This is a genomic window from Streptosporangium sp. NPDC002544, from assembly GCF_040295965.1.
Classification (GTDB): domain Bacteria; phylum Actinomycetota; class Actinomycetes; order Streptosporangiales; family Streptosporangiaceae; genus Streptosporangium.
The window spans coordinates 318,742-376,412 of record NZ_JBEOWJ010000005.1; the positions used below are offsets into that span (position 1 = coordinate 318,742).

49 protein-coding genes (2 of these 49 only partly in view) are annotated in these 57,671 nt (G+C 71.7%); 36 read left to right on the plus strand and 13 right to left on the minus strand.

The features are described 5' to 3' along the window. The 4 genes from ABT061_RS10110 to ABT061_RS10125 form a co-directional block, all read left to right on the plus strand. On the plus strand, positions 1-604 hold the 3' portion of the coding sequence (locus tag ABT061_RS10110; RefSeq protein WP_350914791.1) for a lysophospholipid acyltransferase family protein. The gene continues 110 nt to the left of window position 1, outside the view; only the last 604 of its 714 coding nucleotides appear in the window; its start codon lies off the left edge, out of view; the stop codon is at positions 602-604. Between the two features lie 292 nt (positions 605-896). Next, entirely contained in the window at positions 897-1,907 is a 1,011-nt protein-coding gene (locus ABT061_RS10115; RefSeq protein WP_350914793.1) for an NAD(P)H-dependent glycerol-3-phosphate dehydrogenase, read from the plus strand. Between the two features lie 16 nt (positions 1,908-1,923). After that, complete coding sequence (locus tag ABT061_RS10120) at positions 1,924-3,150, plus strand: trans-sulfuration enzyme family protein (RefSeq protein WP_350914795.1); 1,227 nt, start codon at positions 1,924-1,926, stop codon at positions 3,148-3,150. 50 nt (positions 3,151-3,200) lie between these two features. Beyond that, complete coding sequence (locus ABT061_RS10125; protein ID WP_350914797.1) at positions 3,201-4,310, plus strand: D-alanine--D-alanine ligase family protein; 1,110 nt, start codon at positions 3,201-3,203, stop codon at positions 4,308-4,310. On the opposite strand, the gene ABT061_RS10130 is transcribed toward ABT061_RS10125, so the two are convergent. Beyond that, positions 4,293-4,739, minus strand: a complete 447-nt coding sequence (locus ABT061_RS10130) for a DUF3515 family protein (protein WP_350914799.1) — start codon at positions 4,737-4,739, stop codon at positions 4,293-4,295. The two genes, ABT061_RS10125 and ABT061_RS10130, sit on opposite strands and share 18 nt — an antisense overlap. 28 nt (positions 4,740-4,767) lie before the next feature. After that, on the minus strand, positions 4,768-5,001 hold the full coding sequence (locus ABT061_RS10135) for an Lrp/AsnC family transcriptional regulator (RefSeq protein ID WP_350914801.1): 234 nt from the start codon (positions 4,999-5,001) through the stop codon (positions 4,768-4,770). Between the two features lie 51 nt (positions 5,002-5,052). On the opposite strand from ABT061_RS10135, the gene ABT061_RS10140 reads away from it, so the two are divergent. The 3 genes from ABT061_RS10140 (at position 5,053) to thiD (ending at position 8,244) form a co-directional block, all read left to right on the plus strand. After that, complete coding sequence (locus ABT061_RS10140; protein WP_350914803.1) at positions 5,053-6,009, plus strand: thiamine-phosphate kinase; 957 nt, start codon at positions 5,053-5,055, stop codon at positions 6,007-6,009. Between the two features lie 225 nt (positions 6,010-6,234). Further along, entirely contained in the window at positions 6,235-7,134 is a 900-nt protein-coding gene (locus tag ABT061_RS10145; RefSeq protein ID WP_350914805.1) for a hypothetical protein, read from the plus strand. Between the two features lie 309 nt (positions 7,135-7,443). Beyond that, the gene (thiD, locus tag ABT061_RS10150) at positions 7,444-8,244 is read left to right on the plus strand and encodes a bifunctional hydroxymethylpyrimidine kinase/phosphomethylpyrimidine kinase (protein ID WP_350914807.1); all 801 of its coding nucleotides are present in this window, start codon (positions 7,444-7,446) and stop codon (positions 8,242-8,244) included. A 120-nt stretch (positions 8,245-8,364) separates the two neighbouring features. Here thiD and rpmB read toward each other — a convergent pair whose 3' ends face one another. Beyond that, positions 8,365-8,550 carry a 50S ribosomal protein L28 gene (gene rpmB / locus ABT061_RS10155; protein ID WP_012894387.1) on the minus strand — a complete coding sequence of 62 codons (186 nt, stop codon included), beginning with the start codon at positions 8,548-8,550 and terminating at the stop codon, positions 8,365-8,367. A gap of 355 nt (positions 8,551-8,905) precedes the next feature. Here rpmB and ABT061_RS10160 point away from each other — a divergent pair, with 355 nt between their 5' ends. The 10 genes from ABT061_RS10160 (at position 8,906) to ABT061_RS10205 (ending at position 17,611) form a co-directional block, all read left to right on the plus strand. Further along, positions 8,906-10,483: a DAK2 domain-containing protein gene (locus ABT061_RS10160; RefSeq protein WP_350914809.1), complete on the plus strand. Its 1,578-nt coding sequence runs from the start codon at positions 8,906-8,908 to the stop codon at positions 10,481-10,483. A 115-nt stretch (positions 10,484-10,598) separates the two neighbouring features. Continuing rightward, on the plus strand, positions 10,599-12,770 hold the full coding sequence (gene recG, locus ABT061_RS10165) for an ATP-dependent DNA helicase RecG (RefSeq protein WP_350914811.1): 2,172 nt from the start codon (positions 10,599-10,601) through the stop codon (positions 12,768-12,770). A gap of 481 nt (positions 12,771-13,251) precedes the next feature. Then, positions 13,252-13,830, plus strand: coding sequence for a 16S rRNA (guanine(966)-N(2))-methyltransferase RsmD (gene rsmD, locus ABT061_RS10170; protein ID WP_350914813.1), 579 nt, complete (start codon positions 13,252-13,254; stop codon positions 13,828-13,830). 16 nt (positions 13,831-13,846) lie between these two features. Then, a complete protein-coding gene (coaD, locus tag ABT061_RS10175; protein WP_350914815.1) occupies positions 13,847-14,323 on the plus strand; it encodes a pantetheine-phosphate adenylyltransferase in 477 nt (158 codons plus the stop codon). Positions 14,324-14,389: 66 nt separating this feature from the next. Next, positions 14,390-14,944, plus strand: a complete 555-nt coding sequence (locus ABT061_RS10180; protein ID WP_350914817.1) for a YceD family protein — start codon at positions 14,390-14,392, stop codon at positions 14,942-14,944. 1 nt (position 14,945) lies between these two features. Beyond that, positions 14,946-15,125 carry a 50S ribosomal protein L32 gene (gene rpmF / locus ABT061_RS10185; protein ID WP_012894381.1) on the plus strand — a complete coding sequence of 60 codons (180 nt, stop codon included), beginning with the start codon at positions 14,946-14,948 and terminating at the stop codon, positions 15,123-15,125. A gap of 267 nt (positions 15,126-15,392) precedes the next feature. After that, positions 15,393-16,064 (plus strand): ribonuclease III, encoded by a 672-nt coding sequence (gene rnc, locus ABT061_RS10190; RefSeq protein WP_350914927.1) that lies wholly within the window; start codon positions 15,393-15,395, stop codon positions 16,062-16,064. 22 nt (positions 16,065-16,086) lie between these two features. Further along, positions 16,087-16,953, plus strand: a complete 867-nt coding sequence (gene mutM, locus ABT061_RS10195) for a bifunctional DNA-formamidopyrimidine glycosylase/DNA-(apurinic or apyrimidinic site) lyase (RefSeq protein WP_350914820.1) — start codon at positions 16,087-16,089, stop codon at positions 16,951-16,953. Beyond that, a complete protein-coding gene (locus ABT061_RS10200) occupies positions 16,950-17,225 on the plus strand; it encodes an acylphosphatase (RefSeq protein WP_350914822.1) in 276 nt (91 codons plus the stop codon). The genes mutM and ABT061_RS10200 overlap by 4 nt, the downstream gene beginning before the upstream one ends. Positions 17,226-17,416: 191 nt before the next feature. Then, positions 17,417-17,611 carry a hypothetical protein gene (locus tag ABT061_RS10205; protein WP_084195478.1) on the plus strand — a complete coding sequence of 65 codons (195 nt, stop codon included), beginning with the start codon at positions 17,417-17,419 and terminating at the stop codon, positions 17,609-17,611. A gap of 90 nt (positions 17,612-17,701) precedes the next feature. Here ABT061_RS10205 and ABT061_RS10210 read toward each other — a convergent pair whose 3' ends face one another. Next, positions 17,702-18,496 carry an alpha/beta hydrolase-fold protein gene (locus ABT061_RS10210; protein ID WP_350914824.1) on the minus strand — a complete coding sequence of 265 codons (795 nt, stop codon included), beginning with the start codon at positions 18,494-18,496 and terminating at the stop codon, positions 17,702-17,704. Between the two features lie 163 nt (positions 18,497-18,659). Here ABT061_RS10210 and smc point away from each other — a divergent pair, with 163 nt between their 5' ends. After that, a complete protein-coding gene (smc, locus tag ABT061_RS10215; protein WP_350914827.1) occupies positions 18,660-22,346 on the plus strand; it encodes a chromosome segregation protein SMC in 3,687 nt (1,228 codons plus the stop codon). Positions 22,347-22,651: 305 nt separating this feature from the next. Then, positions 22,652-23,833 (plus strand): signal recognition particle-docking protein FtsY, encoded by a 1,182-nt coding sequence (gene ftsY, locus ABT061_RS10220; protein WP_350914829.1) that lies wholly within the window; start codon positions 22,652-22,654, stop codon positions 23,831-23,833. 126 nt (positions 23,834-23,959) lie between these two features. On the opposite strand, the gene ABT061_RS10225 is transcribed toward ftsY, so the two are convergent. From ABT061_RS10225 to ABT061_RS10235, 3 genes are read right to left on the minus strand one after another with little or no spacing between them, the layout of a single operon-like run. Beyond that, entirely contained in the window at positions 23,960-24,754 is a 795-nt protein-coding gene (locus tag ABT061_RS10225) for an ABC transporter ATP-binding protein (protein ID WP_350914832.1), read from the minus strand. Continuing rightward, on the minus strand, positions 24,751-25,830 hold the full coding sequence (locus ABT061_RS10230) for a FecCD family ABC transporter permease (RefSeq protein WP_350914834.1): 1,080 nt from the start codon (positions 25,828-25,830) through the stop codon (positions 24,751-24,753). Before ABT061_RS10230 ends, ABT061_RS10225 begins: the two co-directional genes overlap by 4 nt. Further along, positions 25,827-26,879 (minus strand): FecCD family ABC transporter permease, encoded by a 1,053-nt coding sequence (locus ABT061_RS10235; protein WP_350914835.1) that lies wholly within the window; start codon positions 26,877-26,879, stop codon positions 25,827-25,829. The genes ABT061_RS10230 and ABT061_RS10235 overlap by 4 nt, the downstream gene beginning before the upstream one ends. A gap of 100 nt (positions 26,880-26,979) precedes the next feature. Between ABT061_RS10235 and ABT061_RS10240 the strand changes: the two genes are divergently transcribed. Continuing rightward, positions 26,980-27,990 carry an ABC transporter substrate-binding protein gene (locus ABT061_RS10240; protein ID WP_350914837.1) on the plus strand — a complete coding sequence of 337 codons (1,011 nt, stop codon included), beginning with the start codon at positions 26,980-26,982 and terminating at the stop codon, positions 27,988-27,990. Between the two features lie 638 nt (positions 27,991-28,628). Beyond that, entirely contained in the window at positions 28,629-29,228 is a 600-nt protein-coding gene (locus ABT061_RS10245) for a sigma-70 family RNA polymerase sigma factor (protein ID WP_350914839.1), read from the plus strand. Between the two features lie 201 nt (positions 29,229-29,429). Here the strand turns inward: ABT061_RS10245 and ABT061_RS10250 are convergent, their stop codons facing one another. After that, entirely contained in the window at positions 29,430-30,266 is an 837-nt protein-coding gene (locus tag ABT061_RS10250; RefSeq protein ID WP_350914842.1) for an EamA family transporter, read from the minus strand. An 85-nt stretch (positions 30,267-30,351) separates the two neighbouring features. On the opposite strand from ABT061_RS10250, the gene ABT061_RS10255 reads away from it, so the two are divergent. From ABT061_RS10255 to ABT061_RS10270, 4 genes are all read left to right on the plus strand, one after another. Beyond that, a complete protein-coding gene (locus ABT061_RS10255; protein WP_350914844.1) occupies positions 30,352-30,927 on the plus strand; it encodes a helix-turn-helix domain-containing protein in 576 nt (191 codons plus the stop codon). A gap of 249 nt (positions 30,928-31,176) precedes the next feature. Then, positions 31,177-32,112: a polysaccharide deacetylase family protein gene (locus ABT061_RS10260; RefSeq protein WP_350914847.1), complete on the plus strand. Its 936-nt coding sequence runs from the start codon at positions 31,177-31,179 to the stop codon at positions 32,110-32,112. Between the two features lie 78 nt (positions 32,113-32,190). After that, positions 32,191-32,712, plus strand: a complete 522-nt coding sequence (locus ABT061_RS10265; protein WP_350914848.1) for an RNA polymerase sigma factor — start codon at positions 32,191-32,193, stop codon at positions 32,710-32,712. After that, complete coding sequence (locus ABT061_RS10270) at positions 32,709-33,161, plus strand: hypothetical protein (RefSeq protein WP_350914849.1); 453 nt, start codon at positions 32,709-32,711, stop codon at positions 33,159-33,161. The genes ABT061_RS10265 and ABT061_RS10270 overlap by 4 nt, the downstream gene beginning before the upstream one ends. Here the strand turns inward: ABT061_RS10270 and ABT061_RS10275 are convergent. Next, entirely contained in the window at positions 33,103-34,536 is a 1,434-nt protein-coding gene (locus ABT061_RS10275) for a hypothetical protein (protein ID WP_350914850.1), read from the minus strand. The genes ABT061_RS10270 and ABT061_RS10275 overlap by 59 nt on opposite strands. A gap of 153 nt (positions 34,537-34,689) precedes the next feature. On the opposite strand from ABT061_RS10275, the gene ABT061_RS10280 reads away from it, so the two are divergent. Then, positions 34,690-35,346, plus strand: a complete 657-nt coding sequence (locus ABT061_RS10280) for a response regulator transcription factor (protein ID WP_350914853.1) — start codon at positions 34,690-34,692, stop codon at positions 35,344-35,346. 49 nt (positions 35,347-35,395) lie between these two features. Continuing rightward, positions 35,396-36,550 (plus strand): sensor histidine kinase, encoded by a 1,155-nt coding sequence (locus ABT061_RS10285; protein ID WP_350914855.1) that lies wholly within the window; start codon positions 35,396-35,398, stop codon positions 36,548-36,550. A gap of 243 nt (positions 36,551-36,793) precedes the next feature. On the opposite strand, the gene ABT061_RS10290 is transcribed toward ABT061_RS10285, so the two are convergent. Next, the gene (locus tag ABT061_RS10290) at positions 36,794-37,414 is read right to left on the minus strand and encodes a superoxide dismutase family protein (RefSeq protein WP_350914857.1); all 621 of its coding nucleotides are present in this window, start codon (positions 37,412-37,414) and stop codon (positions 36,794-36,796) included. Positions 37,415-37,687: 273 nt separating this feature from the next. On the opposite strand from ABT061_RS10290, the gene ABT061_RS10295 reads away from it, so the two are divergent. From ABT061_RS10295 to ABT061_RS10315, 5 genes are all read left to right on the plus strand, one after another. Then, positions 37,688-38,911, plus strand: coding sequence for a heparin lyase I family protein (locus tag ABT061_RS10295; RefSeq protein ID WP_350914859.1), 1,224 nt, complete (start codon positions 37,688-37,690; stop codon positions 38,909-38,911). Positions 38,912-39,003: 92 nt separating this feature from the next. Next, positions 39,004-40,335 (plus strand): discoidin domain-containing protein, encoded by a 1,332-nt coding sequence (locus ABT061_RS10300; RefSeq protein WP_350914861.1) that lies wholly within the window; start codon positions 39,004-39,006, stop codon positions 40,333-40,335. 108 nt (positions 40,336-40,443) lie between these two features. Further along, the gene (locus ABT061_RS10305) at positions 40,444-41,802 is read left to right on the plus strand and encodes a discoidin domain-containing protein (protein WP_350914863.1); all 1,359 of its coding nucleotides are present in this window, start codon (positions 40,444-40,446) and stop codon (positions 41,800-41,802) included. 90 nt (positions 41,803-41,892) lie between these two features. Beyond that, positions 41,893-43,110: an MFS transporter gene (locus ABT061_RS10310; RefSeq protein WP_350914865.1), complete on the plus strand. Its 1,218-nt coding sequence runs from the start codon at positions 41,893-41,895 to the stop codon at positions 43,108-43,110. Next, positions 43,107-44,099 (plus strand): TolB family protein, encoded by a 993-nt coding sequence (locus ABT061_RS10315; RefSeq protein WP_350914867.1) that lies wholly within the window; start codon positions 43,107-43,109, stop codon positions 44,097-44,099. Before ABT061_RS10310 ends, ABT061_RS10315 begins: the two co-directional genes overlap by 4 nt. A gap of 144 nt (positions 44,100-44,243) precedes the next feature. On the opposite strand, the gene ABT061_RS10320 is transcribed toward ABT061_RS10315, so the two are convergent. Next, complete coding sequence (locus ABT061_RS10320; protein WP_350914870.1) at positions 44,244-47,039, minus strand: helix-turn-helix transcriptional regulator; 2,796 nt, start codon at positions 47,037-47,039, stop codon at positions 44,244-44,246. Positions 47,040-47,266: 227 nt separating this feature from the next. Here ABT061_RS10320 and ABT061_RS10325 point away from each other — a divergent pair, with 227 nt between their 5' ends. Continuing rightward, positions 47,267-49,984 carry a helix-turn-helix transcriptional regulator gene (locus ABT061_RS10325; protein ID WP_350914872.1) on the plus strand — a complete coding sequence of 906 codons (2,718 nt, stop codon included), beginning with the start codon at positions 47,267-47,269 and terminating at the stop codon, positions 49,982-49,984. A 66-nt stretch (positions 49,985-50,050) separates the two neighbouring features. Here the strand turns inward: ABT061_RS10325 and typA are convergent, their stop codons facing one another. After that, positions 50,051-51,904, minus strand: a complete 1,854-nt coding sequence (gene typA / locus ABT061_RS10330) for a translational GTPase TypA (protein ID WP_350914874.1) — start codon at positions 51,902-51,904, stop codon at positions 50,051-50,053. Between the two features lie 191 nt (positions 51,905-52,095). Between typA and ABT061_RS10335 the strand changes: the two genes are divergently transcribed. Genes ABT061_RS10335 through ABT061_RS10345 form a run of 3 tightly spaced genes read left to right on the plus strand, consistent with a single transcriptional unit; the run spans position 52,096 to position 56,082 of the window. Beyond that, a complete protein-coding gene (locus tag ABT061_RS10335; RefSeq protein WP_350914876.1) occupies positions 52,096-52,875 on the plus strand; it encodes an alpha/beta hydrolase in 780 nt (259 codons plus the stop codon). Positions 52,876-52,903: 28 nt separating this feature from the next. Continuing rightward, positions 52,904-54,949 (plus strand): phosphate acetyltransferase, encoded by a 2,046-nt coding sequence (gene pta / locus ABT061_RS10340; RefSeq protein ID WP_350914878.1) that lies wholly within the window; start codon positions 52,904-52,906, stop codon positions 54,947-54,949. Further along, positions 54,946-56,082, plus strand: a complete 1,137-nt coding sequence (locus ABT061_RS10345; RefSeq protein WP_350914880.1) for an acetate/propionate family kinase — start codon at positions 54,946-54,948, stop codon at positions 56,080-56,082. Before pta ends, ABT061_RS10345 begins: the two co-directional genes overlap by 4 nt. Before the next feature lie 177 nt (positions 56,083-56,259). On the opposite strand, the gene ABT061_RS10350 is transcribed toward ABT061_RS10345, so the two are convergent. Further along, positions 56,260-57,671: the 3' portion of an aldehyde dehydrogenase gene (locus ABT061_RS10350; protein WP_350914882.1), read on the minus strand. Its footprint extends 22 nt past the window's final position; the window shows 1,412 of its 1,434 coding nt (coding positions 23-1,434); its start codon lies beyond the right edge, outside the window; its stop codon occupies positions 56,260-56,262.

Genomic DNA, 57,671 nt, shown 5'->3' on the forward strand with positions numbered 1-57,671 from the left:
GCCCAGGACGGGCGGGATCATCGTGGCGACCAACCACCTGTCGTGGCTGGATCCGATCCTCATCTCGCACTTCCTCTACAACAACGGCCGCTGGCCGGTGATCCTGGCCAAGTCGGGTCTCTTCTCGGTGCCGCTGCTCGGTCCCCTGCTGAGGGCGCTCCAGGTCATTCCCGTCTACCGGGGGAGCTCTGACGCGGGGCGCTCGCTGGAGGAGTCACGGCGCCGGTTCGCCGCCGGGGCGTGCGTGATGTTCTATCCGGAGGGCACCTGCACCCGCGACCCGGACCTCTGGCCGATGGAGGGCAAGACCGGCGCGGCCAGGCTGGCTCTGGAGACCGGCGCGACGGTGATCCCCGTCGCGCACTGGGGGGCCCAGGAGATCCTGCCGTACGGTGCCAGAAGGCCCCGCCTGCTGCCACGCAAGACCTTCCGCGTGCTGACCGGGCCACCGGTCGACCTGTCGAAGTACCAGGGCCAGCCGCTCCAGGCCGACGTGCTGCGCTCCGCGACCGCCGACATCATGTCTGCGATCACGGCCCAGCTGGCCGAACTCCGCGGGGAGAAGGCGCCCAAGGCGCCGTTCAAGCGACCTTCCGACAACTGACTTCGGCGTACGGTGTTGACATCCTCCCCTCCCCGAAGGGAGGGGATTCCCACGGTCGCCCGTGAGAGTTCCTGATTCACCGCCGGTCGCCCGCCAGGAGAAAACCCTTGAGGTCCTACACCAGCTCCACAGGCGTTTCACCTCTCCGCCAGCCCGGCGGTGAGGACCTAGCCGGTCACGCCCGTAGTGGCCCGGTTATCGCCACCGCCGGACACGGTACCGAACCGTACGGCATCGCGCCGCGTTTTCTCCCCCGCCCGGAGGCGGAGGTTTCCACGCCCAAGGAGAACCGATGACCAAGGCGGCTGTATTCGGCACGGGTTCGTGGGGAACGACCTTCAGCATGATCCTCGCGGGGGCGGGCACCCGGACGATCCTGTGGGGCCGCAGCGCGGAGGTCGTCGAGGCGATCGACCGGCGGCACGAGAACCCCGTCTACCTGCCGGGCACGGTGCTGCCCGAGACGCTGCGCGCCACGACCGACCCGGCCGAGGCTCTCGACGGCGCCGACTTCGTGGTGCTCGCGGTGCCCTCCCAGACCCTGAGGGAGAACCTGACCCGCTGGAAGCCGGACCTGCCGCCGGAGGCGGTGCTGGTCAGCCTGATGAAGGGCATCGAGCTGGGCACCACCAAGCGGATGAGCGAGGTGATCTGCGAGGTCGCCGGGGTGCCCCAGGAGCGGGTCGCGGTGGTGTCGGGGCCCAACCTGGCCGGGGAGATCGTCCGGGGCCAGCCCGCCGCCACCGTGGTCGCCTGCACCGACGAGCGGGCGATGGAACGCCTCCAGGAGGCCTGCTACCTGCCGCCCTGGTTCCGCCCCTACACCAACCCCGACGTCGTGGGGGTCGAACTCGGCGGGGCCGTCAAGAACGTGATCGCCCTCGCGGTCGGCATCTCGGCGGGGATGGGGCTGGGCGACAACGTCGGGGCGATGCTGATGACGCGCGGGCTGGCCGAGATCTCCAGGCTGGGCACGGCACTCGGCGCGGATCCGCACACCTTCGCGGGGCTGGCCGGCATGGGCGATCTGGTGGCGACCTGTACCTCCCCATTGTCGCGGAACCGTACTTTCGGGGAGAATCTGGGGCGGGGCATGACCCTGGCCGAGGTCATCGCCGCCACGAAACAGACCGCCGAGGGGGTCAAATCCTGCGAGTCGGTGCTCGAACTGGCCAAAAAGCACGACGTGGAGATGCCGATCACCGAAGTGGTGGTGGCCGTCGTCCATGACGCAATGCCTCCCAGCGAGGCCGCGGTGCTCCTGATGTCGCGGACTCCCAAGCCGGAACGGTACGGCCTGTGAAGACACGGTGTGGCCCATGAACAGACGGATGCGCAGGCGCAGGGGGGAGAACACCCGGTCGGTGCACCTGCCGGCTCCCGAGCCGCCCTCGCAGAGACCCCTCGGCCTTCCCGTGTGGCGCAGCTCCGCCTGGGGTTTCGGCGACTCCGCCGAGTACGCCGAGGTGCTGGAGGTGAAGGGTTCCGGCCACGCCTACGGCCGGATCGACAACCCCACCACCGCCGCGTTCGCCTCGGCGGTGGCCTCTCTGGAGGGGGCCGCGGCGCCCGAGGACGTGGCCGGGCAGGCGTTCGCCTCGGGGATGGCCGCCGTCAACGCCGTCCTGATGACGTTCCTGCGCGCGGGCGCGCACCTCGTGGCACCCACCCCGCTGTACGGCGGGACCCACTCGCTGATCACCAACGTGCTGTCCAGGTTCGGGGTCAGCGTGGACTTCGTCGGCTACGACGACCTGACCAGGGTGCAGGCGGCGATCAGGCCCAACACGAAGATCATCTATGCGGAGACGCTCTCCAACCCGACCATGGCGGTCTCCGACATCCGCGGCCTCTACCGGATCGCCCGCGCCGCGGGGGCACTGCTGGTGGTCGACTCCACCTTCGCCACCCCGATCGTGTGCCGTCCCCTGGAACACGGCGCCGACCTGGTGATCCACTCCGCGACCACGTATCTCGGCGGCCATGACGACTGCGCCGGGGGCGTCGCGGTGGGCCGTCCCGACCTGATCGCCCAGCTGCGCGAGGTCAGGATCGACACCGGGGGCACGCTCTCCCCCGATGACGCCTTCCTGCTCCGCCGGGGGCTCGCGACCCTGCCGCTGCGGGTCCGCCGGATGTGCTCCACCGCGATGGTCTTCGCCGCGGCCGTGGCCAAGCACCCCGCCGTGCGCCGGGTCGACTACCCGGGGCTGCCGGAACACCCCGGACACCAGCTCGCCAGGCACCTGTTCGACTCGGGGCCCGAGGGCACCAGGTACGGCGCCTGTGTGACGATCACTCCGCGCGGTGGCTACGACGCCGGCGTGGCCCTGGCCGACGCCCTCAGGCTCGCCTCGATCGCCCCCTCCGCCGGAGGAATCCACACCAAGGCCGCGCACGTGGCCTCGACCACCCACCGGCGGCTCGGCGGGGCGGCGGGGATCGATGAGGCGGCCGTCCGGTTCTCCATCGGGCTTGAGGACGCGGAAGATCTCATCATGGATGTGACCAAGGCACTCGACTCACTACCCGCATCGAGTAGATAGGCGCGTCTAACAGCCGGATTGCCCCCTAACAGGGGGTAGATTCGGGCATCATGAGTGAGCAGCACGAACCTCTACCGAGGGTCGCCGTCGTCTTCGGCGGTCGCAATTCCGAGCACGCCGTCTCCATTCTCGGAGCGGGAAGCGTGCTGGAGGTCATCGACAGGTCCAAGTACGAGGTGGTCCCGATCGGGATCGCCCAGGACGGCCGGTGGGTGCTCGCCTCCGGGGAGCAGCAGTACGGGATCGAGAGCGGCGAGTTGCCCGCCGTCGACGCGGCGAGCGCGACGCTGGCGCTGACATCCGGTAGTGGCGCGCTGGTGGCGTACGACCCCGGCAGCATTCCCGTCGAGCTCGGCCACGTCGACGTCGTCTTCCCGGTGATGCACGGCCCCTTCGCCGAGGACGGCACCATCCAGGGGCTGCTGGAGATGGCCGGGGTCCGCTATGTCGGCTCCGGGGTGCTGGCCAGCTCCGTCGGCATGGACAAGGCGTACATGAAGATGGTCCTCGCCGCCTCGGGCCTGCCCGTCGGGCCGTATGTCGCGATCCGCGACCGCGACTGGCGGACCGACCGCGGCCGGGTGCTCAAGGAGGTCCAGGAGCTCGGCTGGCCGGTCTTCGTCAAGCCCGCCCGCGCCGGGTCCAGCCAGGGCATCTCCAAGGCCGCCGACCTGGAGGAGCTTGAGCGGGCCATCGAGTTCGCCCGCGAGCACGACCCCAAGGTGCTGGTCGAGGCCGCGATCACCGGCCGCGAGATCGAGTGCGCCGTGCTGGAGTCGCCGGGCGACGAGGCGCCCCGCGCCAGCATGCCCGGTGAGGTACTGGTCCACGGAGATCACGAGTTCTTCGACTTCGAGGCCAAGTACATCGGGAGCGACATGTCCCTGTCGGTGCCCGCGGACATCCCCGAGGAGACGGCCGAGCAGCTGCGGGCGATGGCCGTGCGCGCCTTCGAGGCGCTGGGCTGCGAGGGCCTGTCGCGGGTCGACTTCTTCTACACCACCGACGGGCGACTGATCGTCAACGAGATCAACACCATGCCCGGCTTCACCGCGATGTCGGTCGCGCCGCAGCTCTGGGCCGCCACCGGGGTGCCCTACCCGGAGCTGGTCGACCGGCTGATCCAGCTCGCGCTGCACCGCTCACCCGGTCTGCGGTAGCGCTGCCTTGATCGGTGCCGCGAGATCGGCCAGCACGCTCTGCGGGGTGTGCTCCCGCGCGACCGTCACCTCGACGTAGGCCGCCCTGCCGATCGACGTGAACAGCGTCGGTCGGGCCGGGTCGGCGTACCACGCCACTTCGTTGATCTCGGGAACCTGGTCGGTGGGCGACATGGTCACCGGCCGCGGCACCCCGCAGCGCAGGGCGATGCGGCCCTGCCCCCACACGGCGACGTAGGGGGAGGCGGGGGTGGACTCGACCCGGTCCGCGCCGTCGAGCCTCCGCGGGAGCCGCTCGGCGAGCGCCTGGCACGCGGCGGCGGCGGGCCCCTCGGGGACGGGCGGCTCGACCCGGACGGCGCCGCCGCATCCCGCCAGGATCAGCAGGGCGCAGGCGCACCCCGCCAGGCGGGTGAACCGCAGTGGCATGTCACGTTCCCGACGGTCAGATACGGACTCAGATGTGGACGATGGGACACGTCAGTGTACGCGTGATCCCCTCCACACCCTGAATCTGCGCCACCACGAGCTTTCCCAGCTCATCGACGTTGCGGGCCTCCGCCCGCACTATCACGTCGTAGGGCCCGGTGACGTCCTCGGCCTGGGTGACACCAGAGATGCCGGAGATCTCCAAAGCCACGTTCGCGGCCTTGCCGACCTCGGTCTGAATAAGGATGTAGGCCTGCACCACAACGACCTCCGGGGCGATTGGATCAGTGCCGAAGGGCCACCGTACCCTGTGATGAACGGGAGGTGTGTCATCACAGTCGGAGATCTCGGCGAATTCGGGGTTGTTGCACGTATTGCCGGACGCTTGCCACAGGGAGGGACCGTATTGCTCGGTCCCGGGGACGACGCCGCGGTGGTGAGCGCTCCCGATGGGCGGGTCGTCGTGACGACTGACCTGTTACTTGAGGGTAGGCACTTCCGCCGTGATTGGTCCAGCGGCTACGACATCGGGCGCAAGGCCGCGGCGCAGAATCTCTCGGACGTCGTGGCGATGGGAGCCGACCCCACCGGCCTCGTGGTCGGCCTCGGGCTGCCCGCCGACGCCACCACCGGCTGGCTGGACGACCTCACGGACGGCTTCCGCGACGAGTGCGACCTCGTCGGCGCCAGCGTGGTGGGCGGCGACATCACCCGCTGCGATCTCGTCGTGATCGCCGTCACCGCCCTCGGCGACCTGGGCGGCCGGGCGCCGGTCACCAGATCGGGGGCCCGGCCTGGTGACGTGGTCGCGGTCGCGGGCCGCCTCGGGTACGCCGCCGCGGGCCTCGCGCTGCTCCGTGCGGGTCTGGCCGGGCCGGTGGAGCTGATCGACGCCCACCGCCGCCCGTGCCCTCCCTATCCGCGCGGCCCCGAGGCCGCCGCGCTGGGGGCCACCGCCATGCTCGACGTGAGCGACGGCCTGCTCCAGGATCTCGGCCACGTGGCGGCCGCGGCCGGAACCGCGCTCGTGCTCGACCCGGAGGCGTTCGACGTCCCGCCGGTGATGCGGGAGGCCGCCCGGCTGCTCGGTACGGACCCGCTGGAGTGGGTGTTCTCCGGCGGCGACGACCACGCCCTCGCCGCGACCTTCCCGGACCGGGTACGGCTCCCGGAGGGCTGGAACGTGGTGGGTCATGTCATCGAGGGTGAGGGAGTGCAGGTCAAAGGCCTGCTGCTGGACCGTGGAGGCTGGGACCACTTCCGGGAGTGACCTTTACCACTCGTTGTTACATCTGCGAAAATTGCGACAAACGGTTATTGAACTGGTATGAAGTTGGGCGGTCGAGATTCCCTCCGAGAAAGGGGCGATATGGGCCGCCATGGTGGAAACGGGGAAGCGGCTTCCCCAGATCGGGGGAAACGCCGGCCGGAGCCCGCTCCGGCGCCCGGTCACGGGGACGAGCCGATCGGGCGCCGGCTCCGTCCCGAGGAGTCGATGATCACCGAGCCCCAGACGGGTTTCCTGGGTTCGGGATGGACGTCGGAGTCCGAGCCGTCCGTCACGTGGCCCGAGGACGAGGAGAGGTCCGGCGGACGGATCAAGACGACCTTGCTGATCGTCGCCGCGGTGGCGGTGGTGCTCGGCGGGACCGTGTTCGGGATCCGGGCGCTGACCGGCTCCGAGGGTTCCGCCGCCGACTGCCCGCCCGCCGGTTGCGTCACGGCGGCGTCGAACCAGCCGGAACCGCGGCCCGACCCCGTCGGTGGGACCGAGCTCACCGAGGAACCCGTACCGGCCGACGAGCCCGAGGAGACGGGTGACGAGACGGCGGAGGCCACGCCCACCCCGACTCCCACCTCCACCCGCACGGGAGGCGGGGTCACCTCCACCCCCAAGCCCACCGCGACGAGAAAGGCCACCCACGCGCCCCGGGCCTCCGACGAGCCCTCGCCCACCGACGAGCCGGAGCCCACGCCCACCTCCGAGCCCCTCATCGTCGGTAACCACCGAACACCCGCCCCCGAGCAGTCCCCGAGCACCACGGCGCCCGCCCCCGTGCCCACCGACACCTTCGAGGCGCCCGTGCCCGCCGCGGGGGGCGCCATGATCATGGTAGGCGCCGCCCTCGTGCGGAGCAGGGCACAGTCGTACACGGTCAAGCTCGTGGTCGCCGCGGACGAGAGCGTCGAGAACCTGAAGGTGAGCGTGCCGGTCAACGGGACGGTCTCCTCGGTGAGCGGAGCCGACTGGGAGCAACTCGACGGCAGCCTGGTGATCGACTCGCCGGAGGGCCTGCAGGCAGGCGAGGAGCTCGTCGTCGTCTTCACCGCGAGCGGTGACACGGAGATTCCGGATACCTGTCAGAGCGACAGGGGAGAGTGCGCCGTCGTCTGACCCGGCGTCCCGGACCGAGCCGGTGCCGTCGCCCGATCCGGCCGGTGGTTCCGGCCGATGGTTCCGGTCTGTGACCCGGTCTGTGGTCCAGCCGCCGGCCCGGCCCCGATCGCCCGATCCGGCCGGTGACTCCGACCCGTGATTCCGACCTGTGATTCCGACCTGTGATTCCGGCCTGTGATCCAGTCGCTGGTCCGGTCGGGTCTCACGCCCGAGCCGGTGCCGTCGCGGCTCTGCGCGGCCGAGGAGTGGCGGGGAGTGGACAGGGGGCGCTCAGCCCGGTCGGCGCGGGGCTGGTTGGATGGGGGCATGACCGTTCTGGCTCCCCCTCGCGTGCTGACCGTCGCCGGCTCCGACTCCGGAGGCGGTGCGGGCATCCAGGCCGACCTGAAGACCATGCTGGCCCTCGGCGTCCACGGCATGAGTGTGATCGCCGCGGTGACCGCCCAGAACTCGGTGGGCGTGCAGGGCTACTGGGAGCTTCCCCCGGAGGCGGTCCGTGCCCAGCTCGACTCGGTGCTCGGTGACATCGGTGCCCAGGCGGTCAAGACCGGCATGCTCGCCTCGCCCGTACTGGTGGAGACGGTCGCCGAGGTGCTGGCAGGGCTGGATGTGCCCGTCGTGGTCGATCCGGTGGGAGTCTCCAAGCACGGTGACACGCTCCTCGCCCCCGAGGCGGTGGAGACGGTCAAGGCGAGCCTGCTGCGCACGGCCACGGTGGTCACCCCCAACCTGTGGGAGGTTCTCCAGCTCACCGGAGTGAAGGTCACCGACGAGGCCGACCTGCGCCGGGCCGCCGACGCGGTCCTGGCGCTCGGGCCCGAGTGGGCGCTCATCAAGGGCGGCCACCTTCCCGGGGCTCCTGTCGATCTGCTGACCGACGGCACGCGGGAGTTCCGCTTCACCGCGGAGCGCCACGACAACCGGCACACCCACGGCACGGGCTGCACCCTGGCCTCCGCGATAGCCTCCCACCTGGCCCTCGGCGAGGACGTCCCCGCCGCCGTGGAGAAGGCGAAGGCGTACGTCACCGGCGCGATCGAGCACGGCTTCCCGCTGGGGGCCGGCATCGGCCCGGTGGACCACGCCTGGCGCCTGCGCTCCCGCTGAACACGGAGGACCCGCTCCGAGCCGTCCTTGGCGGAGCCCGCCAAGGACGGCTCGGAGCCCGTTGGGAACGGCGAAGCCCGCCGCCCCGTCGAGGGGACGGCGGGCTTCGCGGAAGTCCGACTAGCGGGTGACCTTGCCGGCCTTGATGCAGGAGGTGCAAACGTTCAGCCGCTTCGGCGTGCCGTTCACCACTGCGCGCACGGGCTGGATGTTCGGGTTCCAGCGGCGGCGGGTGCGGCGGTGCGAGTGGGAGACGTTGTTGCCGAAGGTCGGCTTCTTAGCGCAAACGTCGCAGACGGAAGCCACGGTTCGCTCCTTAGATCAGTCGAGAGGCTCGATCCGCCGCACTGGCGGGCGGTCATCGGGCATGCCGGGACGACCGGCTGGCCACACGAGGATACCCGATGTTCGGCCCTACAGGCGAACGTGAGCCGCCGTGAACGGTCGAACGGGGATAATCTCCGGAGGCAACCGTAGCGCATCCCGGGACGCGCCATGGCGGGTCGCGTCCGGCGGGCGACGATCAGCCGGTGAGATCGGGGCCGGCCGGGCGGTGCGGACGGGGAGCCGCCGGTGACGGCATGCCGGTCGCGGCGCCGGGACCTGCCCGGGAGATCGATGAGGGCGCCCGGCGGGCGCGAGCAGGAGCAGGAGGGCAGGAATGCTGCAGGTTCTAGACCCGCCCTCGGTGCGGAGATGGTCGCGGCTGGCCGCGGAGACGCTGGGGAAGGCGCGCGAGGAGATCGACGCGCTCAACGTCTTCCCGGTGCCCGACGGCGACACCGGCACCAACCTGCACCTGACCATGCTCTCCGCGGCCGAGGCGCTCGACGGGCTGCCCGCGGACGCGGGGACGGCGGCCACCTGGCAGGCGCTCGCGCAGGGAGCGCTGCTCGGCGCGCGGGGCAACTCCGGGGTGATCGTCAGCCAGGCGCTGCGCGGCCTCGCCGAGGTGTTCAGGGAGGCCGAGGGGCACGGCACGGACCTCTGCCGTGGCCTGGTCAGAGCCGCCGAGCTGGCCCGTGCCGCGGTGGCCAGGCCGGTCGAGGGCACGATCCTGAGCGTCCTGACCGCGGTGGCCGCGGCGGTCCGCGACGGCCGGGGAGATCTCGTCTCGATCGCGAGAAGGGCGGCCGAGGAGGCGCGCTCCGCGCTCCGCCGTACCCCCGGGCAGCTCGGCGTGCTGGCCCGCAACGGGGTGGTCGACGCGGGCGGCGCGGGGTGGACGATCATTCTGGAGAGCCTCGCCGCGATCGTCACCGACTCCTACACCGAGCGGGTGGACATCCCCGCCCCGGCCCACCGGATCGGCGCGGAGGTCGCGGAGGAGAGCGCGGACGGACCCGGCTACGAGGTCATGTATCTCCTGGAGGCCGGGGCGGCACAGGTCGCGGCGCTCCGTGCGGAACTCGACGCGCTCGGCGAGTCGCTGGTGATCGTGGGTGGGGACGACCTGTGGAACGTGCACGTCCACGTGGACGACGCGGGCGCGGCGATCGAGGCGGCGGTCCGGCTGGGGCGGCCCCACCGGATCAGGGTGACGTATCTGGTCGGCTCGGGCAGGACCCACCCGGCCGCGCGGGGCAGGGGAGTGGTGGCCGTGGCGGCGGGACCCGCGCTGGCCGCGCTGTTCGAGGAGTCGGGGGCCGTGGTCGTCCGCCGCGAGCCGGGCTCCAGCCCGCCGCTGGCGGCGGTGCTCGCCGCCATTCGCGAGGCCGGCTCGGAGGTCGTGGTCCTGCCCAACGACAGCGGGACGCGTGAGGTCGCCGCCGCCGCCGCGGAGATGGCCAGGGAGGAGGGCCTGGTGGTCGGGGTACTCCCGACCAGGGCCTCGGTGCAGGGCCTGTCGGCGCTGGCCGTGCACGATCCGCTGCGCCGCTTCGACGACGACGTGGTGGCCATGACCGAGGCCGCCGCGCACACCCGCCACGGGCACGTCTGGGTGGCCGACCGCGAGGTCATGACGAGCGCGGGCCTGGCCGGGCCCGGTGACGTCCTGGGAGTGGTCGACGGGGACGCCGCGCTGATCGGCAGGGATCTCGAGGCCACCGCCCTGGAGGTCGTGGGCCGCATGGTGTCCTCCAGCAGCGAGTTGGTGACCGTTCTGGAGGGCGTCAACGCCCCCGAGGGGCTCGCGCGCGCGGTGCTGGACCATCTGGCCGAGACCAGGCCGGACATCGAGGTGGTTCTGTACGAGGGCGGCCAGGGCGGCTACCCGCTGCTCATCGGCGTCGAATGAGGGCGCCGCGAGGCCCGGCGTCAGGCGCGCCCGCCGGTGACGTTCGCGGCCGACGCGGGTGAACCGTTCCGTGGGCCGGGAGAATTCTGTCTCCCGCACACGGTAGAAAGCTGGGGTGACGAGCTTCGACGAGCCGCTGGCGAAGGCACTGGACCCCAAAACCGCCAGGTTGCTGGAGAGCGTTCTCGACCTGCGCACCGTCGGTGACCTGCTGCGGCACTACCCGCGGCGCTACGCCGAGCGGGGTGAGCTGACCGACCTCGACGACCTGCGGGTCGACGAGCACGTCACGGTGGTGGGCGAGGTCACCAGGGCGATGCGCAGGCCGATGCGGAACAAGGGCGGCACCTGGCTGGAGGTCGAGGTCGTCGACGCCCGCCGCAGCAAGATCTACCTGTCGTTCTTCGGGAAGACGTCCCACATCGCGGAGACGCGGCTGCGGCCGGGCAGGCGCGGCATGTTCGCCGGAAAGGTCGGCGCCTTCGGCCAGGGCGAGAAGCGCAAGTGGCAGCTCTCCCACCCCGAGTTCGAGATGATCGAGGAGAACGAGACGGGGGCCGAGGAGTTCGCCGCCGCGCTCGTACCGATCTATCCGGCGGGCAAGGACGTGACGCCCTGGGCCATCCGCAGGGCGCTGGGCGTCGTCCTCGACACGATGGGCGAGCTCGACGACCCGCTTCCCGAGGAGTTGCGCGCCCGGCACCGGCTCCCCGGTCTGTCGGACGCGCTGCTGACCGTTCACCGGCCGCGCGACCACGCCGACGTGGCCAGGGCGCGCAAGCGGCTCAGGTTCGACGAGGCGTTCCTGCTCCAGGCGGTGCTGCTGCAGCGCCGGATGGCCGCGGCCTCCTGGCCGGCCACCCCCAGGCCCGCGATCCCCGACGGGCTGCTCGCCGACTTCGACAAGCGGCTGCCGTTCGAACTGACCGAGGGGCAGCGCGAGGTGGGCGAGGAGGTCGCGGCCGATCTGGCCATGGCCCACCCCATGCACCGGCTGCTCCAGGGCGAGGTCGGGGCGGGCAAGACCGTCGTCGCGCTGCGGGCGATGCTCCAGGTGGTCGACGCCGGGGGGCAGGCCGTGCTGCTGGCGCCCACCGAGGTGCTCGCCCAGCAGCACCACCGGTCGATCTCGGCCATGCTCGGCGACCTGGCCACCGGCGGCATGTTCGGCGGCACCGCGGTCGCCCTGCTGACCGGCTCGCTGGGCGCCGCGGCCCGCCGCTCGGCCATGCTCGACGCGGCCTCGGGCGCGGCGGGCATCGTCGTCGGCACCCACGCGGTCCTGCAGGAGCGGGTCCAGTTCGCCGATCTCGGCCTGGTCGTGGTCGACGAGCAGCACAGGTTCGGCGTCGAGCAGCGCGACGCGCTCCGCGAGAAGGCCGGGGGCGGCCGCCCGCACGTGCTCGTCATGACCGCCACCCCCATCCCCCGCACGGTCGCCATGACGGTCTTCGGCGATCTCACCGTCTCCACGCTCTCCCAGCTGCCCTCCGGGCGTGCCCCGATCACCACGCACGTGGTTCCCGCCGCGGAGAAGCCGCACTTCCTCGACCGCGCCTGGACCCGGCTGCGCGAGGAGATCGGGCTGGGCCGCCAGGCCTACATCGTGTGCCCGCGCATCGGCGACCTGGAGGGCGACGAGGGCGACATGTCGAAGGCCGACGACGAGCGCAGGCCGCCGCTGGCGGTGCTCGACGTGGCCGAGACGCTCTCGCGGGGGCCGCTGCTGGGGCTCCGCACGGAGGTGCTCCACGGCAAGCTCCCTCCCGAGGAGAAGGACGCGGTGATGAAGGCGTTCACCAGGGGAGAGATCGACGTGCTGGTGGCGACCACGGTCATCGAGGTCGGCGTCGACGTCCCCAACTCCTCGGTCATGGTCATCATGGACGCGGACAGGTTCGGCGTCTCGCAGCTCCACCAGCTCCGCGGCCGGGTCGGCCGCGGCGGGCTGCCCGGTCTCTGCCTGCTGGTGACCGACTCCCCCGGCGGCACGCCCGCCAGGGCGCGGCTCGACGCCGTGGCGGCCACCCTGGACGGCTTTGAGCTGTCCCGTGTCGACCTGGAACAGCGCAGGGAGGGTGATGTGCTCGGGGTGGCCCAGTCGGGGCGCAGGTCGTCGCTGAAGATGCTCAGGCTCCTCCGCGACGAGGACGTCATCCACGCCGCGCGCCTGGACGCCGAGGCGATGCTGGAGGCCGACCCCGAGTTGGCGGGGCACCCCGTGCTCCGCGCGGAGATCGACAGGCTCCTGGCGGACGAGCGCGCCGAGTACCTGGAGAAGACCTGACGACCGGCGGAGGCGATGCCCGGCGGGGCGGTGGACGCCGCGGGGTTTCGCGGCTGTAGTCGGTGGCCGCGCCGTGGCCGGCGGTCGCGCTGTGCCCAACTGCGGGGACGGCCTCCCCCCGAATGCCGTCCCCGCCTGGGCCCACTCCCGGGTCAGGTGCCGAGAGCACCGGCGTGCGGAAGGGCTCACGATCACGCCGGTCGGCCTCCCCCTGGGTCACTTGGAGGCCGCAGGAATCATCATGCAAGGGACCGGCACCTGACGGAACGACCCTTACGCTTTCGTCGCCACTCCTTGCCCACTCTTGACCTAGATCACCTACCAGGACCCTTTTGACCTGCGGTTATGTGATGCGTCGCGACACGCCGTGCTGCGCCCGGCGCACCTGGGGGCCTCCGGGGACCGGCGTCGGAACCGGTGCCGGGGACGGGTGCGGGCGGTGGCCGACGGCACCGGGCGGCGGCACTGAGAGGATGGCCGGGTGAGCCGAGTCATCGCGGGAAGCGCAGGGGGACGGCGGCTGGCAGTGCCGCCGGGGCGGGGGACCCGCCCCACGAGCGACAGGGCCAGGGAGGGGATCTTCTCCACGGTGGGGTCGCTGATCGGCCCGCTGGAGGGGTGCCGGGTGCTCGACCTCTACGCGGGCTCGGGCGCGCTCGGGCTTGAGGCGCTCTCCCGGGGGGCCGCCCGGGTGCTTCTCGTGGAGTCGGACGCCAGGGCGATCCGGACGATCAGGCAGAACGTCACCTCGCTGGGGCTGCCCGGGGCCGAGGTCGCCGCCGACCGGGTTGAGCGGCTGCTGGCCAGGGGTATCGGGGACACCGGGGAGCCGTACGACCTCGTCCTCGCCGACCCGCCGTACGCGCTGGGCGACGAGGAGGTGGGGACGGTGCTCGAACTGTTGCGCGACCGAGGCTGGCTGGCCGAGGACGCGCTCGTCGCGGTGGAACGGGAGAGCCGGGGAGGGGACCTCCGCTGGCCTGAGGGGTACGAAGAGGAGAGGGTCCGTCGTTACGGCGAAGCGTCCGTTTGGTACGGTCGCGCCGCCGGGAATCCTTAAGAGCAGGGAGTCCACCTTGCGTCGCGTTGTCTGTCCGGGATCCTTCGATCCCGTCACGAACGGTCATCTGGACATCATCGGCCGGGCTTCCCGGCAGTACGACGAGGTCGTCGTAGCCGTACTGATCAACATCGAGAAGAAGAGCCTCTTCACGGTGGAGGAGCGTATCCAGACTCTCCAGACGGTCACCAAGGAGTACGGGAACGTCCGCGTGGACAAGTTCCACGGCCTCCTGGTCGACTACTGCAGGCAGCAGGAGATCCCCGCCATCGTGAAGGGCCTGCGCGCGATCAGCGACTTCGACTACGAGCTCCAGATGGCGCAGCTCAACTACCGGATGTCAGGGGTGGAGACCCTGTTCATGGCCACCGGGCCCGAGGTGTCCTTCCTGTCCTCCAGCCGCATCAAGGAGATCGTCAAGTATGGTGGGAGTGTGGCCGGGCTGGTTCCCGATCTTGTCCAGGAACTCCTGGTAGAACGGCTCAGGGGCTAGGCCCTGCTATTCTCTTGTTTCGGCCTTGCACGATGGCGATGATGCGCCATGCCTAACGAGAGCGAAATGACTCATCCCAACCTTGACCCCCGAGCCCCATGGGTGATCTCTACCCATGACCTGGGGCGACGACCAGGGTCGATGCGGCGGATGGACCTCGTTCTCCCGGCACCGGCGGACATCGGCGTCGACATGATCGGCGTTCCCAAGGACGCCGAAGTCGAGCTGGACATCCGGCTTGAGGCGGTCATGGAGGGTGTGCTCGTCACGGGCACTGCGCAAGCCCCGCTGCGGGGGGAGTGCGCACGCTGCCTGGAGCCGGTCATCTCGCAAGCCGAGGTGGGCTTCCAGGAGCTGTTCTTCTACTCGGCAGAGGATGCTGCCGAGGGTGACTCGCTTCTCGACGGTGAACTTCTCGACCTCGAACCCGCGTTTCGCGACGCGGTGGTGCTCACACTGCCGTTGAGCCCGGTCTGCAGTGAGGACTGCGCCGGACTCTGCGTGGAGTGCGGGGTCAGGCTGGCAGACGCCGAGCCTGATCACGGCCACGAGGTGATCGACGCCCGCTGGGCGAAGCTGCAGGGTCTGATTCCGGAACATAACAACGATCAGGAGAGCTGACGTGGCTGTCCCCAAGCGCAAGATGTCGCGGAGCAACACTCGCTCCCGCAGGTCGCAGTGGAAGGCCGCCGCGGTTTCGCTCGTGAGCTGCCCCCAGTGCCGCTCGCCGAAGCGTCCGCACGTGGCGTGCCCGACCTGCGGCACCTACAACCGCCGTCAGGTGATCGAGCCCTCCGCCTGATCGCAGTCTGACAGACGGATGCCGGCCGGGCTCCCGGCCCGGTCGGCGTCACCGTCCGCCCACCCTGCGATGGCGGTCCGCCCGCGGTTGTGGTGGACGCCGGGGTTCGCGGTAGAACGCGTGCCCTCCCGGCGCCCACCACATCTTCGGGCATCTCTCGTTTCTTTGCCATCGCGCATTCGATGAGAGAGCGTGCGAGGAGAAGCCGTGGGTACGAGTGTCAAACCGGTCGCCGTCGAGTTCGTCAGGGACGAGCTTGAGCGCCTTCTGTCGGTGCGTCTGGACGTCGCCATCCTGGAGCGTGCGCTGACGCACCGCTCCTACGCGTACGAGAACGGCGGCCTGCCGACCAACGAGCGCCTGGAGTTCCTGGGCGACTCGGTGCTGGGCCTGGTCGTCACCGACACCCTCTACCGCAACCACCCCGACCTGCCCGAGGGGCAGCTGGCCAAGCTCAGGGCCGCGGTGGTGAACATGCGCGCCCTCGCCGACGTGGCCCGCTCGCTGGGCCTGGGCCGCTTCCTGCGGCTCGGCCGAGGTGAGGAGGGCACCGGGGGGCGCGACAAGTCCTCGATCCTCGCGGACACCCTTGAGGCGCTCATCGGCGCGATCTACGTGAACAGGGGTCTGGACGAGGCGTTCCGCGTCGTCCACCTGCTCTTCGACCCCCTCATCACCCGCTCCGCCTCGCTCGGCGCCGGGCTCGACTGGAAGACCTCCCTGCAGGAGCTCACCGCGTCCGAGTCGCTCGGCGTGCCCGAATACCATGTCGAGGAGAGCGGCCCCGACCACGCCAAGTCCTTCACCGCGGTCGTTCGCGTCGGCGGAGAGGGGTACGGCTCGGGATCCGGCCGCTCGAAGAAGGAAGCCGAGCAGCAGGCCGCAGAGGCGGCCTGGAACAGGATCCGCCAGGACCGCGACAGACGCGAAGCCGGCTGACCCGTCGACCAAGGAGGGGTGCATGCCCGAACTGCCCGAGGTCGAGGTGGTACGCCGTGGCCTGGAGCGGTGGGTTTCCGGCAGGGTCGTCGCCCACGCCGAGGTGCTCCACCCGAGGGCGATCAGACGGCACCTTCCCGGAGCGGAGGAGTTCTCCACCCGGTTGAAGGGCCGCACCGTCGGTGCGGCGGAGCGCAGGGGTAAGTACCTCTGGCTGCCGCTGGACGGCCCCGACGCCATTCTGGCGCACCTCGGGATGAGCGGCCAGCTGCTGGTCGTGGAGCCGGACACGGCGCCGGAGAAGCACCTGCGCGTCCGGATCGGCTTCACCGACGGTGGCCCGGAGCTGCGCTTCGTCGACCAGCGGACCTTCGGCCATGTGCTGGTGACCGCCATGATCCGGGCCGGCGGCCGGACGGTGCCCGAACCGATCGCGCACATCGCGGCCGACCCGTTCGAGGGGCATTTCGACGACGAGGCCTTCGCCCGCCGGCTGCGTGCCCGGCAGACCGAGGTCAAGCGCGCGCTGCTGGACCAGTCGCTGATCAGCGGTGTCGGCAACATCTACGCCGACGAGGCGCTCTGGCGGGCCAGGCTGCACGGCGCCCGGCCCACCGGAGCGCTGACCAAGCCGAAGATCGCCGAGTTGCTGGGTGCCGCCAGGGAGGTGATGTCCGCCGCACTGGCCGAGGGCGGCACATCTTTCGACAGTCTTTATGTGAATGTCAATGGCGAGAGCGGGTACTTCGACCGTTCCCTCGCGGTCTACGGCAGGCGCGACGAGCCCTGCCCGCGGTGCGGTGCCCCGATCGTTCGCGAGTCGTTCATGAACCGTTCCTCCTACAGCTGCCCTCGCTGCCAGCCCAGGCCGAGGAGGGCCGCGGCATGACGGACGTGCGACTGACCGCCTGGGTCAGAGGTCATGTGCAGGGGGTGGGTTTTCGCTGGTGGACGCGGTCCAGGGCGCTGGAGCTCGGCCTGGTCGGCTGGGCGCGCAACACGGCCGACGGCCGGGTCGAGGTGGTCGCGCAGGGGCCCGAGAAGTCGTGCGCGATGCTGCTTGAGCTGCTCAGGGGCGGTGAGACGCCCGGCAGGGTGGACGGGGTCGTCGAACGTTGGAGCGAGGCCAAAGGCGGTCTTGAGGGTTTTGTCGAGCGCTGACCACTTTCCTAAACCGCCCAAAATACGGTATAGTTGACTGTCGAGAGTGCCTACTGGTGCATCCATTCGGAGCGTTCAGCTTGACCGCCTCCCTCACCGGTGCGACTCTTGACAAAGAACCACGCGCACCCCTCCCGCGGCAAAGAAGTGCGCGAACCAGTCTGGTCACTCAGCGTGGAGGACCCTTTACTATGGCGAAGGCTCTACTAGGCCACGTCGGCGGTCCCGACCCTCGTATGGTCTCGGAAATGCGTCGTCTCCAGCAGCGCATCCGTGATCTCGAGGGAGAGCTCACCCGGCTCCAGGCCCAGAACGACGAACTCGCGGCAAGTGCCCGCGACGAGGAGTTCAACCGTCTGCAGGATCGCGAGCCGGCTCTCACCTAACGGGGTCGGGGCGGAAACACACTGTCCGGGGACGCCTCACCGGGGCGTCCCTTGTCATATATGTTACTTACGTCATATATGTCCTATTTGTCATATATGACGTGCGAGGAAGGCCAGCTGCTCGGGTAACACCCTGCGGCGATAGGCCGTGTCCTGGCATCCTTCGCTGATCCCTCCCTCGGCGGTGGCACCCAGTGCCTTCAGGGCCTTCAGCATGGTCTGGGTCTGCCGTGCCCACGCGTCGCGCTCCCCACACCCCAGCCAGACCGGGATGTTCACGAGTTCGCGCAGCGGCGCCTGCGCCGCGCTCACCGCCGGCGACGCCGCGACGACCGCCCCCACCTGTGCGGGGCCCAGCTCCGCGGCCAGCCTCAGCGCCCCCGCGCCGCCCGCCGACCAGCCCATCAGCCCGATCTTCGTGGTGTCCATCCCGTTCATGCTCAGGTAGGGCAGCAGGGTGCCCGGGATGTCGGCGGAGGGCCAGTCGTCGATGGAGGCCAGCGCGAAGCGCCCGCCCCCGGCGGCCAGGTAGCGGTCGATCGCGTAGACGTCGAACGGCGTGCGCGCGTCACCCGCGGCCCCGTGAAGCATGATCACCACAGGCAGCCCGTCCGTCGCCCCCGGGGGCATCCCGACGATGACCCGGCGCCGGTCGACCTGGCTGCGCTGGAGCGTTCCAGGAGACGTCACCGGGGGCACGGGGACCGCGCCGCAGACGATCTGGGCGTACGCCCCCCTGATACCGTCCGGGCCGGCCGCCAGCGCGGCGCCGCCGAGGCCCAGCGCGGCCAGCCCGCCGCCCACCAGGAAGGCGCGCCGCCCGAGATGACCCCTGCCGCTCGATGGGCGTGACGGAGTTCCGTCAGCACCGCGTTCCGCGTTCATGCAGGGCACCATAGGCGGTGTGCGGGCGGGTGCGGGTGAAGAACGGTAGTCTTCCCGCGTTGGCGAAGCCGTGGGGTGACAGGGAAGACGCGTTCATCGGCGCCCGGGGCACGGCGCGTGATACGAGGGCCGGCGCGGCCACACCGTGAATGGGGGGCTCTCTTTGTATCTCAAGACCCTTACCCTGCGCGGTTTCAAGTCCTTCGCCTCGGCCACCACGCTCCGCTTCGAGCCGGGCATCACCGCGGTCGTCGGCCCCAACGGATCCGGCAAGTCCAACGTGGTCGACGCCCTGGCCTGGGTCATGGGGGAGCACAGCGCCAAGTCGTTGCGCGGCGGCAAGATGGAGGACGTCATCTTCGCCGGCACCTCCTCGCGGGCACCGCTGGGCCGCGCCGAGGTCACGCTGACCATCGACAACACCGACGGCATGCTCCCGATCGACTACACCGAGGTGACGATCAGCCGCCTGATGTTCAGGGCCGGCCAGAGCGAGTACGCCATCAACGGCGACACCTGCCGCCTGCTCGACATCCAGGAGCTGCTGTCCGACTCCGGCATCGGCCGCGAGATGCACGTCATCGTCGGCCAGGGCCAGCTCGACCAGGTGCTGCACGCGGGACCCGAGGAGCGCCGGGCGTTCATCGAGGAGGCCGCGGGCGTCCTGAAGCACCGCAAGCGCAAGGAGAAGGCGCTGCGGAAGCTCGACGCGATGCAGGCCAACATGACCCGGGTACAGGATCTCACCACCGAGTTGCGCCGCCAGCTCAAACCGCTGGGCCGCCAGGCCGAGATCGCCCGCAAGGCCGCCGTCATCCAGGCGGACCTCCGCGACGCCAGGCTCCGGCTGCTCGCCGACGACGTGCTCACCCTGCGGACCACCCTGGAACGGGAGATGGCCGACGAGGCGGCGGTCCTCGCCCGCCGCACCGCTGTGGAGACCGAGCTGGAGCAGGGCCAGGCCGCCGAGGCCGAGCTGGAGGCCGCCGAGGCCGAGGCCCAGCCGCGGCTGACCGCCGCGCAGGAGACGTTCTTCCGGCTCTCCTCCCTCCGCGAGCGCCTCAGGGGCCTGGCGGGACTCGCCGCCGAGCGGCACCGGCACGCCACCGACACCGCGGTGGAGCGGCGGGGGCGCGACCCGGAGGACTTCGAACGTGAGGCCGAGGAGGTCCGCGAGCAGGAGCGGGTCCTGGTCGAGCTGCTCGAGGGGGAGCGGGAGTCGCTCGCGGAAACCGTGGCCAGGCGCACCGAGACCGAGGCCGCACTCGCCGCGGAGGAGCGGCGGCTGGCCGCGGAGGCCAGGGCCGCCGCCGACCGGCGCGAGGGCCTGGCCAGGCTCAAGGGGCAGGTCGGGGCGGCGCGCAGCCGGGCGGGGGCCGCCGAGGAGGAGATCGGCCGGTTGCGGCGCTCGCTGGAGGAGGCCGAACAGCGCGCCGAGGAGGCCCGCGCCGAGCACGACAGCCAGGAGCTGGCCGAACCGGCCGCCGATCCGGCCCTCGCCGAGGAGCTGGAGATCGCCCTGGAGACGGTCGAGCAGGCCGGGGAGTCCGTCGAGTCGGCCAGGGCCGGGGTCGAGGAGGCCAAGGCGGCCGTCGCGGGCCCGAACGCCGCGCTCGGCGCCGCCCGGGCCGCCCTCGCCGCGGCACGCAAGGCCGACCAGCAGGCGCAGCGCCAGGTGGCCGCGCTGGAGGCCAGGTTCGAGGCGCTGGAGATGGGCCTGGCCGGTGGTGCCGACGGTGGCGCCGCGTTGCTCGCCGCCGACCTGGCCGGGGTGCTCGGGCCGGTGGCGACCATGCTGTCGGTGCGGCCCGGTGCCGAGGTGGCCGTCGCCGCCGTGCTCGGGGCCGCCGCCGAGGCCGTCGCCGTCGAGTCGCTGCAGAGCGCGGCCGACGCCATCGAGTTCCTCCGGGGCCGCGACGGCGGCCAGGCCGGCCTCGTCATCGCCGCCGGTGAAGCGGCGGTCCCGCCGGGCCAGGTGCCGCAGGCGGGTGCGGAGTGGGCGATCGACCTGGTCACGGTCTCCACCGAGCTGCGGGCCGCCGCCACCCACCTGCTGGCGGGTGTGCTGGTCGTGGACGATCTCGCGACCGCGAGAAAGACGGTCGAGCAGTATCCCGGGCTGCGGGCCGTCACCCGCTCCGGCGACCTCCTGGGTGCCCACGCCGCCGTCGGCGGCGGTTCGGCGGGCGCCACCTCCGCCATTCAGATGCGGGCCGCGCTCGATGAGGCGACCGCCGACCTGGCCGAGGCCAGGGTCGCCGCCGAGCTTGCGGCGACGGAGCTGGAGGAGACCGCGGAGGCCGAGGGAGAGGCACAGCTCGCGGTCGAGGCCGCCCAGGCGCGGGTCGCCGAGGCACAGACGGGAGTGCAGAACAGGCAGGCCGGGGTCAATGCGGCGCAGGCCGCCCTGGACCGGGTCAGGGCGAGGCAGCGCGACGCGGACCAGAAGATCGCCGCGGTGGCCAGGCGGCTCGCCCAGCTGGACGCCGCCGCCAGGGCGGCCCGCGACGAGTGCGAGCGCCTGGCCGCGGGCGTACGGGCCGCCGAGGAGGCGCGGGACCGCGACGCGGCCGGTCTCGCCGAGCTGGAGGAGCGGCTCGCCGCGGCCGTGGAGGCCGAGGAGCGACAGAGCGAGCCCAGCACCGACCTGCGTGACGAGCTCGCCGAGATCTGCGCGACGGCCAGGCAGGACGAGATGGAGGCCCGCCTCACGGTACGGACGGCGGAGGAGCGGGTCAGGGGCATCGACGGCAGGGCGGAGGAGCTGACGCGCGCCGCGGAGCGTGAGCGCGAGGAGAGGTCCAGGGCGGCCGAGCGCAGGGAACGGCGGCGCGAGCAGGCTCGGACGGCCCAGGCGGTCGTCAGGGGCACGGAGCTGGCGCTGCGCACGCTGGAGACCTCCCTGGCCGCCGCCGCGGGAGAGCGCGACGAGGCCGAGCGGGCCCGCGGGCAGATCGACGCCTCGCTCAAGGCGGTCAGGATCCGGGTCCGTGAGCTCACCGGTGAGCTGGACAAGCTGGTCAACCGGGCACACGGCAGCGAGGTGGCCCGCACCGAGCAGCGGCTCCGCCTGGAGCAGCTCCAGGAGCGGGCGGTGGAGGAGTACGGCGTCGAGGCGGACACCCTCATCGCCGAGTACGGCCCCGGCGAGCCGGTTCCGACGGCGGACGGCGAGCCCGTCCCCTACGACCGCGAGGAGCAGCTCAAACGGGCCAGGGTGGCCGACCGGCAGATGGCCCAGCTCGGCAAGGTCAACCCGCTCGCGCTCGAGGAGTTCGCGGCCCTTGAGGAACGGCACTCGTTTCTCACCTCGCAGCTGGAAGACCTCAAGAAGACCCGCCGCGACCTGCTGCTCGTGGTCAAGGAGGTCGACGAGCGGGTCGAGCAGGTCTTCGGCGCCGCCTTCGCGGACGTGGCCCGCGAGTTCGAGACGATCTTCACGCGAGTGTTCCCCGGCGGTGAGGGCAGGCTGCTGCTCACCGACCCGGAGGACATGCTGACCACCGGTGTCGAGGTCGAGGCCCGGCCGCCGGGCAAGAAGGTCAAGCGGCTGTCGCTGCTGTCCGGTGGCGAGCGGTCGCTGACCGCGGTGGCGTTCCTCGTGTCCATCTTCAAGGCGCGGCCCTCGCCGTTCTACGTGATGGACGAGGTCGAGGCCGCGCTGGACGACACCAACACCCAGCGCCTGCTCACCCTCTTCGAGGAGCTCAGGCAGACCTCGCAGATCATCATCATCACCCACCAGAAGCGCACCATGGAGATCGCCGACGCGCTGTACGGCGTGTCGATGCGTGGGGACGGCGTCACCCAGGTCATCAGCCAGCGCCTGAGGGAGAACGAGTCCGCCTGAATCCTCCGGGTCTCCGGAGGGTCCGTGCGGTGGCCCGGGGCCGCCCTCGGGATGAAGCGGTGGCAGGTCGTGAGCCTGCCCGGGTTTCCGGGATGGTCCCGGAGGGCCGGGGCGGTGCGGGGCCGGGAGGTCGTGAGCCCGTTCCGGTGCTCGGAGGCGGTCAGGGGCCGCGGGGCCGTCCGGGTTTTCGCGGCCGGTCCGGGGCGGCCCGCGCGACGAGGTGGTGACCGACGGTGAGGAACCGCGAACCCGTCCGGACCCCTTGAGGTCGGAGCATCCCGGGGCGTCTGGAAAACTGTGGTCTTGTGGAAGCCTATCTCGGCATAATCGCGATCATCGTCGTCGTCGCCCTGCTGGCGGCCGGTGGCATGCTCCTGCTGTTCAGGAGGGGGGGCACCAGCGCGCCGCCGCGGGTCGAGGCGCCCGAGGCGCCGCCGGCCCCCGAGGAGACGCGGGCCCCCGGCAGGGGCGCGGTCATGGACGACGAGGCGACGACCACCGTGCCGCCGCCGGCCAGGCCGGTCGAGCCCGAGGCCGCCGTCATCCCGGAGATCGAGATCCCGCCGCCGTCCGCCGGCCGGATGGTGCGGCTCCGCGCCCGGCTGGCCCGGTCGCAGAGCACCCTGGGCAAGGGGCTCCTGGAACTGCTCTCCCGTGACCGTCTCGACGACGACGCCTGGGACGAGATCGAGGAGACCCTGATCACCGCGGACGTCGGCGTGGCGCCGACCCGGGCGATGGTCGACGAGCTGCGTACCCGGGTGAAGGTGCTGGGCAGCCGGACACCCGAGGAGGCGCGCGCCCTGCTCAGGGAGCAGCTGCTCGCCCAGATCGGTACCGACATGGACCGTACGCTGCACGTCAAGCCGCACGGTGAGCGTCCCGCGGTGGTCCTCGTGGTCGGGGTCAACGGCACCGGCAAGACCACCACCACCGGCAAGCTGGCGCGCGTCCTCATCGGTGACGGCGGCAAGGTCGTGCTGGGCGCCGCCGACACCTTCCGTGCCGCCGCCGCCGACCAGCTGCAGACCTGGGGAGACCGGGTCGGAGCCTCGGTGGTACGCGGTCCGGAGGGCGGCGACCCCGCCTCGGTGGCCTTCGACGCCGTCGCCGAGGGCATCGGCGAGAAGGCCGACGTGGTGATCGTCGACACCGCCGGGCGGCTGCACACCAAGACCGGCCTGATGGACGAGCTCGGCAAGGTCAAGCGGGTCATCGAGAAGAAGGCCACCGTCGACGAGGTGCTGCTCGTCCTCGACGCCACCACGGGCCAGAACGGCATGCGCCAGGCCCAGGTGTTCGCCGAGGTGGTCAACATCACCGGCATCGCCCTGACCAAGCTCGACGGCACCGCCAAGGGCGGCATCATCATCTCCGTCCAGCGCGAGCTGGGCGTCCCGGTCAAGCTGGTCGGCCTCGGCGAGGGGCCCGACGACCTCGCCCCGTTCGACCCCGAGGTCTTCGTGGACGCGCTCCTCGGGGGGTGAGTCCCGCCGGGCCGGGCCGGTCGGTCTCATGGGGAGGCCGGCCGGCGTGGCCCGGTTCGATCCCGAGGTCTTCGTGGACGCGCTCCCCAGCGGGTGAGGCCGGCCCGAGCCCCGCCGCGTCCGTCCTCAGCGCGGGGCGTGGGACCGGGTGCCGATGGGGACGACCAGCGGGGTGCCGGCCACCGGGTCCTCGATGACCTTGGCGTCCAGCTCGAAGACCTCCGCCAGCAGGGCCTCGGTGAGCACCTCGGACGGGGGGCCGGCGGCGACGACCCCGCCGTCCCGCATGGCCACCAGGCGGTCGGCGTAGCGGGCGGCGAGATTCAGGTCGTGCAGGACCATCACCACGGTGCGGCCCAGCTCGCCGTGGAGCCTGCGCACCAGCTCCAGCACCTCGATCTGGTGGGCGAGGTCGAGGAAGGTCGTCGGCTCGTCGAGCAGCAGCAGGTCGGTGCCCTGGGCGAGGGCCATGGAGATCCAGGCCCGCTGCCGCTGCCCGCCTGACAGCTCGTCCAGCGGGCGGTCGCCCAGGTCGAGCAGGCCGGTCATGGCCAGGGCCGCGCCGACCGCGGACTCGTCGTCGGACGACCACTGCCGGTACCAGGTCTGGTGCGGGTGCCGTCCCCTGGAGACCAGGTCGGCGACGGTCAGCCCCTCGGGTGCCGAGGGGGACTGGGGCAGCACGCCCAGGATCCTGGCGACCTCCTTGCTGGGCATCCTGTCGATGCGCTTGCCGTCCAGCAGTACCTCGCCGCCGGACGGCTTGAGCAGCCGCCCCATGGCGCGCAGCAGCGTGGACTTGCCACACCCGTTCGGCCCGATGACGGCGGTCACCGTCCCGGTCTCGATCCCGAGGTCGAGGCCGTCGACGACGACGCGGTCCCCGTACCCCAGCTTGAGGTCAACGGCCTGGAGTCTCACGTACGGGCCTTCCTGCGCACACGGATGAGGAGATAGATCAGGTAGGGGGCGCCGATGACTCCGGTGACCACGCCCACCGGCAGCTCGACGGGGCTGAACGCGGTCCTGGCGACCAGGTCCGCGCCGACGGTGAGGACCGCGCCGGCCAGGGCCGAGACGACCAGCGGGGGCTGTGCCACCCCGGCCAGGCGCAGCGCGATCTGCGGTGCGGCCAGGGCGACGAACGCGATCGGCCCGGCGGAGGCGGTCGCCGCCGCCGCGAGGAGTACGGCCGCGAGGATCATCAGTCCCCTGGTGAGGTTCATCCGCACCCCCAGGCCGGTCACGGTGTCGTCGCCGAAGCGCAGCGCGCCGAGTGAGGCGGTGCCGAGCAACGCCGGTGGGACGAGCACGGCCAGCGCGATCATGACCGGCACCACGTGCTCCCAGCCCCGGCCGTTCAGCGAGCCGCTGATCCAGACCATGGCCCGGCTGCTGTCGTTGACGTCGCCGACGGTCAGCAGCCAGAACTTGAGGTTGGTGCAGATCGCCGAGACGCCGATGCCGACCAGGACCAGCCGGTAGCCGTCCATGCCTTTGCGCCAGGCCAGCAGGTAGACGGTCAGCGCGCCGATCAGGCCGCCGAGCAGGGCCGCCGCGGGGACGCCCGCCTCGGCGAGGACGCCGCTCACGCCGCCCCAGGTGTTTCCCGCCGCCACGATGACCGCGACCACGGTCACGCTGGCGCCGGTGGTGACGCCCAGGATGTCCGGGCTGGCCAGCGGGTTGCGGGCGATGGCCTGGACGATCGCCCCGGACAGGGCGAGCGCCGCGCCGACTCCGGCGCCGGTCAGCGCGCGGGGAAGCCGGAGTTGCATGACGACGAAATGGTCGGGCCCGTCGCCGGTGATGGCGCGGAAGACCTCGGAGAGGCTCATCGGGATGTCGCCGAGGCGCATGCTGAGCGCCATGAGCAGCACCGTTGTGCCCAGCAGCGCCAGTGCGGCGGCGACGGAGCGCGGCCGGAGCAGCCAGGAGGCGGGACCGATGCGCAGCGCTCGCCTGCTCGCGAGGTCCGGGGGCGTGGTGGAGGTCACAGCCGCACCGGCCTTCTGCGCCGTACCAGGGCTATGAAGAACGGCGCGCCCGCGAGGGCGAGGACCACCCCCACCTCCAGCTCACCGGGATGGGCCACCACGCGGCCGATGACGTCGGCGAGGAGCAGGGCCGAGGCGCCCGCCAGGCCGGAGTACGGCAGCAGCCAGCGGTGGTCGGGGCCGGAGAGCGGCCGGGTGAGGTGCGGGACGATCAGGCCGACGAAGGCCAGCGCGCCGCAGACCGCCACGGAGGCGCCGCTGAGCAGGGTGATGGCGATGATGCCGACGGCGCGGGTCAGGGCGATGTTCTGGCCGAGCGCGCGGGCGACGTCCTCGCCCAGGGAGAGCGCGTTGAGGCCGGGCGCGTTGACCAGGGCCGCGATCAGGCCGACGGCGATGAAGGGGAGCACCTGCCAGGCCACGTCCGCGCCCCTGGCCGCTATCGACCCCAGTTGCCAGAAGCGGAAGGTGTCCATGGCCTGCTCGTCCAGCAGCACCAGCGCCGAGGTGAGCCCGTAGAGGAAGGCGCTGACGGCGGTGCCCGCGAGGGCCAGGGTCACCGGCGTGGGGCCGCCCCGGCCGCCGGCCATGCCGAGGGCGAACACCCCGGCGCTGGCGATGAGGGCACCGGCGAGGCCGAACCAGATGTAGCCGTACGGGCTGCCCACCCCCAGGACCACGATGCTGAGGACCATGGCGAAGGCCGCACCCTGGGTGACGCCGAGCAGTCCCGGGTCGGCCAGCGGGTTGCGGGTGTGGCCCTGCATGAGGGCGCCCGCGACGCCGAGGGCGATCCCGGCCATGACGCCGATGGCGGTTCTGGGGATGCGCAGCGACCGGACGATGATGTCGTTCTCGGTGCCGGTGGGGCCGGTGAGCGCGTGCCAGACGTCGGCCGGCGGGATCGGTTTGGCACCGAACGCGAGGCTCAGCGCGACCGTCGTCGCCAGGAGCGCGAGCAGTCCGCTCAGCACGAGGAGGCGGCGGTTGTGGATTCTCCGGACGGTGCCGGGCGGGGCGGCCCGTGGGACGGACGTCGTATTGATCACCTGACCTCCCCTTTTTTGCGTGATCGATGCCGAGTATGCCAGTTTAGGTATGGCTAAGCTAAATAAGGCTTGCCTAAGCTTTGTGAGGAGATCCAGGAACATGAGAGCACTGCGCGCCCTGGCCGTCGGAGTGGTGGGAGTCGCGCTGTCCGCGGGTCTCGCCGCCTGCGGATCGAGCACCCCGGAGACCTCCGCGGAGACCTCCGGCACGTCCGCGGCCCCCGCGGCGAGCGACACGGCGGCCTTCCCCAGGACCGTGAAGCACGTCATGGGAGAGGCGACGATCCCCGCCCAGCCCAAGCGGGTCGTGGCCCTCGACCAGAGCTTCGTCGACGCGGTGCTGACCCTGGAGACCGAGGTCGTCGGTTTCACCAGTTACCGGGGGATCGAAGGGAAGCTCCCCGACTACCTGACCCCGGTTCTCGGCCACGCCAAGGAGGCCACCTCGGTCGGGACCCTGGAGCAGCCCAGCCTGGAGCGGATCCTCGCGCTCAAGCCCGACCTGATCGTCTCGGCCAAGGTCCGCCACGAGGCGCTGTACGACAAGCTGTCGCAGATCGCGCCGACGGTGTTCAGCGAGACCACCGGGGCCATCTGGAAGGAGAACCTCAGGCTCGTGGGCCAGGCCCTGGGCAAGGAGGACCTCGCCGAGCAGAAGATCAAGGAGTACCAGGACCGCGCCGGCCGGATCGGTGAGTCCATCAAGGCCAAGGAGGGCAAGCTGCCCACCGTCTCCGTCGCCCGCTTCGCGGGTGAGCCGACGGTCCGGCTGTACGTGGAGAACTCCTACTCGGGCCTGGTGCTCAAGGACGTCGGCTTCCCGCGTCCCGAGGAGCAGCCGACCGTGACCGACACGATCATGGTTCCGATCAGCCAGGAGAACATCTCCCAGCTCGACGCCGACCACATCTTCGTCGCGGCCTACGAGGACCCGGCGGTCGGGCCGGTCAAGGAGAAGTTCGAGGCCAACCCGCTCTGGGGCAAGCTCAAGGGCGCCAAGCACGACGTCAGCGACACCATCTGGATGAGCGCCGTCGGCATCCAGGGCGCGCACGCCATCCTCGACGACCTCGCCAAGATCTTCGAGGTCGACCCGGCCAGGGCCGGCTGACCGGCGGGGAGGGGCGGGACGCCTGTCCCGCCTTCCGACGCCGGGACCGGCACGGGGCCGACGAGCCGTGCCGGTCGCCGCCCGTCGCGGCCGGTCCGCGACGGGAACGCGCCCCCGGGCGGCGCCCTCTCAAACACTGATCAATTTCAGGTATCCGCGCATCACATACTCGGAGGCGACCACGGTACGAGCCGTGTCCGCCGGGGAGAGCGGGCGGTGAACCGTCAGGAGCGCCGGGCCGTCTTCCAAGTGGTGATTAAGTCCCCAACGCGTGGGAAGCGGGGAGACGTGGAGATGGGTCTCGGAACTTCTGCGGGCGCAGGCCCCGGCCCGGTGGCGGGTCCAGGGGGCATGGTGGTTGACATTTTTCCTAACCCGAAAGTTGTTGCTACCTGGGGTTATGTGATGATAGACACACCTTCGACTGAATCCGGAGAACGATGTTACGATATTGATACTTGTTCGGCTGTAGGGCGTGTCGTACCCGCCGTTGGCGCAGTCAGCGAGCAGTCTCCCGATCACGCAGGGCTTTTAACGGCCCCCTTACGGGGTGCCTGCGAGCATCGGCTACGCCGTCAGAAAGGGTGTAGCACAGTCTTGCCGGGCGGTAGCGGGGGGAAAAGCACGAGGGGGATCCAATGATCACGATGACGGAAGAGCAGCGCCAGGACTGGTTCGAGCGTGACGTCGTGCCGGTCACCAGCCAGCTCTACGCGTCCGCGATGCGCCTGACCCGCAACACCGCCGATGCGGAGGACCTGGTCCAGGAGACCGTCACCAAGGCGTTCACCTCGTACCACCAGTTCCGCGAGGGCACCAACCTCAAGGCGTGGCTGCACCGCATCCTGACCAACAACTTCATCAACGACTATCGCAAGAAGCAGCGCTCGCCCAAGCTCTCGGCCGCCGAGGAGATCGAGGACTGGCAGCTCGCCGCCGCCGAGTCCCACACGTCCAGCGGTCTCAAGTCCGCCGAGACCGAGGCGCTGGAGCAGCTGCCGGACAGCGCGGTCATGAACGCCCTGCGTGCCCTGCCCGAGGACTTCCGGGTCGCCGTCTACCTGGCCGACGTCGAGGGCTTCGCCTACAAGGAGATCGCCGAGCGGATGGGCACCCCCATCGGCACGGTCATGTCCCGCCTCCACCGGGGTCGCCGCCAGCTCCGCGCCATGCTTGAGGACTACGCCCGCGAGGAGGGCGGCCTCCGCTCAGCCATCGAGCAGGCCCAGGTGGCCTGAGTCGTTTTCGCGGTGGCGATGGGGCGGACGGGCCTGTCGGGCTCAGCCATCGAGCAGGCCCAGGTGGCCTGAGTCGTTTTTCGCGGTGGCGATGGGGCGGACGGGCCTGTCGGGCTCGGCCGTCGAGCGGGTCCAGGCGGCCTGAGTCGCTCATCCATCGAGCGGGCCCAGGCGGCCTGAGTCGTTGACAGGGCGGACGGGTCAGCCGGATGCGATCAGCGCGACCGCGGCGAGCGTGAAACCGATGCCCACGGTCTGCACGGTGTTGAGCCGTTCCCCCAGCACCTGACGGGCCAGCAGCAGCGTGCTCGCCGGGTAGAGCGAGACCAGGACGCCGACGAGGCTCAGCAGCCCGCGCTGCTGGGCGAGCATGAAGAGCACGTTGGCGACCATGTCGAGCGTTCCGGCCGCGATGATGACGCGCAGCGTGCCCGGCCCGGGACGCAGGGTGCGGCCAGTGGTCAGGGTCAGCAGGACGATGAGAGTGACCGAGGCCAGGCGCGCCCCGACCAGAGGCCACACGCCGCCCTCCGCCGGGGCCTGGGCGAGCAGGATGAAGAAGCCGCCGAAACCCGCGCCCGCGGCGAGTGAGGCCAGGATCGGGCCGTACCCGCTGCCGCTTTTCCCGCCGGAGGAGTCGCGGCTCACCAGCAGCACCGCCAGCAACGCGAGGACCACGCCCACCAGCGCGATCGGCTCGGGGCGTTCCCCGACGGCCAGCCCGAACAGCACGGGCAGCACCGCCGAGACGGTCGCGGTGATCGGCGCCACCACCGACATCACGCCGGTGGCCAGTGCCCGGTAGAACAGCACCACCGCCGCCGCGCCGCAGATCCCGGAGGCCGCGCCCCAGGCCAGCGTCACGGGCGCGGGGGTCCCCGGCAGGATCGGCAGCAGCGCGACGGCCACGGCCAGCCCCGCGGTCTGGGAGAGAACCACCACGGCGAGCACCCGCGACCGGCGGGTGGCCATGCCGCCCAGGAAGTCCGCGGTGCCGTAAACCATCGCGCAGGCCGTCGCCAGCACCACAGCGGTCACATGTCACCTCAGTTCAATGGAATGTACTCCTAGTACAATATATGGAGTGCAATGGAGTGCAAAACAAGTTAACTAGACTGAACTTATGGACCCAGAGACGATCACCGCCGCGGTCGCCAACAACGTGCGGGCCCAGCGGGCGCACCGGCAGATGACCCTCGACGAGCTCGCCGCGCGCTCCGGGGTGAGCCGGGGCATGCTGGTCCAGGTCGAGCAGGGCAGGACCAATCCGAGCATCACCACGCTCACCCGCATCGCCGACGCGCTCGGGGTGACCGTCGCGCGGATGGTGGAGGTCTCCGACACGCCCGTGGTCCGGATCGTCCATAGCGCGGACGTGGTCACCTTCCCGCACGGTGACTCCAGCACCGCGCGCCTGCTGGTCGGCACCGACGCGCCCGCCATCCTGGAGCTGTGGGACTGGCGGCTGGCCCCCGGCGACCACCACGACGGCGACGCCCACCCGCCGGGCACGCGCGAGATGCTGACCGTACTGGAAGGGCGGCTCACCCTCTCGGTGTACGGCAGGAGTCACATCGCCGAGGAGGGGGACGCGGTCGTGTTCAGCGCCGACCGCCCGCACCGGTACGCCAACGAGGGGGAGGTCCCGCTGCGGTTCGTGATGGTCGTGACCGAGCCCCGCGAGACGCCGGATCGCTGACCGATATGAGATGTTCGCTGGAAGGAGCCCTTTTAAGGCGCTAACTGGTCTCATCGGATGAGACGTCGCCCCCGGGTGCGCATCTCATTCGATGTGGCGTCGAAGTGGCGCGTCGGTACGGGCCAATCGGCAGTCTATGTCCCATCCTGGGGGAAGACCCGGCCATGACCTTGCGGGGGACACGGCCGGGGGCCGCTCGCCGTCCCCGCGCTGCTTTCGGGGGGAAGCATGCGGGTACGGATGGTGTCGATGGCCTTGCTGCTCGCGGCGGCTGGGTGCGCTTCTCCGAGCACCACGACAGGCGCGCCCTCGCCTACCGCGACCATCGCGCCCACCGGGCGGGCCACACCGATCGGGCCGAACGAGCCGACCGCCCCCATCGTGCCCATCGTGCCCGCCGGGCCGACCGGACCCCCGGGGCGTACCGCGCCCGCCGGTGTCCCCGCCGGTGCCCCCGCCGCCGGCGCGCCCTCAGCGACCGCCTCGGGGACGGCGGGCGCGAGGAGGGCCGAGGCCCGGCCGGACTGGCCGGTGGGAAACTTCCCCGTTCCGCGCCCGGCACGCAGGATCAACTGCGAGCGGGTCAGATGCGTGGCGCTGACCTTCGACGACGGTCCGGGGGCCTACACCAATGCCCTGCTCGACATGCTCGCCAGGCACCGGGGCAGGGCGACCTTCTTCGTCGTCGGGCAGATGGTGCCCGGGGACGGCGAGCGGATCCTTCGCAGGATGGTGGCCGATGGGCACGAACTGGGCAACCACAGCTGGAGCCACCCGGAGCTGCCCGGGCTGTCGGAGGCCGGTATCAGAGAGCAGCTGAACCGTACCCAGTGGATCGTCAAGCGCGCGACGGGGGTGACGATGGACCTCATGCGCCCGCCGTACGGGGCGACCGATGCCCGGGTCGCCGCGGAGAGCCGCCACCTGGGGCTCGCCCAGATCCTGTGGGATGTCGACACGCTCGACTGGCGTGACAGGGACTCCTCGATCGTCGCCCGCCGCGCGGCCGAGGCGAAACCGGGCTCCATCGTGCTGATGCACGACATCCATGCCTCCACCGTCCAGGCCGTTCCGCGGCTGCTGCACCATTTCGCCGCCAAGGGATACCGGCTGGTCACGCTCTCCGAGCTGTACGGCAGGCGCCTGGTGTCGGGCAGGAAGTACCCCGTCGACAGCGGCTTCTGAGATCCTCCGAGCCTGTCCTCGCGGCGGAGCGTGAACCTCCCGTGCCCGTTTCCCGACTGTTCCGGTTGAGGAGGCAGGGTGACTGACGAACTGCTGGTGGTCCGGTGCCGGCTCGGCGAGCGCGAGGCGTTCGCCGAGCTGGTGAGGGCCTGGCACGATCCGGTTTGGAACTACGTGCGGCGCATGCTGGGGCCCGCGCAAGCCGACGACGTGGCCCAGGAGGTCTGGGTGGCCGTGGTGCGCGGGCTGCCGCGGCTGAGGGAGCCGGGCCGGTTCGCGCCCTGGCTGTTCACGATCGCCAGGCGTGCGGTGGCCGACCGGCTCCGTGAGGAGTACGCCAGACCCGAGGTCCTGGCGGAGGAGGAACGCGCGACCGGCGACCCGGCCGACGCCCTTGTGGACCGCGCCGGCCTGCTGGCGGGCCTGTCGGAGCTGCCGGTCAGGGAGCGGGAGATCCTCGTGCTGTTCTACCTGCACGATCTCTCCCTGGAGGACTGCGCGCAGATCTGCGCCGTCCCCGCCGGCACCGTCAAGTCACGCCTGTCCCGCGCGCGGCGCATGCTGCGCGACCGGCTCACGGAGAAGGGATATCGAGAATGAACCCCGACGACATGATCGGCAGGCTGGCCGGGCCGCTGTCGCTGCGCCGCCGGATCGGCAACGTCGTGGCACTGCTCGGCGGGCTGGGCGGGGCGCTGTTCACCGGTCTGCTGTGGGCCACGGAACCCGCCCTGCCGGGTCGTACCCACCTGGCCTTCGGCGCGATGGTCGCGCTCGGCCTGGCCTGGGCCGGCTACGGAGCCTGGGCGCTGACCCGCAGGACGCCGCTGTTCGCCCTCGACCGGGTGGTCGCCGCCTGGCTGGCGGTGGCCGCGACCGCCCTGCTGACGGCGGGCACGGCCGCGATCGCGATCACCAGGGGGACCTGGGCGGGTGCGGCGGGGGTCGCCGTCGCCGCGACGCTGGCCATGCTCGCGGTGGCGTTCCTGCTCAGGGCCCGCGCCGACCGCGCCGCCCTGCTGCGACGCAAGCACGAGCTCGGCGGCTGAGGCCCGCCGCGGCCAGGGCCGCGGCGAGGCAGGCCATCGGGATCGACGGCAGCACGTAGCGGTGGTCGAAGTCCAGCGCGGCGATCGGGGCGACGAGCAGGAAGACGGCCGCCGCCCACGGCAGCAGGGCCGGGCGCCGCCGCCCGACGGCTCCGAGGCCGCCCAGCAGCAGGAGCGCGCCGAGCAGCGGGCCGTGCAGGACCCCGGGGTAGGAGTAGGCGCCGAGGAGGTTCCCGTAGGGCTCGACCGACGACATCCCCCGGATGTCGCCGTCGTACTCCCGGCGTACCTGGTCGATCAGCGGGAAGGCGGGCAGCGGCCAGGAACCGACGGGGAACGTCAGGGCGGGGGAGACCCGCAGGGGGTGGCGCACCGGGGTCGCCGCGAAGGTGAGCGAGGTGTCGCGGGCGACCTCGCGGAGGTAGTCGAGCGGCTGCGCGGCGATGGCACGCAGTGCGAAGGACCTGGCCAGGTCGTTGTGGGCGAACCGCCCTCCGGGCAACCTGTTGAGTGAGGCGTCGGCAGCCCAGACGTACTCGGACGCGGCGTCGACCACCGTGCCGTTCGGGCAGAGCACCGCCTCCCGGGCCGGTGGTCTGATCACCGAGCAGTCGGCGAACGTCATCGTGCGCGCCCACAGCGCCACACCGTCGGAGCCGCTGAGCGCGAACCGCCCGTGATGCTGCTGATACCAGCCCGCGTAGGCGGCGAGCGGCAGCGTCCCGGCGACGACCAGCGCGACCACCCGCTTCCAGCCGGCCCGCCGCAGGAGCAGGTGGAGCAGGACCAGGCCGAGCAGCGGCACCGCGACCGTGCGGGTGAGCCCGGCCAGCGCCAGCAGCAGGCCCGTGGCCGCGGCCGCCCGCGCCGAAGGGCGCTCCCGCCACATGAGCACCGTCAGGGCGGCCGTGACGAGGAAGATGACCTGGGTGTCGGAGAGCACCGCGTGTTCGAGCCGTAGGAACGCGGGGTTGAACAGGATCGGCAGGGTGGCCAGGGCCGCACCCCAGCCGGGGAGTGCGTGGCGGCGCAGCACCAGATAGATCATCAGGGCCGTGCCCAGGCCCATCAGGTGCTGGAGGCCCGCGATGAGCTGGACGCTGTGGAAGGGCAGCAGCAGCCGGAGCAGGAAGGGGTACCCGGCCGGATGGAACGCGCCGGAGGGCTCCAGATGGACCGCGGTGTTGAGGTAGGTGAAGGAGTCGTACCAGTAGAGCTGGGCGGTGTCGTAGCCGAGCATGACGAGGACGCGGAGCCCCGCCGCCAGCGCGATCGCGACGGCGAACGGCAGGTGACCACCGAGGAGCCGGTCGCGCGGCCCGTTCCGGCCGGGCGCGGTGGGCATGGTCGTGACGCCGCCGGGTGAGGCGAGCATGGATGGTTCCCCCGTTCCGGGGCCGGGGGAGTCCCGGCGCGGTGGGAGCAGTCCAGCGAGTGATCGATAACCTTGACGTCACCGAATCCGGTTATGCCCGCGTTATGCGGCCTGTGGCAGGCTGGCGCGACTCGGAGCCAGGGGAGGCATGTTTTGCGGGTGTTGGTGGTCGAGGACGAGAGAATGCTCGCCGACTCGATCGCGGAGGGGCTGCGCGGGGAGGCGCTCGCCGTCGACGTCGCCTACGACGGGGAGGCGGCGCTGGAACGGCTGCGGATCCACGACTACGACGTGCTCGTCCTGGACCGGGACCTGCCGGGCCTGCACGGCGACGACGTGTGCAGGGCCGTGGTCGCCGAGGGCGGCCTGGTGCGGATCATCATGCTCACCGCGGCGGGTGACGTGCGCTGCCGGGTGGCGGGACTGTCCCTGGGGGCCGACGACTACCTGCCCAAGCCGTTCGCCTTCGAGGAGCTGACGGCCCGCGTCCACGCGCTGGGCCGCCGGGTGCGCCCCGCCGACCCGCCGATGCTGGTGCGGGCCGGCATCAGCCTGGACCGGGCGCACCGGCAGGTGTTCCGCGACGGCCGCTACGTGCCGCTCGCCCGCAAGGAGTTCGGCGTGCTGGCCGAGCTGCTCCGTGCCGACGGGGCGGTGGTCTCCAGTGAGACGCTGCTGGAGAAGGTGTGGGACGAGCACACCGACCCGTTCACCAACACCGTGCGGACCACGATGATGAAGCTGCGCCGCAAGATCGGCGATCCACCGGTCATCGAGACCGTCACGGGCGTCGGGTACCGCATCCCGTGACCTTCTCCCCATGGCCGGTGCCAGGGGGCCCCACGCTGAAGGAGATTCGATGAGGACGAGCGTCCGCCTCAGATTCGCGCTGGCCTGTGGCGCGGTCTTCCTCCTGGCCGGAGCCCTCCTGCTTGTCGCGGTCACCCTGGTCGTACGGCAGAGCCTGGAGCCCCGCGACGGGCTGCGGCATCCCGCCTACATCCGGGTATCGAACTTCGTCCTCATGCCCGAACATCCCTCGTACGGGGCGGCGGAGCAGCGGGTCGCGCAGGTCAGGCGCATCTACCAGGCCGACACGATCAAGAACGTGCTCACCGTGGGCGGCCTCGCCCTCATCGCGACGGCCGGGGTCGCGGCGGCGGCCGGCTGGCGGGCCGCCGGCTGGGCGCTCCGCCCCATCAGGTCGGTGACCACGAGCGCGCGGCGCGTCGCGCAGAGCCACGACCTCACCGGGCGGATAGCCCACGACGGGCCGGATGACGAGGTCAAGGAGCTCGCCGACATCGTCGACGTCATCCTGGCCCGCCTGGCCCGCTCCTTCGACGGCCAGCGGCGGTTCGTCGCCAACGCCTCCCATGAGCTGCGCACCCCGCTCACCATCAACCGCACCCTGGTGGACGTGGCGGTCCGGCGGCCCGACGCGACAGAGGACGTCAAGCGGCTCGGCGAGTCCCTGCTACTGGTCAACACCCGCCACGAACGGCTGATCGACGGCCTGCTCGCCCTCGCCGAGGGCGAGCAGGCCGTCCTGGACCGCCGTCCCTTCGACCTGACGGACGTGGTCGAGCACGTGCTCGACCTGGCGGGCAAGGAGGCCGAGGAGCGCGAGGTGACCGTGCACAGGCTGCTGGACCCCGCACCGACCGCAGGTGAGCCGGTGCTGGTCGAGAGGCTCGTGCAGAACCTCGTGGAGAACGCGATCCGGCACAACCACGGCGGCGGCCAGGTGTGGGTGTCCACCCGCCATCGCGCCGACCGGGTGGAGCTGGTGGTGGCCAACACCGGGCTGCCCGTCCCGCCCTACGAGATAGAGACCATCTTCGAGCCGTTCCGGCGGCTCCACGGCGACCGGCTGCGCTCCGATCGCGGCAGTGGTCTGGGACTGTCGATAGTCCGGGTCGTCGCCGAGGCGCACGGCGGTGTCGTGATCGCCGGCTCCAGGGAGGAGGGCGGCCTGACGATCACCGTCGAGCTGCCGTACGAGAGCCCCTGACGGATTCCGGTACGGCTCCGTCCCCCCGGGCGGAGGCCGTACCGGGCGTGCTCTCAGGCGAGCAGTAGTACGAGTGCGGCGAAGGCCGCCCACGCGAGCAGCAGGGCCAGATGTATCCGGCCGGTCATGACCTGCATGGCGATGATCCCCCTTTCTATGCGGAAATCCTGCCTGGCCGCTCTTGGAGGACGGTTGGAAGTCGCTGGAGCCTGCGACCGGCGTCAACGCGGCGGGCAGCGGATCCTAGTTCCTGGTGATCACGCCGCAGGCGACGCGTCCGCCGGAGTCTCCCGCCTTGAGGGTCTCCGCGTCCGGGCCGCCGCCGCCGGCCGGGTCGCCGGCATCGGCGGGGCGGTAGCGGTCGGGGATGTTGGCGTGGTTGTCGGGCAGCGTGTGGATGACGATGGAGCTGCCGTCGGAGTCGAAGAGCTGGCCCACCCGGAAGCGGTCGGTCACGACCGTGGTCTCGCCGGTGCCGTCCTCGGCGACGAGGAGGTTGGGCAGGTCGCCGGAGTGCTGGCCGTGCGTGGCCGGGTGGATGCTGAAGTGCGCGCCCGCGCTGGAGAAGGGGCTGCCGGTGACCGGGTCGACCGCCTTGGGATCGCAGACGCCCCTGGTGTGGATGTGGAAGCCGTGATAGCCGGCGTTCAGGCCGCTGACGGTGACCGTGAGCCTGGACTTGTTGTACAGCCTGTGGTCGATGCTCAGAAAGCCGACGTTCTTTCCGGCCGTGTCCTTGATGACGGCCTCGGCCGACGGCCAGGGCTGTCGCGGTACGTGTGAGGTCGCCTGGGCGGCCGTGCCGGTGCCGGCCACCGGCGCGCCGAGCGCGACGGCCAGGACGAGACAGGTCCTGCGAAACATGAGAGATCCCCCGTACGGTTTCCGGGCTCCCCGCTGTGGAGGGGAGCGGCCCCAGCACAGGTTCATATCCCAGGAAGGGCGGGCGCCCGCGTCACCACGCCGCACTCCTGCGGGTTCAGCCTTACCGGAGCCCCTGACACCCGGTCATCGGGTTATTGAGCATCGCTTACTCATGACCGTCACGGAGCGCTCAGGAACGCTGTGCTCAACGGATACCGGCAAGCACGCGGCCTGCGCCGGAGTGGCGGGGCACGGGTTGCCACTGGGGAGCTGATGACAGTGATCTGGAAGAGAGCCGCGGCACTGACCGCGGCGGCGCTGGCGCTGGCGCTCGGGGGTTCGACGCTGTCCGCGCAGTCGGCGAGCGCCGATCCCGCGGGCGTCTTCAGGACCCTGAACTGGGAGAACGCCGCCGACCGGACCATGCCGGGAGCCCCGCCGCCCGGTTTCATCAAGCAGTGGGAGAAGAGTCACGGTGCCAGCACCGTGACCAGCCCGGTGCGGGACGGCGCCTACGCGGCGAAGTTCGAGCTCAACCGCATGGACCCCCTCATCTCCAACGGCACGCGTGCCGAGATCAGCCAGGACAACAAGCAGCCCGTCAACGCCGAGCGGTGGTACGGCTTCAGCATCAACCTGCCCGCCGACTGGGTCTACGACCCCTCGTCCGAGATCGTGAGCCAGTGGCACCAGTGCGACGAGAGAAACTGCCCGAGTGGCTCGCCACCGCTGGCGCTGCTCACCGACGAGGGGCGCTGGAAGATCGACTTCCGGGGGAAGATCATCGACCTCGGCCCCTACGCCACCGGCAGGTGGACCGACTGGGTCTTCCACGTCAAGTGGCGCACCGACGAAAAGGGAGTACTGGAGGTGTGGCGCGACGGGCAGGAGGCCATGCCGCGGCATATCGGCGCCACGCACGCGGGAGGCCCGTACTCGCCGTACTTCAAGTTCGGCATCTACAAGTGGGACTGGAACAACAAGGACAAGACGACCTCCACCACCACCCAGCGGGTCATGTACTACGACTCGCTGAGGCTGGGCGACGAGCGGGCCACCTACGAGGACGTGAAGCCCGGCGCCGACAGCGCCCCCGTCTGCGCGGCACTTCCCGTGGCGGCCGCATCCGCGTCCACCTTCGAGCCGATCAACCCGCCCGCGCAGGCCGTCGACGGCAACCTGTCCACCCGCTGGTCGGGGCAGGGCTTCGGCGCCTCGCTGTTCCTGGAACTGAGCTCGGTGCGCCGGCTGTGCGGCACCCGGGTCGCCTGGCACCTGGGCGACCAACGGTGGAACGACTACACCGTCTACACCTCGCTGGACAACGTGACCTACACCAAGGCGTGGGAGGGCCGGAGCTCGGGCACGACGACCGGGCTTGAGCAGAAGTTGTTCACGAACGGTCCGCGTGACGCCAAGTACGTGAAGATCTCCTTCTGGAAGAACCCCCAGAACGACTGGGCGAGCATCACCGAAGCGGCCGTCCTCGGCTCCTGACCGGTGCCGCACGCGATCCCACCGCTCCCGTGCCGCCGTCGCGCGGCACGGGAGCACCCGGCGACATTTCCCCTGCGGAGAGGCGACTCCCGATGCGACGACCCGGCCCCATCCCCCTGATGATCGCGCTGGCGGCCGCCGGCGCCTTGACGACCACCGGGTTCACCACCGGAGCCCCCACCCCGGCCAAGGTCGCAGCCACGGTCACCGCTTCCGCGGCCGGCAACGACCCCGTCGATGGCGTGGGCATGATCTACCCGACCAGGGCCGGGGGGCAGGTCTGGCACCTGTCGAACAATCCCGGCGGCGACCCCCGCCTCGACGGGGCGACCATGACGCCCAACCCGGACGGCACCTTCAGCGTGCGGGACACCGCGGCCCGGATCGGCGTCTCCACGACCACCTACGACCAGGACGAGGACGAGGACGGTCTCACCTGGCGCCAGCCCGACCTGCGCTCGCGGGGCTTCATGCACGACGCCAACGACTGGCGCAACGTGGAGATCACCGGATACGTCCGCTACGTCAGCGGCACCGACGACAGCGACGCCTTCACCTGGTACGCGCGCGGCGCCCGGCACACCGGCAGCGGCCAGACCCCCCAGACGTGCTGGGGAACCGCCTACAAGGGCGATCTGCGCTACGCCGACGGGGCCGTCAAGATCGAGAAGGAGCTCTACCACCTCGGGGGCGACGGATACGCGAAGGGCACCTACACCGGGGGCGGTGCCTCGATCAAGGGCAAGATGGTCGGCTTCAAGGTGGTCATGTACGACATCCCGGGAGGTGTCCGGGTGGAGGCGTACCTCGACCGGGCGGGGAACAACACCTGGACCCGCGTCACGTCCCGCGACGACACCGGCACATGGGCCATCGAGACGGACAACCGCTGCGGCGGCACCCGTACCGAGAAGGTGACCTGGGGCGGCCCGAAGGCGGCGTTCCGCTGGGACGACGCCACCAAGGTCGACCTGACCAAGTTCAGCGTCCGGGAGATCGCCCCCGGCGGCCCGGCGAACCCCTGCCCGGCGAAACTGACCGCCGCCGGTGCGACCGCCAGCACGTGGGAGGAGATCAACCCGCCCGCGAACGCGATCGACGGCAACCTGGCCACGCGCTGGTCGGGGCAGGGGTACGGCGCGAACCTGGTGCTCGACCTGGGCACCTCGCGCCCGGTGTGCGGGGTCGACGTCGCCTGGCACCTGGGCAACACGCGGTGGAACGACTACACCGTCTACACCTCGCCGGACAACGTGACCTACACCAAGGTGGCGGAGGGCCGCAGTTCGGGCACCACTCTGAACGCGGAACCGTACCGCTTCCCGCAGCGCCAGGCCCGGTTCGTCCGCATCTCGTGGTGGAACAGCTCCGCGGGCAACGGCTGGGCCAGTATCGCCGAGGCCACCGCCATCGGCGCCTCCTGACCTCTCGCGTCCGTGCTCTTCGATCCGTCACGTTCGCGCCTTCCGGACCCCGGCCGGTGTCCTGGGACACCGGCCGGGCGGCCTCCACTGCCGACAGGGAGATCACACATGTCACGAAGGAAACCCGTACGGGCGGCGCTCTGCGCCCTCCTCCTGCTGCTGTCGGCGCTCGGCGCCGGAGGCACCGCACAGGCCGACGAGCAGGCCCGAGGCCGAGCCGTCGCCGTCCCCTCCGACGTCGTCCCGGCCATTCCCGGGTGTACCACCGCCCAGCCGGTCTCCGGCGTGACGGCCAGCACCTGGGAGCCGGTGAACCCGCCGCAGCAGGCGGTCGACGGCGACACCTCCACCAGGTGGTCGGGGGAGGGGTTCGGCGCGAACCTGGTGCTCGACCTGGGCCAGGCGCGCACCATGTGCGGCCTGAAGATCGCCTGGCACCGGGGCGACCTGCGGTGGAACGACTTCGACATCTACACTTCGCCGGACGGCGCGGCCTACACCAAGGTCTGGGCCGGCCGCAGCTCCGGGAGCACCGCGGGCTTCGAGAGCTACCCGTACGCCGCGCCGGTCAGCGCCCGCTACGTGCGGATCTCCTTCTGGCAGAGCCTGGAGGGCTCCTGGGCCAGCGTCAGCGAGACCGCCGCGCTCGGCCCCGACGGGGGCCAGGGCGGCGAGCAGGTGGTCGTGGCGGCGGGTGACCTGGTCACCACCTGCCAGGGCAGCGGCTGCGCGCACACGCGCACCTCCGACAGGGTCCTCGCCATCGACCCCGCCGCCGTGCTGACCCTGGGCGACAACCAGTACGAGAACGGCACCTATGACGAGTTCACCCGCTACTACGCGCCGACCTGGGGCCGGTTCAAGGCGAGGACCAAACCGACGCCGGGCAACCACGAGTACGGGCTCGGCGACGGAGCGGCGGGCTACTTCAAGTACTTCGGCGCGGCGGCCACACCCGCGGGGAAGAGCTGGTACAGCTTCGACCTGGGCAACTGGCACATCGTCTCGCTCAACTCCGAGACGAGCCGGACCGCGGGCAGCGAGCAGGTCACCTGGCTCCAGAACGACCTCGCTCGCAACACCAAACCCTGCGTGCTGGCCTACTGGCACCGCCCGCTCTTCAGCTCCGGCTCCTCGCACGGCAACTTCCCCAACATGAGGCCGTTCTGGGACGTCCTGTACGGCGTCCGCGCGGACCTGGTGCTCAGCGGTCACGACCACGACTACGAGCGGTTCGCGAAGCAGAAGCCGACCGCCGAGCCCTCCTCGTCGGGGATCCGGCAGTTCATCGTCGGCACCGGGGGCGCGTCGACGAGCCCCTTCGGCACGATCCGGGCCAACAGCGAGAAGCGCCTGCTGGCGAACGGGGTGCTCAAGCTCACCCTGGCCGCGGGCGGCTACTCGTGGCAGTTCGTGCGGTACGACGGCGCGGTCCTCGACAGCGGGGGCCCGGTCTCCTGCAACTGATCGGGTCTTCGCCTCAGGTCCCCACTCGTCCGTACCCGCGGGTGACCGGCCCGGTCACCGCTCCACCGCTCGCAGAGGAGGCGGTTCCACGTGTACCTGTCGACCGCCGGGTCCGCGCCCGTGGCACGGGAGGGCGGCCCGGTCCGCCGCCTGCTGTCGGGCAACGTGCTCGCACTGGGCCTGGTCAGCCTGGTGACGGATGTCTCCGCCGAGATGGTGGCCGCGGTGTTGCCCGCCTATCTCGTGCTGGGGCTACACCTCGGCATGGTCCAGTACGGCGTGCTCGACGGGCTCCACGCCGGCATGACCGCGGTGTTCAGGCTCGCAGGCGGGTACGCGGCCGACAGGTGGCGTCTACGCAAGGCGGTCGCCGGTTTCGGGTACGGCCTGTCGGCCCTGGCCAGGCTCGGCCTGCTCGCGGCGGGGCCGTCCGTGGCGGGGATCGGCGGCGCGCTGGCGGCCGACCGGATCGGCAAGGGGCTGCGCACCCCGCCGCGCGACGCGCTGATCACCCTGTCGGTTCCGGAACCCATGCTGGGGCGGGCCTTCGGGATCCACCGCACGATGGACGCGGTGGGAGCCTTTCTCGGGCCGCTGGCCGCGCTCGCGGTGCTGGCCCTGGCGGGCTCCGGCCAGGCGTTCCCGGCGGTGTTCGTGGCGAGCTTCTGCGCCGCGACCCTCGGCGTGCTGCTGCTGGCGCTGTTCGTCCGGGACCGGCGCGAGCCGGCTCCGCTCGCCGAGCGGCGGGCCCGGACCTCACCGTGGGAGCTGCTCCGGGCCCCGGGGGTGCGGCGGGTCTGGTCGGCCGCCGTGCTCCTCGGCCTGGTCACGATCGGTGACGGGTTCGTCTATCTGATCCTGCAGCGCCGCGAGGATCTGTCGATCATGTGGTTTCCCCTGCTCGCGGTGGGGACGAACCTGGCCTACCTGCTGCTGGCGACGCCGATGGGCCGGCTCGCCGACCGGGTGGGCCGCGGCACGACGGTGATGGCCGGATGCGCGGCCCTGCTCGGCGTGTACGTGCTGCTCGCGACGGGAGGCGGGTCCATCCCGCTGGTCCTGCTGCTCTACGGAACCTTCTACGCCGCGACGGACGGGGTACTGATGGCGTGCGCCGGGCCTGTCGTGCCCGAACGGTGGCGTACCAGCGGGATGGCGGTCGTGCAGACCGGGCAGGCGCTGGCCTATCTGGTCTCCTCGGCGGCCTTCGGCGCGGTGTGGCAGATGTGGGGACCGGCCCCGGCCTGCTGGGCCGCCGCGGGGGCCGTCGCGTTCGCGCTCCCGCTGTGCGGGCGGTGGCTGCGATGAGGGCCCGCGTCGCCGTCGCGATCCTGGCCACCGCCGTCCTGGCGGCGGTGGCGGTCGGGTTCGCGCTGCTGTCCGGCGCCGCGCGGCCGGACGCGCCCGCGACACCGTTCACCGCCTCGCCCGCCGCCTCACCCGTCACCGGCCTGCCGGCCGGGCCCGGCGTGCTGGTGCGCAGCACCGCCGACGGGCCGGAGCACGGCAGGCTCGTCGTCGCGGGCCGGGGCCGGCGCGACGTCCTGGCCCTGGCCTGCGTCCGCGCGTACGCGGCGGGCGGCACCGGCGTCTGCCTGCGTGAGGAGGCGGACGCGCCGGGCTCCTACGAGACCGTGCTGTTCGACACGCGCCTGCGGCAGACCTGGTCCAGCCCGTTCGCCGGGGTGCCCAGCCGCGCCAGAGTGTCGGCGAGCGGGCGGATGGTGTCGTGGACCGTGTTCGTCCAGGGCGACTCCTACAACGACGCCGGTGCGTTCTCCACCCGCTCGGGAATCCTCGACACCCGTACCGGGGATGTGGCCGGCACCCTGGAGACCTTCGCCGTCACCCGTGACGGCCGCCCGTACGAGGCCGCCGACGTGAACTTCTGGGGTGTCACGTTCGCCGCGGACGACAACCGCTTCTACGCCACCATGTCGACCGGCGGCCGGACGTACCTCGTCGAGGGCGACTTCGCGGCGCGGCGCGTGCGGACCCTCCGCCAGAACGTGGAGTGTCCCTCGCTGTCGCCGGACGGCACCCGGCTGGCCTTCAAGAAACCCCAGCCAGGCGGGGCGTGGCGACCTGCCGTCCTGGACCTGGCGACCATGTCCGAGACCCCGCTGGCCGAGACGCGCGCCGTCGACGATCAGCCCGCCTGGCTCGACGACCGCACGGTGATGTACGGCGTGGCGAGGGACGCGCGGCACTCCGACGTCTGGGCCGTTCCCGCGGACGGCGGGGGCCGCGCGCGCCTGCTGGTCCCCGACGCGGAGTCCCCCGCACCTCTGGGCTGACCCGTCCGGACCCGCCGCGGAGGCCGCGGCCGGGTTCCGTCACGGCACCCGTCCCGGCCTCCGCTGTCAGGGGCCGCTGCTGCCGGTCCCGCCGTGGGGGCCGTCCGAGGACCGGTCCCGTCGCCAGGGGCTCGGCCGGTCCTGTCAGGGGAGCCGGCCCGGGCCGGTCCCGCCGCCCGGTGGATCCGGTGAGAGCCAGGTCAGGCCCACCGGCGGTACCGGCCGTGGCAGGCCGAGGGCCTCGGCCAGGTCCTCCCGTCCCCGGACGCCGAGCTTGCCGTAGGCGCGTTGCAGGTGGTTGGCGACCGTCCGCCTGGACAGGCCGAGGTGCTCGGCGATGGCGTCGTTGGTCATGCCGCCCGCCGCGAGCTCGCACGTCTCGCGCTCGCGCTCGCTCAGTGCCGCCTGCGGCTCGGCCCGCACCGCCCACGGCGGCCCGTACCCCTCGCACAGCCGGGCCAGGTCACGCCCCTGGATCCGTAACCGGGCCACCAGGCGTTCCGCGCCCCGCCGGGCGGCGAAGTCGGTCGCGGTCGACAGGGCTTCCCTGGCCAGGCTGTTGTAGCCGCGCTCCGCCAGCTCGTCCGCCACGGAGAGCAGGGCGTCGACGTCCCCGCCGGCGGCCGCCCGGCCGTGCCGGTCGAACAGCGTGAACAGCTCGCTGTCGCAGCGGGCGACCACCTCGTGCAGGGACTCCGCGACGGTGCGCGAGGGGCGCAGCCGTACCGAGTGGTAGAACGCCTCGACCGCCTTGGTGAACCACCCCGCCGACCGGTAACGCATGCCCAGCGAGGCCACGGCCTCCGCGACCTTCGCCCGGCCCGCCCCGGCCTCCGCTGCTCCGCCGGCCAGGGCGTCGACGCGGAGCCTCGCCAGGTCCAGGTGGCTGTGCAGGTTCGACGTGGCGGGAAGCCGCCGGGTGACCTCCTCCAGCGTCCGGCGACCCTCGTCGAACCGGCCCACGGCGGCCAGGCAGGCGGCGTGCTCGGCGAAGACGTAGATCTGGATCGGAAAGGGCACGTGGCGGTCGAGGAGCGTGCGGGCCTCCCGGAAGTGGGGCAGCGCCCGGCTCGGCCGTCCCGCCCACACCTCGCAGATGCCCAGCTCGAAGGTGAGCAGCGCGGCCTCGGCCGAGACCTCCCGCTCGACGGCCGCCCGGTAGCCGGAGCGGGCCACGGCGAACGCCTCGCCGAGCCGGCCCGCCAGGGCGAGGGCCTGCACGTGACAGGCCGCCGTGGCGGCACCCATCGCGCCCCACACCCGAGGTGCGCCCAGCCGCCCCGCCGCGTAGCCGTCGGCCACCTGCGAGGGCCGGCCGAGGTAGATGTTCAGGTACGCCTGGAGCGGGTCGCAGACGCTCGCGATCACGCCGTCCCGCACCCCGGCGGACAGCTGGGCCAGGTCGGCCGGGACCAGATCGGAGACGAGCCCCGTCGCGCCGTCGCCGAAGGCGATCAGCGCCAGCTCGGCGACGGCCAGCTCGGCGGTGGCCTCCCCGTCCAGGGGACCCGCGGCACGGGCCTGCCGGACGATCTTCTCCGCCTCGGCGGGGCGCCGCAGGTTCCAGAACAGGTTGAGCGCGCGCAACGCCGCCACCTTGGCGAGCTCGTCCGGCGAACCGGTCCCGCCGGACATGCGCCTGCCCAGCAGAAACTCCGCCTCGGTCGCCTTGTCCTGGGCGACCAGGGCCCGCGCCAGCACGTCCGCGCCCGCCGTGGTGCCGGCGTGGCGTGCCAGCCGTTCGGCCAGCGGGGCGTCGCAGCGCGCCAGCGCGTCGGAGGCGGCGCCCACCACCTGGTCGCCGGGCACCGGGTCGCCCGCGGCCAGCTGCCACGTCACCGCTTGCAGCCGCGCCTGGTCCACGGCCGCCCGGCCGTGGACCACCGCGCGGGCGAGCGTGCGGTAGACGTCCCGGCGCTCGTCCGCGCCGGATCGGGCCCGGACGGTCTCGCCGTACAGCGGATGCCCCAGCCGGACCACGAGGTCGCGGTGTACCCGCTCGACCGCGATCAGTGCGCGCTGTTCCAGCTCCACCAGTACGGACGTGTCCACGAGTGCCTCGATCACGTCGAGCGACACCGGCTCGGCGTGCGCCACGTACGACAGCGCACGGGCCTCGTCACCGGTGAGGCCGCCGAGCAGGCCCGTGACCAGGTCGCGCAGCCCGTGCTGGGACGGTATCCGGCCCTTCCACCGCCACATCTCGCTGACCCGGCGCAAGGTTCCCGAGGCCAGGCAGGCCTCCACGAGATGGCGGAGGAACAGCGGGTTGCCTCGTGTGACGCGCCACAGCCGGTCGACGGTCAGCCCGTCGACCGGCCCGTCCAGCGCCGCGCCGAGCAGGGCGCCGACCGTCGCGCGGTCCAGCGGCTCGACCGCCGACGTCTGGACGAAGGGACGGCGCAGCAGTGCCGTGACGGCCGGTGCGTCCGTGCGGCCGGTCCTGGCGGTGGCGAGGATGCGCGCCCCCGCGGTGGCGGCCAGATGCTGGACCAGGGCGACGGACGCCTCGTCGAGGTGATGCACGTCGTCGATGACCACGACGCACGTGCGGTCGCCCGCGGCCTCGCGCAGCGCGTCGGCGGCGGCGCCGAAGACGTTCGCCGTGTCCCGGTGGACCTGTTCGGGCAGCAGGGCCGCCATCGTCGCGAACGGCAGGCCGCTCGACGCCTCGGCCCCGGCCGTCACGACGACGTGCATGCCCTCGTCACGGCAGCCGAGCACGATCGGGTCCAGCAGCCGGGACTTGCCGACTCCCGCCTCGCCGACGAGCAGCACGCCCGGCTCGCCCTGCCGTCCGAGCCGGGCCACGGCGGCCCGGGTCTCGGCTGCCCGTCCGACGAAGGGCCAGGCAGGGCGGTGGTTCCCGGCGCCGGCGCCGTGCCCGCCGTGGGGCTCGTCATGGGGTATCGCCTCCGGCGCGTCGCCATACGGGCGCACATGACCTCCCTCAACGCCGGAAGTTCATCAGGGGTCGATCTTTACCCACGATTATGGGAGGAATATCACGTGGAATCCGTGGCGGCCGATGAATAATCCAACTCACCGGCGCCTGGAGTCGGTGCGGGGAACGGCGATCGCGAGACAGCCGGAGGGTTGTGAACCGGCGCGGGGACCGATCGGCGGGAAATCGGCCAGACGGGAGCAGGCCCGGACATCCGGAGGTCATGATCGACGGTTCCGGAGCCTTCGACGCCCTTGGGGCCGTCGCCGGCGGGGGATGGCCCACGGCCGGCCGGGAGGAGGAGGTGCGCGAGATCCTCGCGGCGCTGGCGATGTCCCCGGGATCGGGGGTGCTCCTCACCGGTGAGCCCGGGGTGGGCAAGACCCGCCTCGCGGACCTCGTCCTCGACCTGTCCGCCGCGACGGGAACCCTGATCATCCGGGGCGCCGCGACCGAGGCCACCCGGGACATCTCCGGGGTGGGGATCGCCGCCCTGCGCGTCTCCGGTGGTTCCACCGGCTCCCCTTCCGGGCTTTCCGTCGTCTCCGGCCTGCTGGCCGGTGTTCGCGACGGTGCTCGCGACGGTGTTCCGAGGGGCGTCCCGGGTGACGTTCACGACGCCGCCCTGGAAGGGGCGGGGGGTGGGGATCCGGCCCGGCGGATCGTGCTCGGCATCGACGACGTCGACCAGCTCGACGCGGCCTCGGCCGCCGTCGTGGGCGACCTCGTCAGGACCGGGGGCGTCACGCTGCTTCTCACCGCGCGCTCCGGGGCGCCTCTCGACGGCCCCCTCGCCCGGGTGTGCGGCAGGGGACCGCTGGTCGTACTGCCCGTGGCGAACCTCTCCCGTGCCGTCGTCCTCCACCTGCTCGCCGACGTCATGGAAGGGCCGGTCGACGGGCTCACCGCCGACGTGCTGTGGCGGATCACCCGCGGGAACCCGCTGCTGCTCCGGCGCGTCGTCGGCATCGGCCTCGAAACCGGGGACCTCGCGCGATCGCGCGAGGTCTGGTCCTGGCGCGGGTCTCCCGGCGGCCACCCCCGCCTGCACGAGCTCGTCGCGGCCGACCTCGCCACGCTCGGTGCGGGGGAGACGAGGGCGCTGGAATACGTCGCACTGACGGGGTCCCTCCCCCGGGCGACGGCCGAGCACCTGGCCGGACCCGCGATCGTCGGGGAGCTGGCGCATCGGGCCGTCATCACCCTCACCCCACGCGGGGGAACGGACGAGGTCACCATGTCCCATCCGCTTCACCGGCAGGCCCTGCTCGCCGGGATCGGACCCCTGCGGCGAAGGCAGAGATACCGGGAGCTGGTGACCGCCGCGGGCGAGGCGGGTGTGCCCGACCCCGGCGACCCGGCGGCGGTGCTCTGGCGACTGGAGGCCGACCTCGACGTCCCGGCGTCACAGGCGCTGGTGGCGGGTGGGCGCGCGCTCGCCTCGGGCGACCCCGTGCTCGCCGAGAGTCTCGCCCGTCACGTCCCCGGCGCGCCGGGCGCGGTCCTCCGGGGCCAGGCGCTGATCGCCCAGGGGCGGGCGGCGGACGGCGAGCGCCTGCTGGCCGACCACGGGGGAGGCACCGCCGAGACGGTGGCGCTGCGCTCGCTGAACCTGTTCTGGGGGCTCAGCCGGCCCGACGACGCGCACGAGACGATGGCACACCATCCGGGCACGGAACGATCCGCCGACCTCCGCGTGGCCGAACTCGGACTCGCGCTCTTCACCAGAGCCACCCCGCTCACCGGAACCACGGCGCCCCTCGCCGGGACCGCGTCCGAGACCGAGCCGCCCACGCCCCCCGCCCGCGGCCCGTTGAACCCGTTGGTCGCCGATGCCGCCACGGTCCTGCGGGCCTACCGGCTCACCTTCCGCGGCAGGCCGGCGCGGGCGGCGGAGGACTTCGACCGGGGGCCGCTGAGACTGCCGGCGCGGTGGCCCGCCATGCGGGGCTCGGCCGCGGCCTGCCACGTTCACGCGCTCGTCCTGGCGGGCCGGCTCCGCGAGGCGCTTCTCCTCGTCGACACCTACTACGAGGAGGCCGTACGACGCGCGGAGCCGTCGGAAGTCGCCATCGTCGGGCACGTGCGGGGTCACTGCCGGCTGTGGGCGGGCTCGCCACGGCGGGCGCTCGCCCCGTTGCGGGAGGCGCGAGCGCTGGTCGACGAGCACGTACCGTTTCCGATGCGGGTCTTCATCGGCTGCGAGTACGCCGTGTGCGTCGCCGCCCTCGGACGCTCGCAGGAGGCGTTCCAGGAGCTGGACCGGCTCCGCGAGCTGATACCCGGCGATCTGGGACTGCGCGACAGGCTGGAGTTCAGCCGGATCCGGTTGCTCGCCCACTCCGGCCGGCTGGCCCACGCCACCGATCTCGCCAACCGGCTCGCCGACCGCTACCTACGCGACTCGCGGCTCACCACCGGGGTCGAGTGCGCCTACTACCACGTCCGTCTCCGCCCGTCGTCCAGGGCCGCGGCCCGCCTTCGGGAGGCCGCGGGCGCCTGCGACAGCCCGCTCTTCGAACTCTTCGCCGACCACGCCGAGGCGCTGACCGCGCGCGACGGTGCGGTGCTGCGCGGCATCGCCGACCGGTTCGCCGAGCTCGGCTATCTGGGGCTGGCCCTGGAGGCCGCGAGTGCGGCGCCCGGCGGCGGCCACGCGGCACGACGGCGCCTCGACGACCTCGTCGAACGCTGTGACGGCCACCGTCCCCCGTGGCCCCCGTCCTTCGCGGGCTCTACGGCCCTGACCAGCAGGGAGCGGGAGATGTGCGAGCTGGCGGCGGCGGGGCTCAGCGACTCCGCCATAGCCGCGAACCTCGGCGTCTCGGTACGTACCGTGACCAACCTGCTGGGGAGGGCCTACCACAAGCTGGGCGTCCACAGCCGCCGGCAACTCGGCGCCGTACTCCCGCTGTCACCGGACCGGGAGGGCGGCGGGTGACGGTACCGCGGGCCCCGACCAGGCCCGGCCCGCGTGGTGACGCGGGCCGGACAGGGCCGGTGGCGATCAGTTGGCGCGCTTGGCGCGGGCGGTGGTCCTGGCGCGGGTCGAGGCGTCGAGGACGACCTTGCGGATGCGCACGTTCTCCGGCGTGATCTCCACGCACTCGTCCTCGCGGATGAACTCCAGCGCCTGCTCCAGCGAGAGCTGGCGCGGCGGGATCAGCGTCTCCGTCGTGTCGCTCGTCGAGGAGCGCATGTTGGTGAGCTTCTTCTCCTTGGTGATGTTCACATCCATGTCGTCGGAGCGCGAGTTCTCACCGACGATCATGCCCTCGTAGACCTCGGTGGTCGGCTGGACGAACAGCACGCCGCGCTCCTGCAGGTTCAGCATGGCGAACGGGGTCACCGGGCCCGGCCGGTCGGCCACCAGCGAGCCGTTGTTGCGGGTGCGCAGCTCACCGAACCACGGCTCGTAGTTCTCGAACACGTGGTTCACGATGCCGGTGCCGCGGGTCTCGGTCAGGAACTCGGTGCGGAAGCCGATCAGGCCGCGGGCCGGGACCACGAACTCCATCCGGATCCAGCCGGTGCCGTGGTTGGTCATGTGCTCCATGCGGCCCTTGCGGACGGCCAGCAGCTGGGTGATCGCCCCGAGGTACTCCTCCGGGCAGTCGATGGTCACCCGCTCGACCGGCTCGTGGACCTTGCCGTCGATGAGCTTGGTGACGACCTGCGGCTTGCCGACGGTCAGCTCGTAGCCCTCGCGGCGCATCTGCTCGACCAGGATGGCCAGCGCCAGCTCGCCGCGGCCCTGCACCTCCCAGGCGTCGGGGCGGTCGGTCGGCAGGACGCGCAGCGACACGTTGCCGACGAGCTCCTTGTCCAGCCGGTCCTTGACCATGCGGGCGGTGACCTTGGAACCCTTGACCCTGCCGACCAGCGGCGAGGTGTTGGTGCCGATGGTCATGGAGATCGCGGGCTCGTCGACCGTGATGAGGGGCAGCGGGCGCGGGTCGTCGGGGTCGGCGAGGGTCTCGCCGATCATGATGTCCGGGATGCCGGCGATCGCGATGATGTCACCGGGACCCGCCTCCTCGGCGGGCTTGCGCTCCAGCGCGTCGGTCATCAGCAGCTCGGTGATCTTCACTCGCTGGATGGTGCCGTCGGTGCGGCACCAGGCGACCTGCTGGCCCTTCCTGATGGTGCCCTGGTGGACGCGGCAGAGCGCGATCCTGCCCAGGTAGGAGGAGGCGTCGAGGTTGGTGACGTGCGCCTGCAGCGGGGCCGTCGGGTCGTACGTCGGCGCCGGGATGGTGTTCTTGATCACCTCGAACAGCGGCTCCAGGTCCTCGGAGTCCGGCATGGCGGCGTCCTCGGGACGGTTGAGCGAGGCGCGGCCGGCCTTGGCCGAGGCGTAGACGATCGGGAAGTCGATCTGCTCCTCGGTGGCGTCCAGGTCGATGAAGAGCTCGTAGACCTCGTCCACGACCTCCTTGATCCGGGCGTCGGGGCGGTCGACCTTGTTGATGCACAGGATGACCGGCATCTTGGCGGCGAACGCCTTGCGCAGCACGAACCGGGTCTGCGGCAGCGGGCCCTCGGAGGCGTCGACCAGCAGCACCACGCCGTCGACCATGGACAGACCCCGCTCGACCTCGCCGCCGAAGTCGGCGTGGCCGGGGGTGTCGATGATGTTGAGCGTCATACCGCCGTGCTTGACCGCGGTGTTCTTCGCGAGAATGGTGATGCCCTTCTCGCGTTCGAGGTCGTTGGAGTCCATGACACGGTCGTCCACGTCCTGGTTGACGCGGAATGCGCCCGACTGCCAGAGCATGGCATCCACGAGAGTGGTCTTGCCGTGGTCGACGTGCGCGATGATCGCGATGTTCCGCAGGTCGTCGCGGCTGTTCAAAGGCATGATGGAGTCTCACTCTGTGATCGTGGAGGCGGCCGCGGAACCTGCGGCTCCCCCATTTTAGTTGATCCGGACAATCGCTCTCACGCCTCTGACAGATGAAGTGCGGCAATTCACGCTCCGAGCCCCCTGTTCACGCCGGATGAGGTCGGTCGTGACCGGCTGCGGGGCGGGCGATCCCTAAGCTCGGATCCATGCCCTACGCACCGTCGTTCCCCGTGATGCTCATGACCCGGGACAATCTGCGGATCGATGCCGCGCACACCCCGTCGCGCGGGGCGGCCGACCTCGGAATCGTGCTGGCCCACGGCTTCACCGGATCGCACAGGGAACGCGCCACCCGCCGCATCGCCCACGTGCTCAGCGGGTTCGGCGGGGTGGTGGCGTTCGACTTCCGGGGGCACGGCCGCTCGGGGGGACTGTCGACGGTGGGCGACCTGGAGATCCTCGACCTGGACGCGGCGGTGCGGCACGCGCGGGCGATCGGCTACCGCAAGGTGGCGACCGTCGGGTTCTCCCTGGGCGGGGCAGTGGCCCTGCGGCACGCGGGGGTGCTCGGCGGGGTGGACGCGGTGGTGTCGGTGAGCGCGCCGGCGCGGTGGTACTACCGGGGGACCCGGCCGATGCGCCAGGTGCACTGGGCGATCGAGAGGCCGGTCGGGCGACTGTTCACCCGGCTGGGCAAGAACACCCGGATCATGAAGGGCGTGTGGGACCCGTTGCCGCTGGCGCCGTACGCGGCGGCCGCGAAGATCTCACCGGCGCCGCTGCTCGTCGTGCACGGGGACGCGGACCCGTTCTTCCCCCTCGAGCACGCGTACCAGATCTACGGGTACGCGAGCGAGCCGAAGGAGCTGTGGGTCGAGCCCGGGTACGGCCACGCGGAGTCGGCGGCCACCCCGGAACTGGTCCGCCGCATCGGTGGGTGGGCCGTCGCCCGTTTCGGTCCGCCGGAGGGTGTTTACTCCTCTTGAGGGTTGGTTACAGCGGGGGACGGGGCGCATGCGGAGTATCTATGTGGCGGGTCTCGGGCGGGGAGACGGCAGGCAGATCGTCGAGCTCGGTCTGATGGAGCTGCTCACCCGGAGGGCCGGCCGCACGGGGGTGTTCCGGCCGATCACCGGGGACGGCGAGGACCGCATCCTGGACCTGCTCAGGAGCAGGTACCATCCCGCGGCGGCGGTGACGGGGGTGAGCGCCGAGAAGGCCGCGGAGATCTACGCGGAGCGGGGCGTCGAGGAGCTCGTCGGCCGGCTGGTCGCCCGCTTCCACACGCTGGAGCGGGAGTGTGACGCGCTGCTGGTGCTCGGCAGCTACTTCGACACCGACGACCTGCCGCGCGAGCTGGGGTTCAACGCCCGCCTGGCCGCCGAGTTCGGCGCCCCGGTGATCGTGGTGGTGGGCGCGCACGGCGACGCCGCCGAGGAGATCGCGGCCGAGATGCGCACCGGCTACCAGGTCTTCTCCGACCTGGGCTGCACCGTGCTCGCGGTGATCGCCAACCGGGTGCCCGAGGGCACGGTCGTCGACTGTGAGCTCCCGGTCCCCTGCTACGCCATCCCCGAGCGGCCGTCGCTGTCGGCGCCGACCGTCGGGCAGGTCATGCGGGCGGTGGAGGCGGAGCTGATCCAGGGCGACGAGGACAGCCTGCTCCGCGACGTGTTCGGATTCGTGTTCGGCGGTGCGACGCTCCCGGTGTTCCTGGAGCACCTGGCCGACGGCGCGCTGGTGATCGCACCGGGCGACCGCGCGGACCTGCTGCTGGTCTCGCTGGCCGCCGAGGCGGCCGGTACGGTGAGACCGGCCGGGGTCGTGCTCACCGTGGGGGAGCGGCCCACGGCGGCCGTACGGGCGCTCACAGCCCGTCTGGCGCCCAGCATGCCGGTGCTCGCGGCCGACGGGGGCAGTTTCGAGGTGGCGACCATCCTGGCGGGCCTGGAGGGGCGGCTCACCGCGGACAACCCCCGCAAGATCGAGACGGCGCTGGGCCACTTCGAGGCCCATGTGGACGCCGCCGCCCTGGCCGACCGGATCGAGCTGACCCGCTCGAAGCGGGTCACCCCGATGATGTTCGAGCACACCCTGCTGGAGCGGGCGCGGGCCGACCGGCGGCACATCGTGCTGCCCGAGGGCGAGGAGGACCGCATCCTGCGGGCGGCGGACATCCTGCTGCGGCGCGGCATCGTCGACATCACCCTGCTGGGCAGGGAGGACGTGGTACGGCGGCGGATCGCCGACCTCGGCCTCGACCCGTCGGGCGTGACCGTCGTCGATCCGCTGACCTCGCCGCTGCGCGAGTCGTTCGCCCAGGATTACGCCGGGTTGCGGGCGCACAAGGGCGTCACCTTCGAGCGGGCCGTGGACGTGGTCGCCGACGTCAACTTCTTCGGCACGATGATGCTGCACCGGGGCCTCGTGCACGGCATGGTCTCCGGGGCCGCGCACACCACGGCCGCGACGATCCTGCCCGCCTTCCAGATCATCAGGACGGTCCCCGGCACCTCGATCGTCTCCTCGGTGTTCTTCATGTGCCTGGCCGACCGGGTGCTCGTCTACGGCGACTGCGCGATCAACCCCGACCCGGACGCCGAGCAACTCGCCGACATCGCGATCTCCTCGGCCCGTACGGCGGAGCGCTTCGGCGTCGAGCCGAGGGTCGCGATGCTGTCCTACTCCACCGGCGAGTCGGGCAGCGGCGCCGACGTCGACAAGGTCCGCGCCGCCACCGCCCTGGTCGCCGAGCGCGCGCCGGACCTGCTGGTCGAGGGGCCCATCCAGTACGACGCGGCGGTGGACGCCCGCGTCGCCGCGGCCAAGCTGCCCGGGTCGCGGGTCGCGGGCCGGGCGACCGTGCTGATCTTCCCGGACCTGAACACCGGCAACAACACCTACAAGGCGGTGCAGCGCTCGGCCGGGGCCGTCGCGGTCGGGCCGGTTCTGCAGGGACTGCGCCGGCCGGTCAACGACCTGTCACGCGGCGCCCTGGTCGACGACATCGTGAGCACCGTCGCCATCACCGCCATCCAGGCACAGGAGGTCACGCTGTGAGCCGGGTGCTGGTCCTCAACTCCGGGTCGTCCTCGGTGAAGTACCGGCTGCTGAGCGGTGCCGAGCACCTGGCCTCGGGAGTGGTGGAGCGGATCGGCGAGCTCGGCTCTCCGGTGCCCGACCACCGGGCGGCCCTGAAGGTGGTCGCCGACCTGCTCGCCGCCGAAGGGCTGGGGCTCGACTCTCCCGAGCTCGTCGCGATCGGGCACCGGGTGGTGCACGGCGGCACGACCTTCGCCGAGCCCACACTGATCACCGACGAGGTGGTCAGGAAGATCGAGGAGCTCATCCCGCTCGCCCCCCTGCACAATCCCGCCAACCTGATGGGCATCGAGGTGGCGCGGCGGCTCCGCCCCGATCTGCCGCAGGTGGCCGTCTTCGACACCGCCTTCCACGCGACGATTCCCCCGGCCGCCTCGACGTACGCGATCGACCGGGGGGTGGCCGAGCGGCTGGGCGTGCGGCGCTACGGCTTCCACGGCACCTCACACGCGTACGTCTCCCGCCAGGCCGCGCTCCTCGCGGACCGGCCGGAGGCCAACGTGATCGTCCTGCATCTCGGCAACGGGGCCAGCGCCTCGGCGGTGTCCGCGGGGCGGTGCGTGGACACGTCCATGGGCATGACCCCGCTGGAGGGCCTCGTCATGGGCACCCGCAGCGGCGACCTGGACCCGGCGATCGTCCTCTATCTGGCGCGTGCCGGAGGCATGTCCCTCGACGAGATCGACGTGCTGCTCAACCGCCGCAGCGGGATGCTCGGCCTCTGCGGTGACAACGACATGCGCGCGGTGGCGGAGCGGGTGAGCGAGGGCGACCCGGACGCCGAGCTGGCCATGTCGGTCTACTGCCACCGGCTCCGCAAGTACGTCGGCGCCTACTACGCGGTCCTCGGCACCGTCGACGTCATCGCCTTCACCGGAGGGGTGGGGGAGAACTCCGCGCTGGTCAGGGAGCGGTCGCTGGCCGGTCTCGGGGCGCTCGGCATCACCGTGGACCCGGCGCGCAACGTGCGGGGCGGCACGATCATCTCCCCTGACGGGGGCGGTGTGCGGGTCGCGGTGATTCCCACGGACGAGGAGTTCGAGATCGCCAGGCAAACTCTGCTGGTGGTTTCGCGAACCAACGGGAGATAAGGCACGTCTACCCATGGTGGACGTGCGAAATCCGCCGTGACCGATCCGGGGACACGGACCGTCGTTCGACGGGCCGTGGGACGGTCAGGCGGTTGCCCAGCGTCGCGGGGGCGTGCTGGGCCGTACGTCCGGCGGGGGTGCCCGTACGGCTTACGGGCACCCCCCGAAGGCTCCGGATCAGCCCAGGCGGGCGATCGACTTGTACTCCAGGAAGGACGACAGTCCCTCGGGGCCCAGCTCGCGGCCGAGGCCGCTGCTCTTGAAACCGCCGAAGGGCGAGCTGGTCTCGATCATGTAGAGGTTGACGCCGTAGGTGCCGGCGCGCACCTGGCGGGCGACGTCCATGCCGTGCTCGGTGTCGGCGGTCCACACCGTCCCGGCCAGGCCGTAGTCGCTGTCGTTGGCGATCCGGATCGCGTCGGCCTCGTCCTCGTACGGGATCACCGCCAGGACCGGGCCGAAGATCTCCTCACGGGCGATGCGCATCTCGTTGGTCGCTCCGGCGAAGACGGTCGGGGCCACGTACCAGCCGCGGTCGTGGGGGCGGTCGAGGCCGCCGACGACGGCCTTGGCACCCTCGTCGATGCCGATCTTGATGTAGCCCTCCACCCGCTCCTGCTGCCGCTTGGCGACCAGCGGGCCGATACCGGTCGCCGGGTCGGACGGGTCGCCGACCGGCATGCCCCGCACCATCGCCGAGACCGCGTCCACGACCTCGTCGTAGCGGTTGCGCGAGGCCAGGATGCGGGTCTGGGCGATGCAGGCCTGGCCGTTGTTCATCAGCGAGGCGATCGACAGGAAGCCCATCGCGGAGGGCAGGTCGCAGTCGTCCAGGATGATCGCCGCGGACTTGCCGCCCAGTTCGAGCGTGCAGCGCTTGAGCTGCTCGCCGCAGATCGCCGCGATGCGGCGCCCGGCGGCGGTGGAGCCGGTGAAGGCGACCTTGTCCACGCCCGGGTGGGAGACCAGGTGCTCGCCCGCCTCGCGTCCGGCGGCGACGATGTTGACGACGCCGTCGGGGATGCCGGCCTCCTTGACCATCTCGGCCAGCGGGTAGGCGTCGAGCGGGGTCTCCGGCGCGGGCTTGACCACGATCGTGCAGCCCGCGAGGAGGGCGGGGGCCAGCTTGATCATGATGACGAACTGCGGGACGTTCCACGGGACCACGGCGGCCACCACACCGACCGGCTCGCGGCGTACGGTCACGGAGCCGAACGTGCCCGGGCGCTCCTCCTCGACGGGGAAGGTCTTGCCGAGCTCGGCGTAGTACTGGAGCATGCCGAGCGGCTGCGGGGCCTGGGCCATCTGGGAGAAGGTGATCGGGGAGCCCATCTCCAGCGTGATGATCTCGGCCATCTCGCCCTGGCGGGCCGCGTAGAGCTCGGCGAGCCTGGACAGGACGGCGGCGCGCTCGGGCATCGTCATCCGGGGCCAGGGGCCGTGGTCGAACGCCTGGCGGGCGGCGGCCACCGCCCGGTCCATGTCGGCGGCGGTGCCGTCGGGGACCCGGCCGACGACCTCCTCGGTGTGCGGGGAGATGACGTCGATGGTGCCGGTCCCGGCGGGGGCCACCCAGTCGCCCCCGATGA

What these genes read in the sequence shown, in the direction of transcription:
- ABT061_RS10115 (WP_350914793.1), top strand. Translation starts at nt 897, where the DNA reads ATGACCAAGGCGGCTGTATTCGGCACGGGTTCGTGGGGAACGACCTTC.
- ABT061_RS10120 (WP_350914795.1), top strand. Translation starts at nt 1,924, where the DNA reads ATGAACAGACGGATGCGCAGGCGCAGGGGGGAGAACACCCGGTCGGTG.
- ABT061_RS10125 (WP_350914797.1), top strand. Translation starts at nt 3,201, where the DNA reads ATGAGTGAGCAGCACGAACCTCTACCGAGGGTCGCCGTCGTCTTCGGC.
- ABT061_RS10130 (WP_350914799.1), bottom strand. Translation starts at nt 4,739, where the DNA reads ATGCCACTGCGGTTCACCCGCCTGGCGGGGTGCGCCTGCGCCCTGCTG.
- ABT061_RS10140 (WP_350914803.1), top strand. Translation starts at nt 5,053, where the DNA reads ATGAACGGGAGGTGTGTCATCACAGTCGGAGATCTCGGCGAATTCGGG.
- ABT061_RS10145 (WP_350914805.1), top strand. Translation starts at nt 6,235, where the DNA reads ATGATCACCGAGCCCCAGACGGGTTTCCTGGGTTCGGGATGGACGTCG.
- thiD (WP_350914807.1), top strand. Translation starts at nt 7,444, where the DNA reads ATGACCGTTCTGGCTCCCCCTCGCGTGCTGACCGTCGCCGGCTCCGAC.
- ABT061_RS10160 (WP_350914809.1), top strand. Translation starts at nt 8,906, where the DNA reads ATGCTGCAGGTTCTAGACCCGCCCTCGGTGCGGAGATGGTCGCGGCTG.
- ABT061_RS10180 (WP_350914817.1), top strand. Translation starts at nt 14,390, where the DNA reads ATGACTCATCCCAACCTTGACCCCCGAGCCCCATGGGTGATCTCTACC.
- mutM (WP_350914820.1), top strand. Translation starts at nt 16,087, where the DNA reads ATGCCCGAACTGCCCGAGGTCGAGGTGGTACGCCGTGGCCTGGAGCGG.
- ABT061_RS10200 (WP_350914822.1), top strand. Translation starts at nt 16,950, where the DNA reads ATGACGGACGTGCGACTGACCGCCTGGGTCAGAGGTCATGTGCAGGGG.
- ABT061_RS10205 (WP_084195478.1), top strand. Translation starts at nt 17,417, where the DNA reads ATGGCGAAGGCTCTACTAGGCCACGTCGGCGGTCCCGACCCTCGTATG.
- ABT061_RS10210 (WP_350914824.1), bottom strand. Translation starts at nt 18,496, where the DNA reads ATGAACGCGGAACGCGGTGCTGACGGAACTCCGTCACGCCCATCGAGC.
- ABT061_RS10240 (WP_350914837.1), top strand. Translation starts at nt 26,980, where the DNA reads ATGAGAGCACTGCGCGCCCTGGCCGTCGGAGTGGTGGGAGTCGCGCTG.
- ABT061_RS10245 (WP_350914839.1), top strand. Translation starts at nt 28,629, where the DNA reads ATGATCACGATGACGGAAGAGCAGCGCCAGGACTGGTTCGAGCGTGAC.
- ABT061_RS10255 (WP_350914844.1), top strand. Translation starts at nt 30,352, where the DNA reads ATGGACCCAGAGACGATCACCGCCGCGGTCGCCAACAACGTGCGGGCC.
- ABT061_RS10260 (WP_350914847.1), top strand. Translation starts at nt 31,177, where the DNA reads ATGGCCTTGCTGCTCGCGGCGGCTGGGTGCGCTTCTCCGAGCACCACG.
- ABT061_RS10270 (WP_350914849.1), top strand. Translation starts at nt 32,709, where the DNA reads ATGAACCCCGACGACATGATCGGCAGGCTGGCCGGGCCGCTGTCGCTG.
- ABT061_RS10275 (WP_350914850.1), bottom strand. Translation starts at nt 34,536, where the DNA reads ATGCTCGCCTCACCCGGCGGCGTCACGACCATGCCCACCGCGCCCGGC.
- ABT061_RS10285 (WP_350914855.1), top strand. Translation starts at nt 35,396, where the DNA reads ATGAGGACGAGCGTCCGCCTCAGATTCGCGCTGGCCTGTGGCGCGGTC.
- ABT061_RS10290 (WP_350914857.1), bottom strand. Translation starts at nt 37,414, where the DNA reads ATGTTTCGCAGGACCTGTCTCGTCCTGGCCGTCGCGCTCGGCGCGCCG.
- ABT061_RS10295 (WP_350914859.1), top strand. Translation starts at nt 37,688, where the DNA reads ATGACAGTGATCTGGAAGAGAGCCGCGGCACTGACCGCGGCGGCGCTG.
- ABT061_RS10300 (WP_350914861.1), top strand. Translation starts at nt 39,004, where the DNA reads ATGCGACGACCCGGCCCCATCCCCCTGATGATCGCGCTGGCGGCCGCC.
- ABT061_RS10305 (WP_350914863.1), top strand. Translation starts at nt 40,444, where the DNA reads ATGTCACGAAGGAAACCCGTACGGGCGGCGCTCTGCGCCCTCCTCCTG.
- ABT061_RS10315 (WP_350914867.1), top strand. Translation starts at nt 43,107, where the DNA reads ATGAGGGCCCGCGTCGCCGTCGCGATCCTGGCCACCGCCGTCCTGGCG.
- ABT061_RS10325 (WP_350914872.1), top strand. Translation starts at nt 47,267, where the DNA reads ATGATCGACGGTTCCGGAGCCTTCGACGCCCTTGGGGCCGTCGCCGGC.
- typA (WP_350914874.1), bottom strand. Translation starts at nt 51,904, where the DNA reads ATGCCTTTGAACAGCCGCGACGACCTGCGGAACATCGCGATCATCGCG.
- ABT061_RS10335 (WP_350914876.1), top strand. Translation starts at nt 52,096, where the DNA reads ATGCCCTACGCACCGTCGTTCCCCGTGATGCTCATGACCCGGGACAAT.
- pta (WP_350914878.1), top strand. Translation starts at nt 52,904, where the DNA reads ATGCGGAGTATCTATGTGGCGGGTCTCGGGCGGGGAGACGGCAGGCAG.